This window comes from Stenotrophomonas sp. (genome assembly GCF_032103445.1).
GTDB lineage: Bacteria > Pseudomonadota > Gammaproteobacteria > Xanthomonadales > Xanthomonadaceae > Stenotrophomonas.
Genome location: NZ_DAMDFR010000033.1, coordinates 1 through 45,698, shown reverse-complemented (window position 1 = coordinate 45,698; position 45,698 = coordinate 1). Strand labels below are relative to the sequence as shown.

The window sequence follows — 45,698 nt, the reverse complement described above, 5'->3', positions numbered from 1 at the left end:
GCGCAGCAGGCCGAGCCCGCCGAACCGGCGCCTGTGCGCTGCACCGAGCAGGAATGCCGCGGAGGCGAGGGCGTGCTGCTACGCATCCGCAGCAAGGGCGAGCAGCAACCGGTGACCGAGGGCACCAGCGCGCGCTCCGGTGAGCAGGCGCTGCAACCGGACCGCCGCGTCACCGTCTCGCAGCCGCCACCGGGGCGTGCGGTCGCCACCGGTCGCTTCAGTCTGCGGCTGCCCAGTGGCGGGGTGATCTGGGCCACCGAGGATCCGAACCTCGGTCAGCCCGAGCTGTCGGTCTCCGCCCCGTCGCTGGTGGCGTTTGAAGGCGGCCGCATCGTAAAACCGGTGCCATTCTACGTGCGCGGCAACTACAGCGACTTCATCGAGCGGATGGAGATCCTGATCTTCCGCAACACCGATGTTGATCGCATCGCGCCGCTGGTCACGGTGCCGGTGGAGGTTGCCGCGGTCAGCCAGCTCGAATGGGACGGCGCATTGCCGGATGACGAGCCGTTCCGCAACGGCGACCAGCTGGTCTACATCGTGCGCGCGCACGGGGCGAACGGCATCTATGACGAGACCGTGCCGCACACCTTGCAGCTGGTGCGCCCGATCGAGGCCGACAGCCAGCTCAGCGGCCTGCGCACCCGTGTGGAACGCAGTCAGGGCACCGCGCTGGGCCTGGACCAGGCGCTGCAGCAGAGCCTGATCGACACCGCCTTTGCCGAGAACGGCCTGCGCCTGCAGAACATTCCCATCTATGGCTCGCGCATCCGCATCACCGGACGTGACCTGCCGGACGGCACCAGCCTGACCATCAACGGCGACAGCTACCCGGTCGACATGGAGCGCAAGTTCGTCGCCGAGTATCTGGTGCCAGTCGGGCAGCATCGGTTCGAGATCGCCGTGCGCGGTGGCCGCGACGGGCTGGAACAGCAGCATGCGCTGGACGTCAACGTCACCGGCAAGTACTTCTTCGGCGTGGGCCTGGCCGACGTGACCATCGCGCAGAACAGCGTCAGCGGCTCGGTGGCACCCTTCGCGGTGGAGGAGCGCTACGCCGACGATGTGATCAGCGATGGCCGGCTGGCGTTCTACGGCAAGGGCAAGGTGCACGGCAAATATCTGGTTACCGCCCAGGCCGACACGACCGAGCAGGACCTGGAGCATCTGTTCGACGGCTTCACCGAAGCCTGGCCGCAGGACATCTTCCGCCGGCTCGACCCGGACCTGTACTACCCGACCTACGGCGACGATTCCACCACCTATCGCGACGTGGACAGCATGGGCCGCTTCTACCTGCGCGTGGACTGGGACAAGAACCAGGCGCTGTGGGGCAACTTCGCCACCGGCATGACCGGCACCGAATACGCGCAGTACGTGCGCTCGCTGTATGGCGGGGCGCTGAGCTGGCGTTCGCAGGCGATCAACCCGTGGGGTGACCCGCGCAGCACCCTGCGCCTGTTCGGTGCGCAGGAGCAGACCGCGCCCGGCCACAACGAGTTCATCGGCACCGGTGGCAGCCTGTACTACCTGCGCAATACCGACATCCTGCCCGGCTCGGACCAGGTGGTGCTGGAGATCCGCGACCGCACCACCGGGCGGGTGGAGAACCGGATCACCCTGCAGCGCGGCACCGACTATGAGATCGACGAGATGCAGGGGCGGCTGCTGCTGACCCGGCCACTGTCACAGGTGACCCGCGAGAACGTACCCACGCTGACCCGCGACTCGCCGCTGGACGGCTACGAGCAGCGCCTGCTGGTGGACTATGAGTGGCTGCCCTCCGGTTTCGACGATGGCGAGCTCACCGCCGGCGTGCGCGGCAAGCAGTGGTTTGGCGACCACGTCGGGGTGGGCGTGACCTACGTGGATGAGAACCGCGACGGCCAGGACTACACCCTGGCCGCCGGTGACGTGACCCTGCAGGCCGGCAAGGGCACCTACCTGAAGGCCGAGTACGCGCATACCGAATCGTTCGGGGTGCCGTCGTTCTTCTCCGACAACGGTGGCTTCACCTTCATCCAGGCCAACAGCACCGAGCCCAACCGCAAGGGCGACGCGCAGGCGCTGGAAGGGCGGATCAACCTGCGTGAGCTGGGCTGGACGAAGCGTGACTGGAGTGGCGGTGCCTGGTGGCGCAACACCGACCCGGGTTATTCCATCGCCCGCCATGACACCGGCTTCGAGGTCACCGAATACGGTGCCGAGGTATTGGGCCGCATCACCCAGCAGCTGGGCATGTACGCCCGCTACAGCAAGGCTGAAAGCGGGCCGGAGCAGTTCACCCAGGCCCAGGCCAGCCTGGAGTGGCGGCCGGATGACTGGAACACGCTGAGCGGCGAACTGCGCCGGGTCGAGGAGGGCTCCAGCAGCGATCCGGTGGCCGGGCTGCTGGGCGCGGTGAAGTACAGCCACCAGTTCGGAAACACGCTGGAACTGTATGGGCTGGTGCAGGCCACGCTGGACGATGACGGCGGCCGCTATGAGGACAACAACGCGGTGGCGGTCGGCGGTGAGTACCTGCTGGGTGACCGTGCCAGCGTTGGGGCCGAGGTCAGCACCGGCGACCGCGGCGATTCGGCCACCGTGGATGCCGAGTACAAACTGGACAACGACCACTCGCTGTATGGCGCTTACACGTACTCCACCGACACCACCGAGTACGAATCGCTGTTCAACCCGACGCGGCAGAATGGCTGGACCCTGGGCCAGCGCTGGCGGTTGAGCAACCGCACCAACCTGTACAACGAAAGCCAGTTCCTGAAGGAGCCGGATCAGTCCGGCCTGGCGCATACCTTTGGCATGGACTTCTACCCCGCGCAGGGCTGGAACCTGGGCTTCACCCTGCAGTCCGGCGAGCTGGACACCGTGGATGGGGGGCACGTCAATCGCGATGCGGTCAGCATCAGCGGCGGACGCACCTCGGTCGACACCGACTGGCGCAGCAAGATCGAGTGGCGCAAGGACAGCGGCAGCGAGCGCCGCACCCAGTGGGTGACCACCAACCGGCTGACCCACAAGTTCAACGACAGCTGGCGCATCGCCGCGCGGCTGAACTACTCACGCACCACCGATGAACTCAACGCGCTGGCCGGCGCACGCTTCTGGGAGGCCAACGTGGGCTTTGCCTACCGGCCGTGGAACAGCCAGCGCTGGGCGCTGTTCGGGCGCTATACCTACCTGTATGACCTGGCCACCGAAGCGCAGTTGGGTGGGGCAGACCAGGACCAGAAGACCCAGATCCTCTCATTCGAAGGCGTGTACAAGCTGGACACGCAGTGGGAGTTCGCCACCAAGCTGGCCCGGCGCGAGGGCGAAGTGCGGCTGGGGCGGGGCAGCGGCCCGTGGTTCGACTCGGCCACCACCCTGAGCGTGCTGCAGGCCCGCTACCAGTTGAAACAGAAGTGGTACGCGCTGGGTGAGTACCGCTGGCTGGACGTGAAGGACGGCGGCACGCAGTCGGGCTTCCTGATTGGCGTGGATCGCGACATCGGGCAGAACTTCCGTCTGGGCGTGGGCTACAACTTCACCCAGTTCAGTGACGACCTCACCGATTTCGATTACGACCACAAGGGCTGGTTCCTGAACATGGTCGGGACTTACTGAGAGGGCATGATGAAGCAGCACGGGAATCTACAGCGGGTGTTGGTACGCGTGTGCGGCGGTCTGCTGCTGGCGGCATGCCTGCTTGTTTCGCCCTGGGCGCAGGCGCAGACGGTGCAGTTGTCCAAAGTCAGCCAGGGCGGGGTGGGCACGTTCTCGTTCACGATGACCAATCTCAATGGCAGCGCTGACAGCGTCACAACGGTGGCGGCCGACACGCCCACCCAGTCGCCCAACGTGTTCATCGTCACCGACGACCAGCAGCCGGTACTTATCACTGAAACCCCGGCCCCGGGCTTTACCTTGGCCGCGGCCAGTTGCGTATCCAGCGGAACACCCGGTCCCATCGGCAGCCTGAGTGGGAATGTACTGACGATCCCGGCGACGGCGTTTCAGCCGGATACCCCACTGCAATGCACCTTCACCAATACGCTGATCACCGATCTGACGCTCAGCAAGCAGGTTACCCCTGCCGTGGTGGCCAGTGGCGGCACGGTGACCTATACCCTGACGGCTAGCAACGTTGGGGCGGCGGACGCGAGCAATGCCGTGCTGACAGACACCCCGGGTGCGGGGCTGAGCTGCACCACGCCCGGCACCTGTGCGGCGACCGGTGGGTCCACATGCCCGGGCACCATTCCGGCCGCCAGCCTGTTTGGAGGCGGGGTGGCGATCCCCTCGCTGCCCGCCGGCAGCGCCGTGCAGGTGACGTTCGCCTGCACGGTTACCGCGACCGGTTTGCCGCCCTGACAGAAGCGGGGTGGTGGGGATTGGTAGAGGCGTTCGCAAGACGCCTGCCGATAACAACGATCGGTGCATTGACGCATGGACCCAACCGGGTGGACGCCTCGGATCAAAGGTCATGCCCCACCGCCTGTTGCACCGCTATCGGCAGTCGACTGTCGTGCGACTCTACCGACACCCCCAACATCCCGCGCGTTGCGTGCCGGATTTCACTGCAATGTCACTAATGTCACCGGATTGACACCATCGATGACGCCAATGTCATCACCGGGTCATGCAAGGCCGGGCGGGTTGGGGCGTTCTAGGGGCTTCCCAACCCGAGCCCGACCATGCTGCCGATCACGCACACCCTGCATCGCAAAGCCCTCACCGCCGCTCTGCTGACCGTGTTGTCCCTGCCGGCGTATGCCGGAGTGAACTGCCAGCTGGTCGATGACGCCGGCACTCCGCTGCCCGTGGACAGCACCGCCACCGGCAGCGACGCGCTGGCCTGCGGTCCGTCCGCCCAGGCCAGCGGTGACCACAGCACCGCGATGGGCTCTTGGCTGGACCTGGACGGAGACGGCCTGGTCGACCCGAACGAGGTCACCTGGGCGCAGGGAGCCAATGCCACCGCCGTAGGAGCTGCCGCCCAGGCGCTGGGCGACAACAGCACCGCCATTGGTGTGCGTGCGGTCACCGCCACCGCCGGCAGCATCGCCATCGGCAACCAGGCGGGCGCGGTGCATGCCGGTACCACGACCACCACGACCACCACCTACACGCCGCCTACCAACAAATCCAGCGCGACCACCACCGAGGCAAGCACCGCGCCCGGCAGCAGCGTGAACTCCATTGCCGTGGGCACCTCGGCCAGCGCCAACGGCAGCAACGACATCGCCATGGGCACCGGGGCGTCCGTGCGCGCCATCAACGGCTCGGTGAGCTTCAGCGAAGACGCCAACGGCGTCATCACCAAGGTCGAAACGCTGGTGCAGGGGCCGGCCCAGAACTCGGTTGCCATCGGCAACGGAGCCAGCGTGAACGGCAGCGGCTCGATCGCGCTGGGCAACGGGGCCACGGTGGACGGCAACAAGGGCGTGACCACCTACAACGGCAGCTGGACCACGTTCTCGGGCGTGACCACGCGCGAGGCGGCGTCGAACTCCATCGCCATCGGCAACGGTGCCCGCTCGCAGGGCAACAACAATGTGGTCGTTGGTGCCGGTGCCGGCACCGGCGGCGACTACCTCTACATCAGCTACAGTCCGAACTGGCAGCCCGACCAGAACAACACCGTGATCGGCGCCAACGCGCAGTCGATTCGCGGGCCCGGCACGGCCGTGGGCTACACCAGCATCGCCTACAACCCGTATTCCACCGCCATGGGCTATATGTCCTACGCGCTGGGCACCGGTTCGGTGGCGGTGGGCGGCTGGCTGGACTGGGCGCAGGCCTTTGGGGGCACCCCGCGCGGGCCGGGTGGCATCACCAATGCCTATGGCAAGGCGTTCGCCACCAGCCTGGGTGCGGCTGCATTCGGCAGTGGCACCTATGCCTTCGGCAACTACGGTACCGCCATCGGTCCAGCCGCCGCGACCGGTGACCGCGATACGGAGCATCCAGGCCCGAGCAGCATCACCCGCAATTACGACAGCGTCGACCCGACCGTGGTGTCCGGCTCCTACGCCGGCGGTTTCTACGCCCAGGCCGCGGGGCGCTCCAGCGTGGCGATCGGCCGCGAATCCACCGCGGCCGACGCTGACGCGATTGCCATTGGCACGCAGAGCGTCGCGTACGGCCAGGCCAGCATCGCGCTGGGCGACCAGGCCATCGCCACCTGGCACCGCAACATCGCCATTGGCGAGAACGCCTACGCCGACGGTTACACCGGTACCGGCAACATCGCCTTCGGCCAGGACGCCCGCACCGCGGCCGGTGCCGGCGGCGAATCCAGCAATGCCATCGCCTTCGGCACCGGGGCCCAGGCCACCGAGACCTCGGCGCTGGCGATGGGTACCGGCAGCCTGGTTTCGGGCGTGGAAGGCACCGCCGTGGGCAGCGCCTCGCAGGCGCTGGCCGAGCACAGTGCCGCCTTCGGTGCGGGCAGCCAGGCGGTGGCCGCCAACGCCACCGCGCTGGGCACCTACGCCTATGCCGCCGGTGAGTCGGCCCTGGCCAGCGGCACTAATGCGTTCGCGCTGGGCGGGTACAGCGTGGCCAGCGGCTACAACAGCTTTGCCGGTGCGGACAATGCGGTGGCCATCGGCAGCCTGGCGGTGGTGGACGGCACAGACGGCGTGGCTGTCGGCAGCGGAACCTACGTGTCCGGCTACAACAGCGTGGCGCTGGGTGCCAACAGCGTGGCCGACGAAGACGGCGTGGTCGCCGTCGGCAGTGCCGGCGCAGAGCGTCGCGTGGTGCACGTGGCCGATGCGGTCAACGCTACCGACGCGGTCAACAAGAGCCAGCTGGATGCGGTGGTGGCCGATGTCGGCGGCACCCTGGGCAGCCAGCTCGACAGCGTGGCCACCGCGCTGGGCGGCGGTGCCGCGGTGGGCACTGGCGGGATCAGCGCACCGGTATATACGTTCCAGGGCGGCTCCTTCAGCAATGTGGGCAGCACCTTCAATGCCATCGATGCGGCCTTCAACGGCCTGAGCGGGCGGGTCAGCGCGCTGGAAGCGCAGGGTCCGAATCCGCCGGGACACGGGCCGTCGCCGGGCAACGGTCATGGGCTGGCGCTCGGCACGGGCTCCAACGCCACCGATGCCAACGACACCGCCGTCGGCAACGGAGCCAACGTGCAGGCGGCCAACAGCGTGGCGGTCGGCAGCAACGCGCTGGTTGATGCCAGTGCGGACAATGCGGTCGCCGTCGGCGCGGACAGCCACGCCACCGCGTCCGGCTCGGTCGCGCTGGGGCAGGGCTCCATTGCCGATGAGGCCAACACGGTGTCGGTCGGCAATGCCACCCAGCAGCGTCGGTTGACCCAGGTCGCCGCCGGTACCGCCGCCACCGATGCCACCAACGTGGCGCAGGTGCAGCAAGGCGACGCGGACACGCTGGCGTCGGCCAACAGTTACACCGATACCACCGCCACCCAGACCCTGGGTCGCGCCAACGCCTACACCGACGCCAGCCTGGCGGGTCTGAACGACAGCTTCAGCGGCCTGCGCGACGACGTGAACCGTCGCCTCGACCTGCAGGACAAGCGCCTGGACCGCCAGGGCGCGATGGGCAGCGCCATGATGAACATGGCCATCAATGCCGCCAACTCGCGCAGCCCGCGTGGTCGCGTGGCGGCCGGCGTGGGCTGGCAGAACGGCGAAAGCGCGTTGTCGGTCGGCTACTCCAAGGCCATTGGCGAGCGTGTCTCGATGAGCATCGGCGGTGCCTTCAGCAGTGATGACCGCTCGGCCGGCGTTGGCTTCGGCATCGACCTGTAACCCCTCACATCTTCCAGGAAATTCACCATGATGCTTCGCCGTTCCGTTCTGAGCCTGTTGATTGCCGGTGCCTGCGCACCCGCCTTTGCCGGCAGCGTTGACCTGACCGCGCTGGAGGACGCCACCGTGTCGCCGCGCTTCATCGTGTCCTACAAGGCCGGCAGTGCCGAGCGCACCCAGCCGGCCGCCCGCCAGCGTTCACTCGATGCAGCCGCCGGCCGTGCCCGCCCGCAGATGGGCGCACGCCTGGCCGGGCAGCAGAGCAGCGCTGCCCTGCAGGTCAAGACCGTCCGCGGCACCTTCCGGGGCCAGCACGTGGTGCGCGCCTCGCAGCGCCTCGACCGCAGCCAGGCCGAAGTGCTGATGCGCGCCATTGCCGCGGACCCGAATGTCGAAAGCGTGCGTGTGGACCGCCTGATGCACCGCGCGGACCTGCCCAATGACCCGGTGCTGGCAACGCACCAGATGTGGCACTACGGCACCGGTGCCGGTGGCGCGCGCATCACCAGCGCTTGGGGGGCCGGCGCATCCGGGACCGGAGTGGTGGTGGCCGTCATCGACACCGGGGCCACCCACCATGCCGACCTGGAAGCCAACCTGCTGCCCGGCTACGACTTCATTTCCGATGCGTTCGTCTCGCACCGTGCCACCGACGAGCGCGTCCCCGGCGGCTGGGACATCGGCGACTACAGCGCGGTGAACGAATGCGGCACCGGTGCGCCGGCCAGCAACAGCAGCTGGCACGGCACGCATGTCAGCGGCACGATTGCCGAGGTCACCAACAACGCCAAGGGCGGGGCCGGCATCGCCTACAACGCCAAGGTCGTGCCGGTGCGCGTGCTCGGCCGCTGTGGTGGTTACACCTCCGACATCAACGACGCCATCGTCTGGGCGGCGGGTGGCCACGTCGAAGGCGTGCCGGACAATGCCAACCCGGCCGAGGTGATCAACATGAGCCTGGGCGGCGCGCATGAATGCGATCCGGACACGCAGGCGGCAATCAACACCGCCGTCGGCCTCGGCACCGTGGTCGTGGTGGCCGCCGGCAACGACAACGCGCCCGTGGTCGGGCATGCACCCGCCAGCTGCGCCAATGTGGTCACTGTTGGCGCGACCGGTTACGCCGGCCAGCGCGCCAGCTACTCCAACTACGGGCCCGGCATCGACCTGGCCGCACCGGGTGGGGCTGGCACCGAAGGCAACCCGAACGGCTACATCTGGTCCACCCTCAACGACGGCACCACCGTCCCCGGCAACGACATCATGGCCGGCTACACCGGTACCTCGATGGCCACCCCGCATGTGGTCGGCGTGGTGGCGCTGATGCAGAGCGTGGCCGCGCAGCCGCTGACGCCCTCACAGGTGGAGGGGCTGCTCAAGGCCACCGCACGCGCGTTCCCGGTCAAGCAGAGCCAGCCCAACGGCAGCGGCCTGCTGGACGCGGAAGCGGCCGTGGCGCGGGCCCGGACCTTCGGCCAGCCGATTGACGGCACGCCGGCACCGCTGGGCAGCGCCATGCTGCTGCCGGCAATGAGCGCCGGCCAGCGCGACCTGTACATCATCGACGTACCGGCTGGCAGCACCCGCCTGGACATCACCACCTATGGCGGACGTGGCGGCATGCAGCTGCTGCTGGGCTATGAGATGGACCCGCTGCCGAACGGCAACGTCGGCAGCTCGGCGCGGCCGGGGGTCAACCAGACCGTGTCGGTCGCCAACCCCGCGCAGGGCCGCTATGCACTGGCCATCTCGGCCACCGAGGACACCAGCGGGGCGCGCCTGCTGGTCAAGGTGAACTGAGCACACACGCTGACCTGAATTCGGGGGGACTGTCGTAGGATGGTCCCCCCGTTTGCGTGTGTGACAGATCTGGCCGATGCGCCTTATCCATTATCGATTCGGCGATTTCGTGCTGGACCCTGCTGGACGCGAACTCACCCGCTGCGGTGAGCGCGTCGCGTTGCCGCTGAAGTCGCTGGAATGCCTGGTGTACCTGGTCGCGCACCGGCAACGTGCGGTCGGCCGCGACGAGCTGGTATCGGCGGTGTGGGGGCGCGCGGAGGTCAGTGACACGGTGATCACCCAGACCCTGCGCCGGGCGCGCAAGGCACTGGACGATGCCGGCGACCGCCAGGCGGTGATCCGGACCGTATCCGGCTTCGGCTACCGCTGGGTGGCCGAGGTGGAAGAAGTGGACGGGCAGGCCACGGTTGAGGTGATGGAGCCCGTGCCGGCACCTGCCGAGCCGGATGCACCTGTTACGGTGGTTACCCCGGTGCGGAGACCGCGTTGGCGGGCAGGGCGGGTGGTTGTTGTGCTGGCGCTGGTGCTGATCCTTGGGCTGGGCGCGGCAGGGGTGTGGTACCTGCAGCATGCGGCCGGCACGGCCGAGGTGGAGGCCATCGACAACCGCGTCGCCGTACTGCCCGTTCGCGTGGAACCGGTGAATTCCGAGCTGAGCTGGGTACGGCTGGGGGCGATGGAATATGCCGCCGAGCGGCTGCGATCGGCCCGCCTGCTGGTAGCCCCGACCGACCAGATGCTGCACCTCGATGCCGTGTTGCAGCGCAGTTCGCCCACCGCGACGGACCCGTCCGCGCTACGCGACCTGCGGATCCGCAGCGATGCACGCTGGTTGATCGTGCCCACGGCGCGTCGGGTCGGGGCGCAGTGGCGCGTGCAGTTGCGTTCAGTGGGCCGCGACGACGACATCAGCGTGGAGGGCACCGGCGATACCGCGCTGCAGGCGATGGCCGTCGCGACCGACAGCTGGTTGCGTCGCGTGGGTCGGAAAGCACCTGCCGCGGCGGTGCCCACGGCGGTGCAGGAACACCTGAGGCGGATCGACGCGGAGTTGGATGCCGGTCAGCTGGACGCCGCACGGACGCAGATCGAGGCCGCGCCGGCGGGGCTGCGTGGCACCCCGATACTGCTGGTGCGCGAAGGCCAGCTGGCGTACCGGGCCGGGCACATGGAGGCCGCCGCCCGTTCGTTCCAGCGCGCGTTGGCGCTGGCTGGCGCGGATGAACCCGGGGTTCGCGCCAAGGGCCTGATGGGGCTCGGGGCCGTGGCGTTGCGTGACGGTGAGCCAGAGCAGGCCAAGCGCCACTACAGCGACGCGTTGGAAGCAGCGAAGGCAACCGCGTCCACCCAGGATGTCAGCCTGCTGGGCAATGCCTACAACGGACGTGGCGTGGCGCACGTTCAGCTGGGCCACCTGGATGCCGCCGTGGCCGACCTGGGACATGCGCGGATTGCCATGCAGCGCAGTGGCGATGTGGTGTCGGCGGCGATGGTCGGGTCCAACCTTGGACGGCTGGAGGCACTGCGCAATCACTGGCCGCAGGCAACGCAGGAGTTCGACAGCGCCGCTGAAGTGTTCCGGCGCTACCAGGTCTACGACTATTTCGTTGCTACGTTGGTGTCCAAGGCGAACGCCGAACTGGCGGTGGTGCAACCGGCTGCCGCGGCGCGCACGGTGGAGCGCAGCGAGCAACTGCTGCAGCACGTGGAAGATCCCCGGTTGCTGGCCGTGGCGCGCACCGCGCAGGTCGAGGTGGCGCTGGCCAATGGGCAGCTGGTGCGCGCGCGTGAGCTGCTGAAGGCCATGCCGACATCGGGCATGACCGGCCAGTCGCTTGTGCGCCTGCAGATGGCCGATGCCCTGGCGCGCGGTGACCAGGCCGGTGCGGGCAGGCTTGCCGCCCGGCTGCCGGACCTGGCCGAAACCCTGGAGTCGGCGACCTTGGTCGTTGCGGTGCAGGCGGCGGGCAGTCGTGCGGCGGCGCAGCGTTGGGTCACCCGATACGACGCGCAGCAGCCACCGCAGCAGGCGTTGCAGGTGGCGTCTGCCTGGTCGCTTGCGGCGATGGAGGCACGCTTTGGCGATAGCGCCCGCGCTTTGCAGGCGGCCGATACCGCGCTGACCGTTGCCAATCGTGACGGCAGTCCCAGCGAGCGGGTTCGCGCCAATCTCCTGCGTGCGCGGGTGTTGATGGACGCCGGCCGACTGGACGATGCCACTGCGGTGTTGGGTGAGCTGGACGCCTATGCGGCGGTCGATTACCGCGTTGCGTGGTTCGCGTGGACGCTTTACACACGGCGTGGCGAGGTGGATCTGGCGAACAACGCGGAGCAGCAGGCCCGCGCGCTGGCGGGCGAACGCGCGCTGGAGCCCGTCCCAGTACTGTAGGGCGGCGGGGGCTTTGGTAGAGGCGGTCGCAAGACGCCTGCCGATAACGGTGATCGGTGCTTTAACGCATGGACCCTACCGGGCTGACCTCTCCGTTCCCCGTTCATGCCCTACCGTGCGATGCACCGCTATCGGCCGTCGACTGTCGTGCGACGCTACCACCCCAGATCCTGGATCCCGCAAAGGTGCCTAATTCGCCCCTATCGTCAACACCGGCGCAGGGCTGCTGGTCCCGGTTTCCGCCAGCGAGAAGAACATCATCATGAACGCGAACGCGCGCTTGGACGCCATGTCCCGGTCATCCACCCAATACCAGGTATCCCGGTAACGCACGGCGGTATACGCATCGGCCGGTGCCTGCGCGCCGCTGTGGATGGTGGCGAGGCGGTGAGAGCCCTGCGCATAGCCGGCAAAAGTCCGCCCTTCGGCGACGTGTGAGGAGGGCACATCGATGCAGTTGGCGAAATCCAGCAGGATCTCCAGCATCGAGCGGGTCAGCAGCGCGATCTCGGTGTCATTGCGCGGCGTGGCCCCGTACACCAGGTTGAACTCGGGCGAGGGACGGATTCCCATCAACCCGCGCACTTGGGCCACATCCTCGGCCAGCTGAGGTGACGCATCACCGCGGAAGAACAGCACCGTGGCCTCGCCGTTCTCACGCCGCTCGATGCGCATGCCCAGGCCCTCCGCGCGCTGCACCCGGCGCAGCAGTTCGGTGAGCTGCACGAACTGCGGGTCGGCGGCGCGCGCATTGACCCCCGCCGACCGGTTGTAATGGCCATTGATCGCGCGCGTGGTGGCACCGATGATGAAATCTGCCGGATAGCCCGCCTGGATCATCTGGAACACCGACGCCGGGGCAATCGGTCGCAGCAGGCTCTGGGTGAATTTGTCGCCGGTCAGTGGCGCGTAGGAGATGGTGGGCTTGGTGATGTAACGCCCATAGCCGCCGATGCTGGGCGTTCCTGAATCCTGCGGCGGGAACGTGGCGGAAGCGTCGATCTGCCCCTCGGCTGAGTACGAGGCCACGATGGAGGACACGTCCAGGAACATCGGCGCATCGGCATAGCGCAGCCGCACGATGTTGAGCAGGGTCTGCTCCTTCCACGAGTCACTGATGGCGCTGGAGTAGCCCTGGCGGTCGCGCGGAATGCTCTGCGGGCCGAGCGTGGCGCAGCCGCAGAGCAGGGCGGTGGCAAGCAATGCCACGTGAAAGCCGAAGGGACGCTTGAGCATGCCGGGGCACCACTGGAGGCCTGTGCACCACGCTCGCACTCGACGCCCGCCCGCACAACGGCATTTGTGCGGTAGCGCCCGTGGGTAGTTTTACGTAGAGCCGGGCTTGCCCGGCTTGCCTGGCGGCACGGATGGCGTCAGCCGGGCAAGCCCGGCTCTACATGATGTTCGCGTCGTGGCGCGCATGCTGGTGATTCCTTCCCCCAAGGACGCACGCGATGAAAGCCGTACGCTTCGTGGAAACCGGACGCCCGCCGGAAATTGTCGATCTTCCCACCCCCACACCGCAGGCAGGACAGATCCTGCTGAAAATCGCTGGCGCGGGCGTCTGCCACTCCGACCTGCACGTGCTTGACGAAGACATGGGCATGAAAGGCCCCTTCACCCTCGGCCACGAAAATGCCGGCTGGATCGCAGGCGTTGGCGAAGGCGTGGAAGGCTGGAAGGAAGGGGATCCGGTGGCGGTGTACGGCCCTTGGGGCTGCGGCCGCTGCCATACCTGCCAGACCTCGGCGGAAAACTACTGCGAGAACCACGCCTCCATCCCCACCTTTGGCGGTGGGCTGGGATCAGATGGCGGCATGGCCGAGTACATGATCGTCCCTTCACCGCGCCTGCTGGTTCCGCTGCGGGGCCTGGAACCGGTGCACGCCGCACCGCTCTCGGACGCGGCGCTGACCCCGTATCACGCGATCAAAGCGGCACTGCCGTTGCTCACACCCGAAGCCACCGTGCTGGTGGTGGGCATCGGCGGGCTGGGGCACATGGCCGTGCAGATCCTGCAGGCGCTGACCCCGGCGCAGCTGATTGCCGCGGATATCGACGATGGCAAGCTGGCGCACGCGCGGCAACTGGGAGTGAAGCACACGGTCAACAGCCGCGACGGCAAGGCGGCAGCGGAGCAGATCCGTGACCTGGCCGGCGCACGCGGTGTGGCGGTGGCATTGGATTTCGTCGGGGCGCAGCCTACCGTGGACCTGTGCACGCAGGTGGTGGGGCGCAACAGCCGGCTTACCGTGGTCGGGCTGGGCGGCGGGACGGTGCATTACGCTGCCAACAACCCGCCGTACGGTTGCCAGGTGACGGTGCCGTATTGGGGGGCACGCACGGAGCTGATGGAGGTGATCGCGTTGGCCGCGTCCGGGCGTATTCGTGCGGATGTGGAAACATTCAAGCTGGACCAGGCGGTGGAGGTTTACCAGCGGCTGCGCGAGGGGCGGATCCACGGTCGGGCGGTATTGGTGCCGTGACGCGATATAGATGCAGGATGATGCGCTGGTAGAGGCGGTCGCAAGACGCCTGCCGGTAACGGTGGTCGGTGCATTGACGCATGGACCCCACCGGGTGCGCGCCTCCGTTCAGAGGTCATGCCCCAATGGGGGATGCACTGTTATCGGCAGTCGACTGTCGTGCGACTCTACCAGCGCATTCCCGGTGCGTTCCCGGTGCACTCCTGTTGCATCGCGCGACCCATCCCGCCCGTTACCGCCCGAGCAAGGACGCCACGGCCTTGCGCAACAGCCAGAGCACGCCCCACAGGATCAGGCCGTTCAACACCATCGCCAGCACGATCAGGGCAATGAATGCCGCCGGGGTCTCCACGCCCAGTGCCATGAAAAACAGCGACCACGGCATGGCCAGCATCAACGCCACCACTGCAGCCAGGCCGTCGGTGGGGACGCCGAACAGGCCCTTGGTTCCGACCAGGAGTACCGCAAGGCCGCCGAGGCAGGCGAGGGCGTAGAGGCCTACGATGACCTGGGCGACGCGCTTTCCTGGGAGCATGTGTTTCATTCCGTGCCGGTGATGCGCGGAGTGTACACAGTCCGCGATGACACGCATGGCGTGTCACTACAGGCGCGGCCCCGTAGTGACGCGCCATGCGCGTCATGCGCGGTGCCTGGCGTCAATCCGCCGCGAATGCGGCGGCGGCCAGCTTCTCCAGATCCAGATATTGCGCCTTCTCCACCGTGACGCCTACGGCCAGAATCTCGCCGCCCTTGAACTCGCCCGGCGTCTTGTACTCGGCACTGACCGCATCACCACTGTCGCGACCGATACACAACCCGTCACCCGACAGCGTGAACTTGCCCAGCTGGGTTTTCATGTCGCCTTCGGCTTCGACCTTGTCATTCACATACAACTTGGTCTTGCCCAGCGACTCACCATGCTCACCCTGGCCGGTCCGCTCGAACTCCATGCCCAGCGTCCACGTGCCCGGCTTCAGTTCGGTGGTGGACACAAAGGCCTGCTCGGGCTTGATGCCGAGGAAGTTGTACACGTAGTACAGCTTGCGGTTCTTGATGAACAGGCTGTGCCCACCAAACCGCGAACCGTGCGCGAAGATAACGCCTGAAGCATCCGCATCCTTGATCTCCACTTCGGCAATGATTTTGTACGAACGCCCACGTACGTTCACCGCCACGCCTTCCGGCACCGGCGAGGTGCCCGGGTAGTAGATGTAGCGTTCGCGCGGGGCTTCGGTGCTCGGGCGTTCGGTGCCCAGCACCTCGGCCGCGGTGCGGTCATCCAGCGGCAGCACGTTGTTGGCCTCGGCTTCGGCGAACCACGCATCCACCAGTGCTTTCAGCTTGTCCGGATGTTCCTTGGCGAGGTCCTTGGACTCGGAGCGGTCCTCATCCACGTTGTACAGCTCCCAGCGGTCCTGGTCGAAGTGGCCCTTGCTGGTCAGCGGCGCGTGCACGGCCGCGGCCTTCCAGCCGTTCTCCCAGATCCCGCGGGTGCCCAGCATCGCGTAGTACTGGCGCTTCTTCTGGGTCGGGCCGTCCTTCTCGAAGCTGTACTTCATCGACACACCCGAGAGCGGATGCTGCTTCACGCCGCGATTGGTGTCAGGCATCGGAATGCCGATCGACTCCAGGATGGTCGGCACGATGTCCACTGCGTGGTGGTATTGATTGCGCACCTCGCCTTTGGCCTTGATACCCTTGGGCCAGTGGATCACCATCGGGCAGCAGGTGCCGCCGGCATATTCGGAATAGCGCTTGAACATCTTGTACGGGGCCGAGAAGGCCGCCGCCCAACCGGTGGGGTAGTGGTTGTAGGTTTCCGGGCCGCCCAGCACGTCGATGTACTTCAGGTTCTCTTCCAGCGAATCGGGGTAGTTGTTGAAGAACTTGTTCTCGTTCACCGAACCGGTCGGGCTGCCTTCACCGGACGCGCCGTTGTCGGAACAGTAGAAGATGATGGTGTTCTCCAGCTGGCCGCTCTTTTCCAGATAGTCAACAATGCGGCCGACCTGGGCGTCGGTGTACTCGGAGAAGCCGGCATACACCTCGGCCATGCGCGCGAACAGGCGCTTCTCGTCCGCGCTCAGGCCATCCCAGGGCTTCACATAGTCGGCGGCGTTGGCCTGGTCTTCGGGCATCGGATTGAAGTCGGGCACCTCAGTGCCAGCGGGCAGCATGCCTTTCTCGATCATGCGCGGCACTACCCACTTGCGGTAGGCGTCGTAGCCTTCGTCGAACTTGCCCTTGTACTTGTCGATGTATTCCTTGGGCGCGTGATGCGGGGCGTGATTGGCACCCGGGCAGAACCACATGAACCACGGCTTGGAGGGGTTGGAGGCTTTCTGGTCGCGGATCATCTGCAGCGCCTGGTCGGTCAGGTCGCGCGACAGGTGGTAGCCATCTTCCGGGCCGTAGGGCTGGTCGATGAAGACGTTGTCCTGGGTGAGGTCCGGGTACCATTGATTGGTTTCGCCGCCGAGGAAGCCGTAATAGCGGTCGAAGCCTTTCTGCAATGGCCATTCAGATTTCGGGCCACCGGCGCAGATGTCCTGTTCGGGCACGTTGTGGTCTTTGCCGATCCAGAAGGTGCTGTAGCCGTTGTCCTGCAGCACTTGGCCGACCGACATGCATTCTTCCGGCACGCGACCGCTCCAGCCGGGGAAGCCGTTGGCGGTTTCGGTGATGGCGGACATGCCATTCAGGTGGTGATTGCGCCCGGTGAGGAAGCAGGAGCGGGTAGGGGAGCACAGCGCGGTGGTGTGCCATTGGGTGTAGGTGAGGCCGTTGTCTGCCAGCTTCTGCAGGGTGGGCATGTTGATCGCGCCGCCGTAGGGTTCCCATGCAGCCTGACCGGTGTCGTCGTAGAGCACGATCAGGATGTTGGGGGCATCCTTGGGCGCGGTGGGCGACAGGAACGGTGCCCAGTCAGCTTTGGAATCGCGGATGTCGAGCTTGATCACGCCTTTGAACGGGGGCTTGGACATGGCAGGGCCTTCCTTCGCGGGGGAGGAAGGCAGTGGACCATCCCGTGGATGGAGCGACCTCTGTAAAGCTACTTAGGCGGCTTCAGTAGATTCGGTAGAGGCGGTCGCAAGACGCCTGCCGATAACGGTGATCGGTGCATTAACGCATGGACCCTGCCGGGCCTATGCCTCCGTTCCGCGTTCATGCCCCACCGGTTGATGCAACGCCATCGGCAGTCGACTGTCGTGCGACTCTACCCCGGCACGATCCGTCACACAATCCGCGGCACGATCCGCGGCACGCCCCCGCGACCCATGGCCCCACGACCGCACGCCGCCCTGCACGCCCCGCCGTAATGCCGTCAGCGCATCAGCTGATGGGCAGCCCGCATGAGCTGTCACGAATACATCTCGGGTCTTTCACGACCGGTTGATTCACCCCCGGTATAGATTGCAGGTGTGACCTCGCCACGCTTCTGTGGCAACCGTCCCCTGACGTGACCATTCCGCAGCCGCACGCCGGCTGCGGCGGCGATCTGTTCCCCCATTCGTGACGTGCCCCCCATGAACGCTGTCGCCGAGTTTGTGCCTGCTGTTGCGCCGTTGGCTGCGCTGCATCCAACACTTTCGTCTTCACCCCTGCGCCGCGACCTGCGCGGACGTTTCCTGCCACGCCGGCGGGTGACGGCCGGCCAGCGTGTGCTGTTTGTCGTGTCGGAGATGGCGGACTTCGTCAAGGCCGGTGGCCTGGGTGATGTGGCCGCCTCTCTGCCGCGCGCGTTGCGCAGCACCTGCGATGTCCGCGTGCTGATTCCCGGTTACCCCGAGGTGCTCAAGCGCCTGCACCGCCTGGAGCGGGTGGGAATGACCGCCCCGCGCGGCGCGCTGCCTGCGTGCGTGCTGGCACGGGCCGAACAGAAGGACGGGCTGCCCGTCTACGTGCTGATGAACAGGCAGTTGTTCGAGCGCAACGGCAGCCCCTATGTGGACGAGCATGGTCGCGAATGGGCGGACAACGCCGTGCGCTTTGCCACGCTGGCGCATGCGGCGTCACAGATTGCGGCCGGCAGGGTGGATGCGGAATGGGTGCCGCAGCTGCTGCACCTGAACGACTGGCCCAGCGCATTGGCGGCGGCCTATGTGCGCTGGGATGGCATCCCCGTACCGACCCTTCTGACCATTCACAACCTGGCCTATCAGGGGCTTTATCCGCTCGATCTCGCCCCTGCACTGGGCATTCCCAACATGTGCCTGGACGACCTGCGCTTCCACGGCCAGCTGTCCTTCCTGCAGGCAGGCATCGTCAACGCCACACGCCTGAATACGGTCAGCGTCCGTTACGCGCGCCAGATCACCGCGCCCGACGATGGCTGTGGCCTGCACGAACTGCTGGCGCGCCGGGCCGCGCGCGGTCACCTGAGTGGCATCGTCAATGGCATTGATGCCAGCTGGGACCCACGCAGCGACCAGCACCTGCGCGCCCATTTCAGCGTCGAGCGCTGCGAGGGCCGTCAGGCCAACGCGGAAAGCGTGCGCGCCCACTTCGGCCTGCGCCCGGGTAATGGCCCACTGTTCGCCGTGGTATCGCGACTGGTGCACCAGAAAGGACTCGACCTCACCTGCGAAGTGGCACCACAGATCGTGGCGGCCGGTGGGCAGCTGGTGGTGATCGGCGGCGGCGAGCCGCAGGTGGAACACCAGGTGCGCGAGCTGGCGCAGCGCCATCCCGGCCAGGTCGGCGCCTTCATCGGCTTCGAGGAAGGGCTGGCACGTCAGATGTTCGCCGGTGCCGACTTTCTGCTGATGCCCTCGCGCTTTGAACCCTGCGGGCTGAGCCAGATGTATGCGCAGCGCTTCGGCTGCCTGCCGGTGGCGCATGCCACGGGAGGGCTGGTCGACACCGTGGATGATGGGGTCACCGGCTTCCTGTTCAACGCGCCCACCGCAGACAGCATGCGCAATGGCGTGGCGCGCGCCCTGCGCACGTATCGCATGCCGGGATTGCTTCAGGCCATGCGGCGCGCCGCGATGATGCGCCCCAGCGGCTGGGAGGTGGCCGGCAAGCAGTACGTGGATCTGTACCAGCAGGCCCACCAGCAACTGCAGCCGGCGCAGGCGTCGGTGGCGGTAGCGGCATGATGGCAGGGCAGGGCGAAGCACCCGCGGTGGTGGACATCGAGGACGTTGTCGGGCACGGGAAAGACCTGCTTGACGACACCTTGTTGCAGCAGCTGCACGAAGGCAGCGCCGATGCCATGCGTGCACTCGGCGCGGTGCCGATGCAGCGTCACGGTGTGGACGGCGTGCGCTTCGCCGTGTGGGCACCGAATGCGCGGCATGTGACGGTGGTAGGCGACTTCAACCACTGGGACGGCGCGCGCCATCCCATGCGCCTGCGTGCATCAGCCGGCGTCTGGGAGTGTTTCATTGCCCACGTCCGCGTGGGCGAGCGCTACAAATTCCGGATTACCGCCGCAGATGGGCAGGTGCTGCCGGACAAGGCTGACCCCATGGCGCGTTGGGCCGAGCTGGCACCGGCGACCGCCTCGCGCATCCCTGATGCCACGCCCTTCGCCTGGCACGACGCCGACTGGATGGCGCAACGCGCGCACTGGCGACAGGCTCCGCTGTCCATCTACGAAGTGCACGCGCCCTCCTGGCAGCGTGACGAACAGGGCGGGACGCTGGACTGGCAGACGCTGGGCGACCGGCTCATTCCGCACGTGCAGACACTGGGCTTCACCCACGTGGAGCTGCTACCCATCAGCGAGCACCCGTTTGGCGGCAGCTGGGGGTATCAGCCGTTGGGGCTGTACGCACCCACCGCCCGGCATGGCACCCCCGCGGAGTTCGCCAGGTTCGTCGATCGCTGTCACCAGGCCGGGATTGGCGTGATCGTGGACTGGGTCGGGGCACATTTCCCGGACGACGGCCACGGGCTGCAGCGCTTCGATGGCACCGCGCTGTACGAACATGCCGACCCGCGCGAAGGTTTCCACGCGGACTGGCACACCCTGATCTACAACTACGGGCGCCATGAGGTCGGGGCCTATCTGCTGGGCAGCGTGCTGGAATGGGTGGAGCGCTTCCATCTGGACGGCGTGCGCATGGATGCGGTGGCGTCGATGCTGTACCGCGATTACAGCCGGCGCGATGGCGAGTGGATTCCGAACGAGCATGGCGGCCGCGAGAACCTGCAGGCGGTGGCCTTCCTGCGGCACATGAATGGCACCCTGCGCGCGCGGCATCCGGATGTGATGCTGATTGCCGAGGAATCCACGGCATGGCCGGGCGTCACCGTCGCGCCGGAACACGGCGGGCTGGGCTTCACCCACAAATGGAACATGGGCTGGATGCACGACACACTGGGCTACATGCAGCGCGACCCGGCGCATCGCCGCTGGCACCATGGCGAGATGACGTTCGGGCTGGTGTATGCCTTCTCCGAGCGCTATGTGCTGCCGCTGTCACACGACGAAGTGGTGCATGGCAAGGGCTCGATGCTGCAGCGCATGCCGGGTGACGACTGGCAGCGCTTCGCGCAGCTGCGCGCCTATTACGCGTTCATGTGGGCCCACCCCGGCAGCAAACTGCTGTTCATGGGCAGCGAGTTCGGCCAGTCCGGCGAGTGGCAGCACGACCATGCGCTGGACTGGGACAAGGCCGGGCAGCCGCTGAATCAAGGGCTGATGCGGCTGATGGGCGACCTTAATCGCCAGTTGCGCACCCAGCCGGCGTTGCATCGCGATGAGCAGAACGAACAGGGCTTCCGCTGGAGCATCGGCGATGACGCGGCCAACAGTGTGTTCGCCTTCGTGCGCCATGACCCGGCCGGTGTTGCTGCACCGGTGCTGGTGATCAGCAACCTGACCCCGGTGGTGCGTCACGCATACGGCGTGGGTGTCCCGCAGGCGGGCATGTGGCAGGAGCTGCTCAACACCGATAGCGGCTGGTACGGCGGTGGCAATGTCGGCAATGGCGGCGCGGTCGCCACCCGGCCGGTGCCGCTGCATGGCCAGCCGCAGTCGCTGTCCCTGACCCTGCCGCCGCTGGCCACACTGTACCTGCAGGTCACGGCATGAACGCGCGGCCGGAACGACTGGGGGCATGGCCCCTGGCGGACGGGCGTACCCGTTTCCGGCTGTGGTCCCCGGCGGCGCGGGCGGTGTCGCTGGTGTTGTGCGGCGAGGACCAGCCGATGCAGCCGGAAGGTGATGGGCTGTTCGCCGTCGACACGCTGGCTCCGGAAGGAACCCCGTACCGTTTCCGCATCGACGGTGATGCGCAGGTGCCTGACCCGGCCTCGCGCTGGCAGCCGCACGGCGTGGACGGTGCCAGCGCGGTACTCGGTGAGGACAACCATGCGTGGCAGACACCCGATTGGCGCGGGCGGCCGTGGCACGAGCTGGTCATCTACGAGGTCCACGCGGGCTGCAGTGGTGGATTCGAGGGGCTGCGCGCGCAGTTGCCGGCGCTGGCGGCGATGGGCATCACCGCGCTGGAGCTGATGCCGGTGGCGCAGTTTCCGGGGCGTCGCAACTGGGGCTATGACGGCGTGTTCCCGTATGCGCCGGCAGAGGCCTATGGTCGACCGGAGGCGTTGAAGGCACTGGTCGATGCGGCCCACGCACAGGGCATGGCGGTGCTGCTGGACGTGGTCTACAACCACTTCGGGCCCATGGGCAACCTGCTGGCCGGGTATGCGCCGTCGTTCTTCGACTCCGGCCGTAGTACGCCCTGGGGCGCGGCCATCGATTTCAACCAGGCGCAGGTGCGCCGGTTCTTCATCGACAACGCGTTGATGTGGATGCAGGAGTACCAATTCGACGGCCTGCGGCTGGATGCAGTGCATGCGATTGATTCGGACGCCTTCCTGCAACAGCTGAGCGATGAAGTGCACGCCAGCGTGGGAGCAACGCGCCATGTGCATCTGGTATTGGAGAACGAGCGCAACCAGGCACGCTGGCTGCGCGGCACTTATCAGGCGCAGTGGAACGACGATTATCACAACGCGCTGCACGTGCTGCTGACCGGTGAGCATGAGGGCTACTACGCTGACTACGCGGGTCCCGGCCTGGCCGCGTCGCTGCTGGCGCGCTGCCTGGGCGAGGGCTTTGCCTGGCAGGGACAGAAAACGCCGCGCGATGTGGCCCGGGGCGAACCCAGTGGCGACCTGCCGCCAGCACGCTTCGTGGCCTTTGCACAGAACCACGACCAGGTGGGCAACCGCGCTTTCGGCGAGCGGCTGAGCACGCTGGTGTCACCTGCGCACGCGCGCCTGGCCACCGCACTCACGGTACTCGTGCCGATGGTGCCGCTGCTGTTCATGGGTGAGCCGTGGCAGGCGCGGACGCCGTTCCTGTTCTTCACCGATTTTCCGCCGCCGCTGGACGAGGCCGTGCGCGAGGGACGACGTCGCGAGTTTGCCGCGTTCTCTGCCTTCAGTGACCCGGCAGCGCGTGCGTCCATCCCCGACCCGAACGATCCGCAGACGTTTGCCGCCTCGGTGGTGGAGCTGCCGGGGGCCGACGACGTTGAGGCACGCGCCACGTTGGCCTGGTTCACGGAACTGCTGGCATTGCGCAGGCAGTACCTGCAGCCCGGGCTGGAGGCGGCGCGCTCGCTGGGGACACAGGTGTTGTCCGACCACGCGGTGCAGGCTGGCTGGCAGCTGCCGAGCGGGGAATGGTGGCTTGCGTTCAACGCGGGCGAAACGCCGGTGCGGCATTCGCTTCCCGTGGGCAACTGCGTGCTGCAGCAGGGACACAGCGATGCGCGCCAGCTGGGACCGGGCAGCCTGCGCGTGCACTGGGTGATGCGATGAGCCTCCCGGCAGCCTTGAAACAACGTGCCCACCGCGCCGGCCTGATGGTGGAGTGGGTGGACGTCAACGGTGCGCCGCAGACGGTGGACGCAGCGGTGGTGTCCCAGGTGCTGTCGCTGCTGCCGGAGGCCGACACGCGGTCGCCGCCGCTGCTGACCGGCCGGGTTGAACGACCGGTGCACATCGCAGGCAGTGCTGACGGCGATGCGGTGTGGGTGGATGAGCAGGGCATCGCCAGCGTTGCCGTGCCGCAGGGGCCGGGCAGCTGGCGCGCGCCCTCGGTGCCGGGCTACTGGCGCTGGGAGCAGCAGGGGCGGCAGCAACAGGTGGCGGTTGCCCCGCTGCGTGCCTGGTATCCGGCCCAGAGTGGCCCCGCGCGTGACTGGGGCCTGGCCGCGCAGGTGTACAGCCTGCGCAGCGCGGGTGATGGCGGTATTGGCGACAGCGCAGGTGGTGCGGCGTGGGTACGGCGGCTGGCCGCCCAAGGTGGCAGTGCGTTGGCACTGAGCCCCATCCACGCCGCCATGCCCATTCGCGCCGGGTACAGCCCGTACTCGCCATCGGACCGGTTGGCGCTGGAGTGCCTGCATGCCGCGCCGCTGCAAGTGCTGCCGGAAGCGGCCGCCGCGGTGCGTTCGGCCGACCCGGCGCTGGATGAAGCGCTGGCTGCGCACGAGCGTGCGCTGCAGATCGACTGGCCCGCCGCCGCAGCCGCCAAACGCACGTGGATCAGCCGCTTGCCGGACTGGCTGCAGCGGCATGACCCGGTGCGCTGGCGACAGATCGGCGCGGATATGGCCGCCGATGATCCGCTGCCCGGCGACAGCGACGCCGCGTTTGCGCGCTGGCTGGCCCGCACCGGTTGGCAGCAGGTGCAGCAGCAGGCGCGTGCGGCGCAGCTGCGCATTGGATTGATTGCGGACCTGGCGGTCGGCTTTGATCCGCACGGGGCCGAAGCCCGGCGAAATCCGGCGGCGGTGCTGCAGGGGCTGGAGCTGGGCGCGCCCCCCGACGCCTTCAATCCACTGGGGCAGAGCTGGGGTATCACGAGCTACGCGCCGCACGCGCTGGTGGAACAGGGCTACGCACCGTTCATTGCGTTGCTGCGGGCGGTGATGGCCGACCGCGGTGGCATCCGCATCGACCACATCCTCGGCTTGAACCGTCTGTGGGTGGTGCCGCAGGGGGCAGGTGCCGCGCATGGCGCGTACCTGCGGTATCCGTTCCAGGACCTGATCAATCTGCTGGTGCTGGAATCGTGGCGGCACGGCTGCATCGTGATCGGTGAAGACCTGGGCGTGGTGCCGCCCGGCATTCGTGACACCCTGGCCGAGCGCGGCATTCTGGGCATCGATGTGCTGGCCTTCAGTCGTGACCGGGAAGGCTTCTGGCCGCCCTCGCGCTGGCGTGATTCGGCCGTGGCGATGAGCTCCACGCATGACCTGCCGCCGGTGGCCGGCTGGCTGGCAGGGCGCGACCTGGACTGGCACGTGCAGCTGGGCTGGTCAGACACCACGGCGGCGCATGCATTGCGCGGGGAACGGGCGCGGCAGGTGGCCGAGCTGGGCATGCTGGCACGCCAGCACGGCATTGCATCGGACGATCCGCACAGCGATGCGCTGGCGGTCACCGCCCTGTCTGCGGCTCCGTTGGCGTTGCTGCCACTGGAGGACGCGCTGGGTCTGAGCGAGCAACCGAATCTGCCCGGCACCGTACACGAGCACCCGAACTGGCAGCAGCGGTTGCCGGACGCGGAGGATCCCGTGTTGAACAGCCGCCTGAAGCGCTTCTCGGAACTGCGCACGCAGGTGCCTGCATGACGCCCCTGCGCGCCACGCTGCGGCTGCAACTGCACGCCGGCTTTCCGTTCGCTGCAGCGCAGGCACAGCTGGACTACGCCGCCGCGCTGGGCATCAGCCACCTGTATCTGTCACCGGTGGCACAGGCTGTGCCGGGGTCGACACACGGCTACGACGGTATTGATCCCACCCGGGTCAGCGCCGAACTGGGCGGCGAGGGCGGTTTCGTGGCCTTGGCGCAGGCGGCGCGCGCACGTGGCATGGGCATCATTCTGGACTGGGTGCCGAACCACCTGGCGGTCGATACCCGAAACCCCTGGTGGAACCACCTGCTGATGCACGGGCGGCGCAGCGCCTTCGCTGACTGGTTCGACATCGAGTGGGACGCCCCTGGCTGCGAAGGACGGCTGTGGTTGCCGGTGCTGGACCGCCCTCTTTCGAAGGCGGTGGAGCAGGGCGCGTTGCGGCTGATCCAGCACCACGACGCGGTGCTGCTGGAGCATCATGACCAGCATTGGCCGGTCAGCCCGCTGGGGCTGCCGGAGCCCGCCGATCTGGCGGCCTGGATCGAGCGCTGCAACCACAGCCCGGCCCACCTGCGCCGTGTACTTGAGCACCAGGCGTATCGACTGGCGTGGTGGCGCAGCGGCCCGGACCGGGTCAACTACCGACGCTTCTTCGATATCAACGGGCTGGTGGCGCTGCGGGTGGAACGCGCGGATGTGTTCAGCGCGGTGCACGGGCTGCCGCTGCGGCTGGCCCGCGAAGGATGGATCGACGGGCTGCGCATCGACCATGTGGACGGACTGGCAGATCCGGCCGGGTACCTGCTGCAGCTGCGGGCGGCGCTGGACGAAGCAGCGGCGGTGCGGGGGTTGGAGCCCGGGTCACTCAGCCTGCATGTGGAGAAGATACTGGCCGTGGACGAAGTGCTTCCAGCGGGATGGGCCTGCGATGGCACCACCGGGTATGACTTCATGGACCAGGCCAGCGCGGTGCTGCACGATGGCACCGGGAAGGACGCGCTAGATGCGGCCTGGAGCAGTGCCAGCGGGCACGGCGCGGACGCGCACGCCATCGAGCAGGAGGCACGCGATCTGATTCTGGGCAGCGCCTTGCAGGCAGACCTGGACCGTTGCCTGCGCAGCCTGCAGCACGGGCAGGCGCAGGCGCTGCAGGACGCCGACCTCACGCCGCGCATGCTGGAGCGCGCCGTCCGTGCGCTGCTGCGCCACTTCCCGGTGTACCGCACCTACGGCCTGCACGATGCACAGGACCGCGAGGTGCTGGAGCGTGCGTGCGCGGCGGCGGCGGCCGAGCTGGAGGGCGGTGGCCAGTCGGCGCTGAGCTGGTTGCGGCAGCGCCTGCTGGATGCAGCGCACCTTGCCGCCGAACCCGAACCCGTGGTGCGGTTGGAGCAGCTGGCGGCACCGCTCAATGCCAAGGCCGTTGAAGACACGATGTTCTATCGCCATGGTCGGTTGCTGTCGCGCAATGAGGTTGGCAGCGACCCGGCGACACTGGCCTTGTCTGCGTCGGCGTTCTTTGCGCTGGCAGAGGCGCGTCGTGCACGCTTTCCGCGTGCGCTGCTGGCGCTGGCCACGCACGATCACAAGCGCGGCCCCGATGCGCGCATGCGTCTGGCGGTGCTTTCCGCCTGGCCGCAGGCGTGGAAGCAGGCGCTGGCGCAATGGCAGGACCACTGTCTGCACGCCGGACGCCCGGTGCCGCTGCCCGGTGCGCAGGCGTACCTGCTGTGGCAGACGTTGCTGGCCAGCTGGCCGCTGGACATCGATGACGAAGGCGAAGCCTTCTCTGCGCGCGTGGCGCAGTGGCTGCGCAAAGCCCTTCGCGAAGGCAAACAGATCAGCCATTGGAGTGATCCTGACACCGCGCTGGAGGACGCTGCCTGCGCCTGGGTGGAATGGCTGTGCTGCGACCCCTCATCGCGTGCGTTGCGCGAGCAGATGCGCGACTTCCTCTCCGCAGTGGCGGCCGCCGGCGCACGACTGAGCCTGGCCCAGCTGGCATTGCAGCTGACCTGTCCCGGCGTTCCCGACATCTACCAGGGTTCGGAAGGCTGGGACACCAGTCTGGTGGACCCCGACAACCGCCGCCCGGTCGACTTTGACGTACGCCGCGCGTGGCTGGACGACACGCGCCCGTGGCATGCACTGCTCAACGACTGGCGCAGCGGTGCGCCCAAGGCCCGGTTGCTGCGCACGCTGCTGCAGCTGCGCCAGGCGCGACCCGAATTGTTCGCGCAGGGCACGCTGCAGCCCCTGCAGGTGACGGGTGCCACCGATGCCCTGCTGTTCGTCAGGCGCTGGCAGCAGCAGGTATTGCTGGTCGGCGTACTCACGCGGCCGGGTGAACCGGAGCAGACCCGCGAAAGCCTGGTCGCCCACGCCCCACTCGAAGGTCACCTGCTGCAGGGCCTTCCGCCCGGCCGCTACCGCAATGTGCTGGACGGCCGCGCGTGGACGCATACAGATGAGCAGATCGCGCTGGCGGACCTGTTCGCAGGTTCCCCGGTCGCCCTGTGGGAAACCGTAGAGCCGGGCTTGCCCGGCTAGCAAGATCGCAAGTTGCAGGAAACCGTAGAGCCGGGCTTGCCCGGCTAGCAAGATTGCACGATTAACGAAATGGAGCACCACGATGGACGATGAAGAACGCCGCCAGCGCACAGAACAGCTCGCACACCAGATCTGGGAAGCCGAAGGCCGCCCGGAAGGCCAACAGGAGCGGCATTGGCACATGGCCGAACGTCTGGTAGCCGCGGAACTGGCAGTCCGTCAGCTCGAGCGCAACGCAGAGGAGGGCACACATGGCGCGTCGTGAGCCGGTACAAAGCTCGCGGGTGCGCGAAGGCCGACCCTATCCGCTGGGCGCGACCTGGGACGGCCTGGGCGTCAACTTCGCCCTGTACTCCCGGCACGCGACCAAGGTAGAGCTGTGTCTGTTCGACGCGCGTGGGCGCGAGCAGGAGCGCATCACCCTGCCGGAGTACACCGATGAGATCTGGCACGGCTACCTGCCGGATGCGCGGCCCGGGCAGCGCTACGGTTACCGCGTGCACGGCCCGTACGCACCCGACGCGGGCCACCGCTTCAATCCCAACAAGCTGCTGCTGGATCCCTATGCCAAGCAGATCGTCGGTGAGCTGAAATGGGCGCCGCATCTGTTCGGCTACACGCTGGGGCACCGCGATGCCGACCTCAGCTTCGACCGGCGCGACAGTGCCAATTACATGCCCAAGTGCGCGGTAATCGACCCGGCCTTCAGCTGGGGCAACGAGCGTGCGCCCGCTACGCCGTGGGAGCGCACCGTTATCTACGAGGGGCATGTGCGTGGCTTGACCATGCGCCACCCGCAGATTGCCGAAGCCGATCGCGGCACCTTCTCGGCCTTGCGCAATGATGCGCTGGTGGATCACCTGAACTACCTGGGCGTGACTGCCATCGAGCTGCTGCCAGTGCATGCCTTCATTGATGACCAGCACCTGCTCCAGCAAGGGCTGCGCAACTATTGGGGTTACAACTCCATCGGTTTCTTCGCGCCACACCCGCGCTATCTGTCACTGGGAACGGTGGCCGAGTTCAAGCAGATGGTGGCGCGGCTGCACCACGCCGGGCTGGAGGTGATTCTGGACGTGGTCTACAACCACACCGCCGAAGGAAACGAGCTCGGACCCACGTTGTCGTTCAAGGGCATCGACAACGCCAGTTACTACCGGCTGGCGGACGACCGTCGCTATTACATCAACGACACCGGTACCGGAAACACCTTCGATCTGACCAATGCCGGCGCGCTGCGCATGGTGATGGATTCGCTGCGCTATTGGGTGACGGAGATGCGGGTAGATGGGTTCCGCTTTGATCTGGCCACCATTCTCGGGCGTGAGCGCCATGGCTTCGATGCGTCGGGGAGCTTCCTCGATGCGGTACGCCAGGATCCGATTCTGGGGCAGGTCAAGCTGATCGCGGAGCCCTGGGACATTGGCCCGGGGGGCTACCAGCTGGGTAACTTCGCGCCGGGCTGGGCGGAATGGAATGACAAGTTCCGTGACACCGTGCGCGGCCTGTGGCGTGGCGATGCGGGGCAGCTGGCCGACTTCGCGACGCGCTTCAACGGCTCCTCCGACCTGTTCGACCGGCAGGGGCGGCGGCCGTCCTCCAGCGTCAACTTCATCACCGCGCACGATGGCTTCACGCTGCATGACCTGGTGAGCTACGCGCACAAGCACAACGAGGCCAATGGCGAGGACAATCGCGATGGCCACGAGCACAACCTGTCCAGCAACCATGGCGTGGAGGGCGATACGCAGGAGCCGGGCATACTGGCGCTGCGCGGACAGCAGATGCGCAACCTGCTGGCCACGCTGCTGTTGTCGCAGGGCACGCCGATGCTGCTGGCCGGTGATGAGTTCGCACACAGCCAGCAGGGCAACAACAACGCCTACTGCCAGGACAATGAACTGAGCTGGATCGACTGGGACAAGGCCGCCCAGCCCGCCGCGCAGGCGCAGGCCGCGTTCGTGCGCCGGGTGCTGGCATTGCGGCGTCGTTACGCGCTGCTGCGTCGCAATCGTTTTCTGCGGGGCGAGGTGGATGTTGAGCTTGGGGTCAGCGACATCCGCTGGTGCCGCCCGGATGGCCAACCGATGCAGGAGGCGGATTGGCATGATGCCGAGCGCCGTGCGCTGGGGATCGTGCTGGATGGGCGCAGCCCTGACAGCGGACTGCGGGAACCCGGTCGGCATGTCAGCCTGGCACTGCTGCTCAATGCCGGTACCGAGCCCGTGCGGTTCGCGGTGGGGGATGAAGCGCTGAGCTTCCGCAAGGTGCTGCTGCAGACGCCGGAGGCACCGCTGGAAAGCGACGAGCAGGGAGGGTGGGTGTTGCCGGCGCACAGTCTGTGCCTGTTGGCGGCGTGATGATTCTGCCGGATGGGACGGGGGCCTTGGTAGAGGCGGTCGCAAGACGCCTGCCGATAACGGTGATCGATGCTTTAACGCATGGACTTCACCCGGGCCAACACCTCCGTTCCCGGTTCATGCCCCACCGGGCGTTGAACCGTTATCGGCGGTCGACTGTCGTGCGACCCTACCAATGCACATCACCCGTTCCCACGTTCGGATGGTGGCGTTGGTAGAGGCGGTCGCAAGACGCCTGCCGATAACGGTGATCGGCGCTTTAGCGAATGGACCCCACTGGGCCAACGCCTCCGTTCCCGGTTCATGCCCCACCGGGCGTTGAGCCGTTATCGGCGGTCGACTGTCGTGCGACCCTACCAATGCACATCACCCGTTCCCACGTTCGGATGGTGGCCTTGGTAGAGGCGGTCGCAAGACGCCTGCCGATAACGGCGATCGGTGCTTTAACGTATGGACCCCACCGGGCCAACGCCTCCGTTCCCCGTTCATGCCCCTCCGGCGATACATCGTCATCGGCAGTTGAGGTTTGTAGCGCTTACTTTGCGCCCAAGAGACTCAGGAGTGAGATACGCCCTGCCAACGTATCTCACTTGCAAGGCGTCGGCGTCCAGATCACCGGTGTGATCCTTTACCGAAGATGTTTCAATTCCCGGTAACCTCGATCTCGCTGTAAGCGTTGCCCGGCGCTTGGGTGCTGAGTCTGCAGATCGGGGAATCCTGGGAGCGGAGATGGAGATATGGTCAGATTGCTTATTCTCATTGTTTCTTTGCTGGGTCTGCTGGCGCTACCTGGAATTGCATCTGGCGACGAAAGCCAAGCACTGAGGGGCACCTATTCAAACCTGTGCATACACCCCGATACGGGAGACCTGCTGGGAATTGAACTGTCCTTCGTCAGTGAGGCGGAAGGCGGCTATGTACTCGTGCAGAGATACGAGGGAGGGCCCATTGTTCCAGAGCTCATGAAAATCAAGAGCCGAGGCGACCGTATCGTGCTTGCAGTCGGAGATTCGGACTCCATTGCACTGCAGAGGACAGGGGGCGGTGTTCGCGCGACCTATCTTGATGGTCAGCAAAGTCGCCTGGGCACAGCAGTTGAAAATCTGATCTCATCATTACCCGTTTGGCAAGGAAAGAAACCTGCCTTATGCAGGTAAAGGCACATGACGCCGCTTGACGACTCCGATCCCCTGAAGTGCCTTGGTGATAGGCCGATGCCATGAAAATCAAGTATCGATTCACCTTTAGCTGGAGCGAAGCTCGCGTCTCCCAACTTGAATCCATCGGTCTTGAAGTTGACTCAACGCCCAACCCGGGTGGGCCGCTTGGTGGCATTGGAATCAGTCACGTGGTGGAGGGAGCTTCAGGATGGACTGAAGCGTGTAATCTGATTCGTGCTTGGGATGGCAGGACGACGGTCACGACCCAGTTCACCGCCGCGGAGGTGGATGGGGCTGCTCATTGCGCTCTTCAACTTGTGCATGCCAGCGGGTATCCACAGCCGGAGGACGATTTCGCATACCTCGAGCAGACTTACGATGTGAGTAAGCGCTGCTCCACGTGTGGCGAAGGCGCAGTGCAAGTGGCCCCCTTCCGGGTCAAGCGCACCTTGAAGTGGGGTCGAAATGCGTTCTTGAAGCTCAACTGGGTAGAGGAAGCATGCTTCATGCAGCGACCGGTTTGGGAAGAGCATCTTTCCCGATTTGGAATCGGGGCTCTTCCTGTCGAGGACACCAAGGGGAAAGAGCTGGATGACATCATTCAGCTTGATCTCGGTCCTGCTGTCCCGCTCGCGATGGGCGAGGGTCATGGCATTCGCTGCGACGTATGTGGGAGAGAACGCTTTCCCTGGCATGATCGCGGCTTTTTCCCGGCTCCGATCTCTCCGCCTGATCTGCCCTTGTTCCGTAGTGTCCAGCGCTTCGGGGTGGAGAATGCGTGTGCAAACGCAATGATCGTGAGCGCCGAAGTTGTAAAAGTGATCAAGAGCGCCGGCCTGCGCGGTGCTGAGTTGTGGCCCTGCATGCCGCCTGGATAGTGGTTGGTGAAGTAACCTGTGGACTGCGGTGGGCCAACGCCTTCGATTCGGGTTCATACCCTACCGGGTGATGCGACGCTATCGGCAGTCGACTGTCGTGCGACTCTACCGCTGCGCATCAACCGTTCCCACGTTCAAATGGTGTCTTTGGTAGAGGCGGTCGCAAGACGCCTGCCGATAACGGTGATCGGTGCTTTGACGCATGGACCCCACCGGGCCAGCGCCTCCGTTCGGTGTTCATGCCCCAACGAACGATGCACCGTTATGGGCAGTCGACTGTCGTGCGACCCTACCAGCGCGTACCGCGCGCCGGGGTGGGGCGGCGGGTGGGGCGGAAGATCTGGGACTTTGATAGGATCCGATAATGAAGATCAAGTATCGTTTCGTCTTTGAATGGACTGAAGCTCGAAACGCGAGACTTGTATCCCTTGGGCTGAAGGTGGAGCCTGCTGCCCCCACAGTTGGTGAGCTTGCGGTGTGTCATGTCGTTGAGGGCGCTCCAGAATGGACTGAGGTTTGCGACCTGATTCGTATATGGGACGCCCTGGTGTCGGTCACGACTGAGTTCACCGCCGCTGAGGTTGATGGTGCTGCTCATTGCGCCCTTCAACTTATGCATGCCAGCGGGTATCCACAGCCGGAGGACGATTTCGCATATCTCGAGCAGACTTACGATATGAGTAAGTGCTGCTCCACGTGTGGCGAAGGCGCAGTGCAAGTGGCCCCCTTCAGAGTCAAGCGCACGTTGAAGTGGGGTCGAAATGTGTTCTTGAAGCTCAACTGGGTAGAGGAAGCCTGCTTCATGCAGCGGTCGGTGTGGGAAGAGCATCTTTCCCGATTTGGCATTGGTGTTCTCCCTGTCGAAGACACCAAGGGGAATCAGTTGGATGACATCGTTCAGCTTGATCTAGGTCCTGCTGTCCCTCTATCGATGGGCGAGGGTCACGGCATTCGCTGCGACGTATGTGGGAGAGAGCGCTTTCCCTGGCACGATCGCGGATTTTTCCCCGCTCCGATCTCTCCGCCTGATCTGCCCTTGTTCCGTAGTGTCCAGCGCTTCGGGGTGGAGAATGCGTGTGCAAACGCAATGATCGTGAGCGCCGAAGTTGTAAAAGTGATCAAGAGCGCCGGCCTGCGCGGTGCTGAGTTGTGGCCCTGCATGCCGCCTGGATAGTGGTTGGTGGGAATACGGGCTGTAGCCTGTGGACTGCGCTGGGCCTGCGCCTTCGATCCGGGTTCATGCCCTACCGGGCGTTGTGCCGCTATCGACAGTCGACTGGCGTGCGACTCTACCGGAGCACTTAGCCTGTTCCCACGTTCGGATGGCGGCTTCGGTAGAGGCGGTCGCAAGACGCCTGCCGATAACGGTGATCAGTGCTTTGACGCATGGGCTCCACCGGGCGAACGCCTCCGTTCCACGTTCATGCCCCAAAGAACGATGCACTGCTATCGGCGGTCGACTGTCGTGCGACCCTACCCGTGCTTTCTGCGGAGAATGGGGCAGCAGCGACATGCGTCGTTCCCCTGGGCGCTACCTGATCGATATTCGGACTGTGGCTCGTTTACGACATCGCGCTGTCGCAACCTCTCGAATTCCCCGGAAAAACGAGACTTCCGTCTCACGATTTCGCGCCGATTACGACGTACGTAGGAGCATGTTCAATTTTGTGCGATGCGGCGCGAAAAATAATGGTTTGCTTCGCTGCACACCTGGTCCAAGGTTGGCGCAGGAGTTCGAACCTCCTAGCAAGAGCGGTAATAATTGATGTCCCTGCGTCGGGAGGGTGGTTAATACAACACCCTCAAACTGGGGGAAATAAACCGCACCGTCTGCTCTTGCACGGGTTCGAACCTCCCGACTTACCCCCTCGCCACCCCGGCGAGGGGCGCTTCTTACAGGGAGACTGTCATGCAGAAACACTGGGCCGACGCGCCCGAACCGGATGTCAACGACCCCGAGTCATTCGACGGCTCGCTGATGCGCTTCAGCGTGGCCGCACCGATCAACGTGTCCTGCCAGGGCGGCCCGCAGGACGAGCCGCCGTCGATGGTGGTGCTGTACGGCTACTGGTTGAACGAGATGGGCTGGCGCGGCGGCGGCACGCTGATGGTGGAATCCGATGCCGGGAAGATGACGCTGACACTGGTTTCGCCGGCCGAGCATGTGCTGGCGGTGGACCAGAGCAATGTGAAGCGACGGGTGTTCTTCATCGACATCCACGCCGACCACATTCGTTGAAAAGGAGGTTGCGATGGAACTGGATATCGACCTGCGGTTGTTCGAGGATTTTCAGTGCGCCGCGTGGGATGAGCGCGAGGACGCGATGTGTGTGCTGGAGGAGCTGTTGGAGGCGTACGTGAGGATGCAGTGCTACGCCACCGAGAATGGGTATCTGAGGCGCATTGGCGTGGCGCATTGTGCAGCCGCGACCGTGGTGCGGCGGGATACGGTGCAGGCGGTGCGATTGGCGTTGGAAACCGGGGTGCGCCGGTGATGCGCCGGCCGAGGGGGTTACGCGGCGGAGTGCGCGCGTTAACGCGATGATGAGATACGGGTGACGCGGCGAAGGTGCCGAACGTCGCGTATGTGGCGATTTTGGTGGGAGTGCATTGGTAGGGTCGCACGACAGTCGACCGCCGATAGCGGTTCAACGCCCGGTGGGGCATGAACATTGAACGGAGATATTAGCCCGGTGGAGTCCATGCGTTAAAGCACCGATCACCGTTATCGGCAGGCGTCTTGCGACCGCCTCTACCAAAGCCGGAGCCAGAGCCAGAGCCAAGGCCAGAGCCAAAGCCAGAGCCAGAGCCAAAGCCAGAGCCAAAACCAGAGCAGGTTGAGAGCGGCGATGTGTAGTGACGCGCCATGCGCGTCACCGCATCAAACAGTTCACCGCTGCGCCTGCGGCACCCGCCTCAACTTGCTGGTGTCATACCCCAGCGCCTTGATCCGCGCCACGGCGGCCTGATAATCCGCCTCCGACACCTGCGGCGTGCGCGCCATGTACCACACATGGTCGCGCTTGCTGCGGGCGACAATGGTCTGCGTATACCCGGGATCCACCCACGAAATGATGTACTCGGCCTGGATCGGCCACACGAACTGCATGCCCCATACCGCACCATTACCTTCCTTCTCCACCCGCCCGATCGGATTCATGGTCCGCTTCGGGGCCTGGGAACTGCCCTTGCGGTAGGTAAAGGTGGTCTGGATTCGCCCATCCGAACGCAGTGCATAGCTCTCCACCGCATCAAACGCCTCGCGCTCAGGCCGCGTGGGAATATGCGCGATCACGTACCAGTCGCCCATGAAGCGCGGCACATCCACCGAATCCATGCGGGGCAAGGGCGGCAGGTCGCGGGCACTGCAGGCACTGCCAAGCAGTGCGACGGTGAGCAGAGGAATCAGCGTGAACAGACGCATGGCAGCCTCCTTCAGCGTGGGCGGAACAGGTAATGCGCCACCAGCCATTGCTGGCCGTTGTCATAGCCGAACAGCTCGGCGCAGGCCATCCAGAACATGCGCCAGCGCTGCCACCACAGTACCGCCGCGTCACCGTAGGTCTGTGTGAGGATCGGCATGACCGCTGCCCGGGCCGCATCCTGGTTGGCCAGCCAGTGGTTGGCGGTCTTTTCGTAATGGGTGCCGTCAATCAGCCAGCGGTGCTGCAACTGCAGATCGTTCTGGAAATGCAGCAGGGTGTCGGCCGCCGGCATCAGGCCGCCGGTGAAGAAGTGCCTTCCCATCCAGTCGTCCTCGCCCTGGGTCTCGAACGGGTACATCAGCGTACGGTGGGCGAAGATGTGTACGAACAAGGCACCCTCCGGCCGCAGCCAACCGGCGATGCGCCCCAGCAGGGTTTCGTAATTGCGCATGTGCTCGAACATCTCCACTGACACGCAGCGGTCAAACGAGGCCGCCGGCAGCACGAGCTGGTTCACGTCGCGGGTCATCACCTGCACGTTGTGCAAGCCCCGCAGCATGCACTGCTCCATGATGTGGCTGCGCTGGCTGCGGGAATTGGATACGGCGGTGATGCGCATGTTGGGGAAACGCTCGGCCATCCACAGGGTCAGCGAGCCCCAGCCACAGCCCAGCTCGAGCACGTCCTGGCCATCGGCCAGCCCGGCGCGCGCACCGTACAGGCTGAGCATGGCTTCTTCGGCCTCGGCCAGGGTCTCCTTGCCGGTGGGGTAGAAGCAGCTGCTGTACTTCAGGCGCGGCCCAAGACAGGCCTTGAAGAAGTCGGCCGGCACTTCATAGTGCTGGCGGTTGGCTTCATCGGTGTGCAGGGCCAGCGGGCTGCCCGAGAGTTCGGCCAGCATGCGCGCGAAACGCTGCTGCTGGGCATGCGCGCCACCGGCCAGTTCATCCTGCAGGCGCTGGCCGCACATCCGGCGGATGCCCCAGCGCAGGGCACGGTCGGGCACCCAGCCACGTTCGGCCCAGCCGGTGAGACCCAGTTCGGCCGTGGCCGGCGGCTGCACAGGGGAGATGGTGCTCATGACGTGCCCTCAGCGGTGCGACGGGGAAACCAGGGAAAGAACATCGGGGTGGTCTGCTGGTAGCGGCGGTAGTCTTCGCCGCGGCTGCGCAGCGCTTGTTTCTCGGTGAAGGGCACGCCGCTGAGGTAGCGCAGGAACACGTACATCACCACCGGCCCGCTCCAGGCCAGCCACCACAGCGGCGAGCCCACGGCCAGCAGCACGTAGGTGAACCAGTGCAGCCACTCAAAGAAGTAGTTGGGGTGCCGCGAATAGCGCCACAGCCCGTCGCGGCAGGTGCGACCCTTGTTGGCCGGATCTGCACGGAAGCGCGCCAGCTGCCGATCCGCCAGTGCCTCGCCGCCCACGCTGAGCAGCCACACCGCAATCGCCGCAGCGATCCAGCCGCTAAAACCTTCGCGCGGATTGGCGGCCACGGCGGCGAAGGGCAGGGCGAACAGCACCACCAGCAGCGCCTGCGCCAGGAAGAACCCGTAGATCTTCCCCTGGTGCCCGCCCCAATGCTTACGCAGGTACTGATAGCGGCCGTCCTCGGCCTCGTGGCGCACGCGCTGCCACAGGTGCAACGCGAGCCGGCTTCCCCAAAGCCCGCCCAGCACCGCAAGCGCGATGCGCGGCGCGTGCGCCCCTTCACCCAGCCAGGCCAGCAGCAGCGCGCCAGCAGCAACGCCCTTGGCCCACAACACGTCGACCACGCCGATGTTGGTATGCCGGCGCTGCCAGGCCCAGCCCCAGCTCATGATGATCACCGCGTACAGCAGCACCCACCACAGTGGTTTCATGACGGCACCCCTTCCAGCGGCGGGCGATAGTCCGGCCGTGCCAGCAGCAGGTGCGACACCCCGATCGAGCGCTCCAGGAAACCGCCTTCGCAATAGGCCAGATAGAACTCCCACAGGCGGACGAAGCGTTCGTCGAAGCCCTGCGCGCGCACCAGCAGCCGCTGGCCCATGAAGCGCTTGCGCCAGGCGCGCAGGGTGAGCGCGTAGGAGTGGCCGAAGTCGAACTGCTGGATCATCTGCAGGTCGCTGGCGGCGGTCTTGGCCTGGGCGATGGCGCTGAGCGAGGGAATGAAGCTGCCCGGGAACACGAAGCGCTTGATGTAGTCCACGCTGTGCAGCGCCTGCTCGTAGCGGTGGTCTTCAATGGTGATGGCCTGCAGCAGGGCCAGGCCGGTGGGCTTGAGCAGCCGTTGCAGGGTGGCAAAGTAGACCTCCAGGTACTGCGCACCGATGGCCTCGATCATTTCGATGGAGACCAGCTTGTCGTACTGGCCTTCCAGATCGCGGTAGTCGCGCATCAGCACGGTGACCTGATCCTGCAGGCCGGCCGCCTTGACCCGCTGACGCGCGAGTGCGTACTGCTCGGCGGAGATCGTCGTGGTGGTGACATGGCACCCATAGTGCGTGGCGGCATGCACGGCGAAGCCGCCCCAGCCGGTGCCGATCTCCACCACGCGGTCGCCCGGCTGCAGTCGCAGTTGCTGGCAGATGCGGTCCAGCTTGCGGGTGGAGGCGACTTCAAGTGTTTCGTCCTCGGCCGCGAACAGTGCCGAGGAGTACATCAGGTCGGGGGAGAGGAACAGCGAAAAGAAGTCATTGCCGAGGTCGTAGTGCGCTGCGATATTCCGGCGGCTGCCGGCGCGGGTATTGCGGCGCAGCTGGTTCCACAGGTTGAGCAGGGCACCGCCAAGGCGCGCGGGTCCACGTTCCATGCCATCCAGCAGATGGCGGTTGCGCACCAGCAGGCGGACCAGCCCGACCAGGTCGTCGCATCCCCAGTCACCGTCGATATAGGACTGGCCTGCGCCGACGCTGCCTTGGGCGGCCACTTTGCGATAGAAGGCGGGATCGCTGATAGAAACCGTGACAGCGGGGCCGTCACTGGCGGTCAAATTGCCAAGCGTTATCTCACCGCGTGCATCGCGCACCCTCAGGCTCCCGTGTCGCAGCGGCGCAAGCTGCGCCAGCAGTCGTCCGCGCAGGAAACCTTCCAGTGCGGACAGACGCGGGGCAGTGATCTCGGGTGACACATGGTTCATGAGCGTTTTCCAGAAAGCGCGGGATGGTCGTACACGGGGTTGCGCTTCAGCCACAGGCGCAGTGCCTGCCAGTGGATGGCGGCCACCACCTGCAGGGTCATCAACGGGTAGCGCAGCAGCACCTTGGCCAGCCCCGGGCCGTCCAGCGGACGACGCTGCAGCTGCTGGATGGCATCGAACTGCCGCTCGCCGTCGCGCCAGACCTGCATGTGCACGTTGAGGTCCTCGCCGGGCGCGGTGAAGCGCCAGTCGTAGCGGCAGTCCATCTGCATGAACGGCGACACGTGAAAGGCCTTGTCGAACTGCCAGCGTAGCGCGCGGCCACGCTGCTCGGCCTGGGCGACCGGCAGTACGTAGGAATGGCGTTCCTTCCATGGCGTATTCGTGATCTCGGCGACCACGCAGTCCAGCTGTTCGCCATCGGGCTGATAGCAGTAGTAATAGCTGACCGGATTGAACACATGACCGCCGTAGCGCAGGTGGGCGAGCAGGCGCACCGGCCCGGCCGGGCGGTAGCCCAGCACGGCCGCAGCGCGGTCGCGCACGGCCTCGGCCAACGGTTGCTGGGGATCGCCCAGAAAGTCGGTGCGCTTGAACTGCGCGAGGTTCGGCCGGTTCACCGACCACAACCAGCGGCGCCTGAACAGCGTGGGCAGCTCATCCAGGTCGATCAGCAGCTGGGCGATCGGATAGGTGAACGCATGCGCGTGCGGCCGGTGCCGGCGATGGATGACCTGCCCGACATACAGCGCGCTGGCGGTCATGCGATGGCCACCTCCCACGGCACCTCTTCCTGGCCAGCGGTGGCGGCGCGCAGGGCATCGACCGCGCGTCGTGCGCTGCGGATGCCATCTTCATGGAAGCCCCAGCCCCAGTATGCGCCGGCATACCAGGTGTTGCGCCGGCCCTGTACCTCGGCCCAGCGCTCCTGTGCACGCACGGCCGCGTGGTCGTGGACCGGGTGGGCATAGTAGCAGCGCTTCAGTATCTTCGAAGGGTCGATGTCGGCGGTGCGGTTGAGGGTGACGATGAGTGGGGTGTCACCGGGCAGGCCCTGCAGGGCATTCATGTAATAGCTGACCGTGCAGGGGGCGCGGGTGTCGTTGGGGATGTGCGCGTTCCACGCTGCCCAAGCCTTGCGATTGCGGGGCAGCAGACTGGCGTCGGTGTGCAGCACGGCCTGGTTGGCCTGGTACTGGATCGCGCCCAGTACCTCGTGTTCGACCGGATCGGGATCTTTCAGGATCGCCAGCGCTTCGTCGCTATGGCAGGCGAACACCACATGGTCGAAGCCCTCCACCGTGGTGAGGGTGTAGACCAGCGCGCCCCATTGTGTGCGCTCCACCCGGTATACCGGACAACCGATGCGTTCACGAACGTGCCAGCGCTTGCGCAGCGCATCGATGTAGCGTGCCGAACCGCCGCTGACCACGCGCCAGGTGGGGCGCTCGGTCATCTGCAGCATCTGGTGGTTGGCCATGAACTGCACCAGGTAACGCGCCGGGAAATCCAGAATCTGCGCGCTCGGCGAAGACCACAATGCCGACGCCATCGGCAGCAGATGCTCCTGCACGAAGGCGGGTCCATAGCCGTGCCGGCGCAGGTACTGGCCTAACGTGGGGCCTTCGGGTTCGTCCAGCAGCGCGGGTGATTCGCGGTAGAACCGCCGCAGGTCGCGCAGCATGCTCCAGAAGCGCGGCGAGACCAGATTGCGGCGCTGGCAGAACAGCCCGTCCAGCGAGGTGGCGTTGTACTCCACGCCACTGCGCTCGCTGTGCACCGAGAAGCTCATGGTGGTGGGTTGCGAGGCGACCCCCAGCTCGTCGAACAGCGCGCTGAGCAGCGGGTAGTGCTGTGGGTTGAACACGATGAAACCGGTGTCCACGGCCATCTGCTGGCCCGCGACTTTCACGTCGTGCGTATGGGTATGCCCCCCGAGATAATCCTCACCTTCGAACAGGGTGACTTCGTGTTCGCCATCCAGCCAATAAGCGGTGGCCAACCCTGCAATGCCCGAACCAATGACCGCGATGCGCATGATCAGTACCTCGCCTTGGTCAATACCCATTCCGGGATCGGCTTCAGACCACTGACCAGGCCCAGTGCCGCCATGCCGCGCAGCCCGTACCAGGTGATGTCGACTTCCCACCAGCGGAAGCCCTGCCGAACCGTTCCCGGAAAGAAGTGGTGGTTGTTGTGCCAGCCCTCGCCAAAGGTGAGCAGGGCCAGCCAGAGGTTGTTGCGGCTGTCGTCCTGGGTGGGAAAACGGCGCCGGCCAAAACGGTGTGCCAGCGAATTGATGGTGACCGTTGCGTGGAACAGTACAACGGTGGAGATGAAGAAGCCCCACACAAGCAACTGTGCGCCACTGGTATGCAGCGACGGCGCGAAGTGCGCCAATGCTTCACCCGATGCATACAGCGCCACCGCCAGCAGAACAGGGACAACGGTATCGAACCGGTCCAACCAGCGCAGCTCCGGAAAGCGGGCCAGGTCGGGAATGCGGCTGAAATCCGTGACAAAGGCTTCACGGGTGAGGAACCAGCCCATGTGGCTGCGCCAGAAACCACCGTGGTTGGGTGAATGCGGGTCCTGCGGCTGATCGGCGTGGCGATGATGGTGGCGATGGTGTGCCGCCCACCACAGTGGACCGCGCTGCACGCTGGCTGCGCCGATCACAGCAAACGCAAACTGCACGAGGCGTGAGGTAGTGAAAGTTTTATGAGAGAAATAGCGATGATAGAAGCCGGTGATGGCGAACATGCGTACCGCATACAGCGCTACCGCGACGCCTACGGCTGTCCACGAGATTCCCACCCAGATCACCGCCAGACAGCCCAGATGCAGCAGCACGAAGGGCAGGGCACGCAGCCAGTCCACACGCCGTGCAGACGCGGCATCCACGCAGGGTTCACTTGCCGAGGTATCAAACCAGCGGCGCACCGTCTGGTGCAGGCGTGAACGACGAGCCGGGGGTGCCGCAGCGGCCATGAAAGCGCTTCCTGTGGGGTGCGTAACTGTTCTACGCAGGGCGGTGGCGTTTGGATGCATGCGACTTTGGTCTGCATCCAATTGCATCCACTGTGCGTAGGAAGGTCATGCCCAGCCACTTGACCGCCCCCACCGCCGATGTACTCTGAGCGCAACAACGCTACGACCTGCTTCGAGACCGCCCGCATGGCGTCAGCTTCACCGCAGCCGACGAGCGACCCCATCAACTGGGCCGGCGACATGGCCGGCGTGGCGCAGTTCCGCGACCGCGAGTGTTTCATGCGTATCTACGACCATTTCATGCCGCGCCTGTGTGTGTATCTGCGCGGCCTGGGTGCACCCGACGGCATCGGCGAGGAACTGGCGCAGGAAAGCCTGTTGCGCTTGTGGCTGCATGCCGACCACTTCAACCCGGCGCAGAGTGCGCTGAGCACGTGGCTGTTCCGCATCGCACGCAACCTGCATATTGACCGGGTGCGCCACGAGCGTGGCTGGGTGCAGGCGCAGGTGGTGGTGGAACAGTCCGCCGAGCAGGACGTGCCGGAGCGCACCAGCGCCGAGCAGTTCGCCGATGACGCCCGCCTGCGCCAGCGCATCCAGGAGCTGCCGGCGGTGCAGGCACGGCTGGTGCGCATGTCGTATTTCGAAGCAAAGAGCCACGGCGAAATTTCGCAGGCGCTGGGCATGCCATTGGGCACGGTGAAGTCACACCTGCGGCGCGCGTTCCTGCAGTTGCAATCGAAAGTGGGGGCTGGCTGATGCGCCCGCACCATCATCTGGATGAAGCGACCCTGATGAGCCTGGCGGCCGGTGCGTTGTCGGCCCCGTTGGCCGTGGTCGCCAGTGCGCATCTGGAACGCTGCGTGGAGTGCCGCCAGCGGCTGCGCGCGGCCGAGGCGATTGGCGCTGCGTTGCTGGAGCAGACCCAGCCAGAAGGTGCTTCAGCACAGCGCGACGCGCTGCGCGATGTGATGCTGGCGCGACTGGAGAGTGAATCCCCTGTGGAGGCAGGCAAGGTCACCGCGTTGCATGCAGCCCCTGCACCGTTGCTCGACGGCAGTGACCCTGATCGTCTTCCAGCCGCGCTGCAGCCGTACTTTGGAGAGCGGTTGAGCACGGTGCGTTGGAAGTGGATCGGTCCGGGCATGTATTGCACACGCGGCCGCGACATGCCTTCGTTGATCATGCTGAAAATCGCACCGGGCAAGAGCCTGCCGCTGCACAGCCATGGAGGCAGCGAGCTCACCCAGGTGCTGCAGGGGTCGTACAACGATGCGCTGGGCTTGTTTGCGGCCGGTGACGTGGCCGACCTTGACGAGGATGTCGAGCATCAGCCGGTGACCGCACCGGGCGTTCCGTGTATCTGTGTTTCCGCATTGGATGCGCCGTTGGTGTTCAGCGGTTGGCTCGCGCGCAAGCTGCAGCGATTCGTACAGTTGTAAGGCGGGGGAGACGCCGGAGGAGAGGCGGCACCGGCAGGCAATCAGGTGCCGGTGCCGCCCATTCTTTCTGATGGTTTACGTTTGACGGAGGGGTTCCGTTTGACACGCATGGCGTGTCACTACAGGTTGGGTTCGTTGCGATTGATAGTGAGTTTCGGTTCCGCGTAGTGACGCGCCATGCGCGTCAATGCATCACGCGTTCAACGCCGCCCGCACACGCGTCGCCAGTTCCGAAACCGTAAACGGCTTCCCGATCAGGTGCACGTTCTCATCCAGGACGCCCTCATCCACCAGCGCATTGCGGCTGTTGCCGGTGGTGAACAACACCTTCAACCCCGGCCGGCGCGCCAGCGCCTGATCCGCCAGCTGCCGCCCGTTGACCTCCGGCATCACCACGTCGGTGAACAACAGGTCGATGCCGGGATGATGATCCATCAGTTCCAGCGCCGCCGCCGCTCCGTCGGCCGCCAGCACCTGGTAGCCCAGCTCGGTCAACGCTTCCACTGAGAACTGACGCACCAGCGGCTCATCGTCGACCACAAGAATCAGTTCCTTTCCACCGCCGGGCAACGGGGCGGTCCGCGGTTCAACCGCAGCCACCGGCTCGCGCTCGGCTTGCAGCCTGGGCAGGTAGACCTTCACCGTGGTGCCTACGCCCACGTCCGAACACAGTTTCACCTGGCCCGCGCTCTGCTGCACGAAGCCATATACCTGCGACAGCCCCAACCCCGTGCCCTGGCCAACATCCTTGGTGGTGTAGAACGGATCGAATGCCTTGGCCAACACCTCAGGCGGCATGCCGCTGCCGGTGTCGGACACGGCGATCAGCACATACTCGCCCGGGGCCACGCCGGGATGGGCTTCATCAAAGCTGGACGCAATGGCACAGTTCGAGGTTTCCACCTTCAGCCGCCCGCCACCGGGCATGGCGTCGCGTGCATTTACTGCCAGGTTTAGAATCACGTTCTCCAGCTGGTTGGGGTCGGCATGGGTCCACCACAATCCGCCGGCCAGCACGGTCTCCAGCTGCACGCTGCTGCCGAGCGAGCGCACCAGCAGGTCGCTCATGCCGGCCACCAGCTTGTTGGCGTCCACCGCGGTGGGCTGCAGTGGCTGCTGCCGTGAGAACGCCAGCAGGCGCTGGGTCAGCTGGGCCGCGCGCGTGGCGCTGTCCATCGCCATCTCGATGTAACGGGCGGCGCGCGGGTCACTGCCGGCCAAGCGGGCTTCCAGCAGGTCAAGTGGGCCGATGACGGTGGCCAGCATGTTGTTGAAGTCGTGCGCGATGCCGCCGGTGAGGTGGCCTACGGCTTCCATCTTCTGGCTCTGGCGCAGGGCTTCTTCCACCCGCAGCCGTTCGGCCACTTCCTCGCGGACGCGGCTTTCCAGCTGTTCGTTCAATTCCTTCAGGCGTGCCTCGGCGGCGTAGCGCTCGGACAGATCGAGCATCGCACCGATCATCCGCACCGGTTCGCCTTCGGCATTGCGCAGCACCGCGCCGCGGTCGAACACGGTGGCGTAGCTGCCGTCATAGCGACGGAAACGGTACTCGTCGCTCCAGCTGCTGGATTGGCCCTCGATCACCGCATGGATGTCGCGGTCAATACGTCCGCGATCATCCGGGTGGATATGGTCGAGCCACCACGCTGCGGTGGTTTCGCTGGTTTCGTGACCGAACAGGCTGCCCAGTGCTTCGTTCCAGACCACCTGCCCGTCGCTGATGCGCCAGTCCCAGATCGCATCGTTGGTGGCCTGCGCGGCCAGTCGGTAGCGCTCTTCGATTTCACGATGGGCGTCGTGGGCATTCTTGCGATCGGTGATGTCCAGCGAGGTGCCGACCAGCCCGACCACAGCTCCCTCTGCGTCGCGCAGGGGCGATTTGGTGGAGAGCCAGTAGGCGCGGCGGCCGTCAGGGAAGCTGACTTCCTCTTCCACCTGTTCGGACTCGCCACTGGACATGATGCGCTCGTCCGTCGCCATCACGGTGGCGGCCTGCACGGCGTCGTTCAACAGTTCGGCGTCGGTGCGGCCGACGTACTGGTCTGGCGGCAGCCCGATCAGATCGGTGGTGCCGCGGTTGCCGATCAGGATGCGGCCCTGGCGGTCCTTGGCGTAGACCACGCCGGGTGCTGCCTCGACGAAGGAACGTAGCAACTGCTGGGCATCGTCGCGCTCGCGCTCGAAGCGTCGGCGTTCGCTGATGTCAATGATGACGCCGGGGAAGCCGGTCGGGCGTCCGTTGGCGTCCAGGTCGACCCGGCCGATGCCTTCCAGCCAGTGGTATCCGCCGTCTTCGCTGCGGGTGCGGTACTGGTGGGCGAAGCGGCCGCCATGCTGGACGGCGGCGTTGATCGCGGCGGCGAGCCCGGGTCGGTCGTCGGGATGGACGCCGCCCATCACCTCGTCCAAGCGTAGCGTGCTGTGGGCGATGTCCGGGTCCAGCCCGAACGCGCGCGCCAGTGCTTCGTCAATGGTGAGGCGGTCGTTGGCGACGTCCCAGAACCAGGTGCCGACAATGGCACCGGCGGCCAGCGCCATGTTGACGCTTTCGGTGGCGCGTTCGCTGCGGGGGTCGGGCGTTTGGGGCGCGGTCAATGGAGAGCTCGGCATGGGGCAGGCGGTAGGGGCCGCCGGGCGATTGCAGATTATGGATGACACGCATGGCGTGTCACTTGTGTCTCGGACTGGGCCCTGATCAGGCACAA

General features: G+C 66.0%; 31 protein-coding genes. 20 read left to right on the top strand and 11 right to left on the bottom strand.

Features of this window, described 5'->3' with window-relative positions:
* Nucleotides 1–72: 72 nt before the first annotated feature.
* From RT551_RS13010 to RT551_RS12990, 5 genes are all read left to right on the top strand, one after another.
* Nucleotides 73–3,606 (top strand): TonB-dependent receptor, encoded by a 3,534-nt coding sequence (locus tag RT551_RS13010; RefSeq protein WP_313459325.1) that lies wholly within the window; start codon nucleotides 73–75, stop codon nucleotides 3,604–3,606.
* 6 nt (nucleotides 3,607–3,612) lie between these two features.
* Entirely contained in the window at nucleotides 3,613–4,353 is a 741-nt protein-coding gene (locus RT551_RS13005) for a hypothetical protein (RefSeq protein WP_313459322.1), read from the top strand.
* A gap of 323 nt (nucleotides 4,354–4,676) precedes the next feature.
* Nucleotides 4,677–7,775 (top strand): YadA-like family protein, encoded by a 3,099-nt coding sequence (locus RT551_RS13000; RefSeq protein ID WP_313459319.1) that lies wholly within the window; start codon nucleotides 4,677–4,679, stop codon nucleotides 7,773–7,775.
* A 27-nt stretch (nucleotides 7,776–7,802) separates the two neighbouring features.
* Nucleotides 7,803–9,575, top strand: a complete 1,773-nt coding sequence (locus tag RT551_RS12995; RefSeq protein WP_313459316.1) for a S8 family peptidase — start codon at nucleotides 7,803–7,805, stop codon at nucleotides 9,573–9,575.
* A 76-nt stretch (nucleotides 9,576–9,651) separates the two neighbouring features.
* Entirely contained in the window at nucleotides 9,652–11,967 is a 2,316-nt protein-coding gene (locus RT551_RS12990; protein WP_313459313.1) for a winged helix-turn-helix domain-containing protein, read from the top strand.
* A 189-nt stretch (nucleotides 11,968–12,156) separates the two neighbouring features.
* On the opposite strand, the gene RT551_RS12985 is transcribed toward RT551_RS12990, so the two are convergent.
* Nucleotides 12,157–13,203, bottom strand: coding sequence for a hypothetical protein (locus RT551_RS12985; RefSeq protein ID WP_313459310.1), 1,047 nt, complete (start codon nucleotides 13,201–13,203; stop codon nucleotides 12,157–12,159).
* A 218-nt stretch (nucleotides 13,204–13,421) separates the two neighbouring features.
* Here RT551_RS12985 and RT551_RS12980 point away from each other — a divergent pair, with 218 nt between their 5' ends.
* Nucleotides 13,422–14,453, top strand: a complete 1,032-nt coding sequence (locus RT551_RS12980; protein WP_313459308.1) for an NAD(P)-dependent alcohol dehydrogenase — start codon at nucleotides 13,422–13,424, stop codon at nucleotides 14,451–14,453.
* Between the two features lie 232 nt (nucleotides 14,454–14,685).
* Here the strand turns inward: RT551_RS12980 and RT551_RS12975 are convergent, their stop codons facing one another.
* Both RT551_RS12975 and RT551_RS12970 read right to left on the bottom strand, forming a co-directional pair.
* Nucleotides 14,686–14,988, bottom strand: a complete 303-nt coding sequence (locus RT551_RS12975) for a hypothetical protein (RefSeq protein WP_313459305.1) — start codon at nucleotides 14,986–14,988, stop codon at nucleotides 14,686–14,688.
* A 121-nt stretch (nucleotides 14,989–15,109) separates the two neighbouring features.
* Nucleotides 15,110–17,437, bottom strand: coding sequence for an arylsulfatase (locus RT551_RS12970; RefSeq protein WP_313459303.1), 2,328 nt, complete (start codon nucleotides 17,435–17,437; stop codon nucleotides 15,110–15,112).
* Nucleotides 17,438–17,980: 543 nt separating this feature from the next.
* Here RT551_RS12970 and glgA point away from each other — a divergent pair.
* The 12 genes from glgA (at nucleotide 17,981) to RT551_RS12910 (ending at nucleotide 34,508) form a co-directional block, all read left to right on the top strand.
* Entirely contained in the window at nucleotides 17,981–19,555 is a 1,575-nt protein-coding gene (glgA, locus tag RT551_RS12965; protein WP_313459301.1) for a glycogen synthase GlgA, read from the top strand.
* Complete coding sequence (glgB, locus tag RT551_RS12960; protein ID WP_313459299.1) at nucleotides 19,552–21,498, top strand: 1,4-alpha-glucan branching protein GlgB; 1,947 nt, start codon at nucleotides 19,552–19,554, stop codon at nucleotides 21,496–21,498. Before glgA ends, glgB begins: the two co-directional genes overlap by 4 nt.
* Entirely contained in the window at nucleotides 21,495–23,240 is a 1,746-nt protein-coding gene (gene treZ / locus RT551_RS12955) for a malto-oligosyltrehalose trehalohydrolase (RefSeq protein WP_313459296.1), read from the top strand. Before glgB ends, treZ begins: the two co-directional genes overlap by 4 nt.
* Nucleotides 23,237–25,060 carry a 4-alpha-glucanotransferase gene (locus tag RT551_RS12950; protein WP_313459293.1) on the top strand — a complete coding sequence of 608 codons (1,824 nt, stop codon included), beginning with the start codon at nucleotides 23,237–23,239 and terminating at the stop codon, nucleotides 25,058–25,060. The genes treZ and RT551_RS12950 overlap by 4 nt, the downstream gene beginning before the upstream one ends.
* Nucleotides 25,057–27,615, top strand: a complete 2,559-nt coding sequence (gene treY, locus RT551_RS12945; protein ID WP_313459290.1) for a malto-oligosyltrehalose synthase — start codon at nucleotides 25,057–25,059, stop codon at nucleotides 27,613–27,615. The genes RT551_RS12950 and treY overlap by 4 nt, the downstream gene beginning before the upstream one ends.
* A gap of 82 nt (nucleotides 27,616–27,697) precedes the next feature.
* Nucleotides 27,698–27,880: a DUF2934 domain-containing protein gene (locus RT551_RS12940; protein WP_313459287.1), complete on the top strand. Its 183-nt coding sequence runs from the start codon at nucleotides 27,698–27,700 to the stop codon at nucleotides 27,878–27,880.
* Complete coding sequence (glgX, locus tag RT551_RS12935; protein ID WP_313459285.1) at nucleotides 27,867–29,975, top strand: glycogen debranching protein GlgX; 2,109 nt, start codon at nucleotides 27,867–27,869, stop codon at nucleotides 29,973–29,975. The genes RT551_RS12940 and glgX overlap by 14 nt, the downstream gene beginning before the upstream one ends.
* 737 nt (nucleotides 29,976–30,712) lie before the next feature.
* Complete coding sequence (locus RT551_RS12930) at nucleotides 30,713–31,132, top strand: hypothetical protein (RefSeq protein ID WP_313459283.1); 420 nt, start codon at nucleotides 30,713–30,715, stop codon at nucleotides 31,130–31,132.
* Between the two features lie 62 nt (nucleotides 31,133–31,194).
* A complete protein-coding gene (locus tag RT551_RS12925; RefSeq protein WP_313459281.1) occupies nucleotides 31,195–32,013 on the top strand; it encodes a hypothetical protein in 819 nt (272 codons plus the stop codon).
* 364 nt (nucleotides 32,014–32,377) lie between these two features.
* Entirely contained in the window at nucleotides 32,378–33,187 is an 810-nt protein-coding gene (locus tag RT551_RS12920) for a hypothetical protein (RefSeq protein ID WP_313459278.1), read from the top strand.
* Nucleotides 33,188–33,922: 735 nt separating this feature from the next.
* On the top strand, nucleotides 33,923–34,252 hold the full coding sequence (locus RT551_RS12915; RefSeq protein ID WP_313459276.1) for a hypothetical protein: 330 nt from the start codon (nucleotides 33,923–33,925) through the stop codon (nucleotides 34,250–34,252).
* Nucleotides 34,253–34,265: 13 nt separating this feature from the next.
* Complete coding sequence (locus tag RT551_RS12910; RefSeq protein WP_313459273.1) at nucleotides 34,266–34,508, top strand: hypothetical protein; 243 nt, start codon at nucleotides 34,266–34,268, stop codon at nucleotides 34,506–34,508.
* Nucleotides 34,509–34,903: 395 nt separating this feature from the next.
* Here the strand turns inward: RT551_RS12910 and RT551_RS12905 are convergent, their stop codons facing one another.
* The 7 genes from RT551_RS12905 to RT551_RS12875 are packed head-to-tail and all read right to left on the bottom strand — an operon-like array spanning nucleotide 34,904 to nucleotide 41,551.
* The gene (locus tag RT551_RS12905) at nucleotides 34,904–35,437 is read right to left on the bottom strand and encodes a lipocalin family protein (RefSeq protein ID WP_313459271.1); all 534 of its coding nucleotides are present in this window, start codon (nucleotides 35,435–35,437) and stop codon (nucleotides 34,904–34,906) included.
* A gap of 11 nt (nucleotides 35,438–35,448) precedes the next feature.
* Nucleotides 35,449–36,519 (bottom strand): class I SAM-dependent methyltransferase, encoded by a 1,071-nt coding sequence (locus tag RT551_RS12900; protein WP_313459268.1) that lies wholly within the window; start codon nucleotides 36,517–36,519, stop codon nucleotides 35,449–35,451.
* A complete protein-coding gene (locus RT551_RS12895) occupies nucleotides 36,516–37,301 on the bottom strand; it encodes a DUF1295 domain-containing protein (RefSeq protein WP_313459265.1) in 786 nt (261 codons plus the stop codon). The genes RT551_RS12900 and RT551_RS12895 overlap by 4 nt, the downstream gene beginning before the upstream one ends.
* Nucleotides 37,298–38,560 (bottom strand): cyclopropane-fatty-acyl-phospholipid synthase family protein, encoded by a 1,263-nt coding sequence (locus tag RT551_RS12890; RefSeq protein ID WP_313459262.1) that lies wholly within the window; start codon nucleotides 38,558–38,560, stop codon nucleotides 37,298–37,300. The genes RT551_RS12895 and RT551_RS12890 overlap by 4 nt, the downstream gene beginning before the upstream one ends.
* Nucleotides 38,557–39,324 (bottom strand): DUF1365 domain-containing protein, encoded by a 768-nt coding sequence (locus RT551_RS12885; RefSeq protein WP_313459259.1) that lies wholly within the window; start codon nucleotides 39,322–39,324, stop codon nucleotides 38,557–38,559. The genes RT551_RS12890 and RT551_RS12885 overlap by 4 nt, the downstream gene beginning before the upstream one ends.
* Nucleotides 39,321–40,598 carry an FAD-dependent oxidoreductase gene (locus RT551_RS12880; RefSeq protein ID WP_313459328.1) on the bottom strand — a complete coding sequence of 426 codons (1,278 nt, stop codon included), beginning with the start codon at nucleotides 40,596–40,598 and terminating at the stop codon, nucleotides 39,321–39,323. Before RT551_RS12880 ends, RT551_RS12885 begins: the two co-directional genes overlap by 4 nt.
* 2 nt (nucleotides 40,599–40,600) lie before the next feature.
* Entirely contained in the window at nucleotides 40,601–41,551 is a 951-nt protein-coding gene (locus RT551_RS12875) for an acyl-CoA desaturase (protein WP_313459256.1), read from the bottom strand.
* 138 nt (nucleotides 41,552–41,689) lie between these two features.
* On the opposite strand from RT551_RS12875, the gene RT551_RS12870 reads away from it, so the two are divergent.
* Nucleotides 41,690–42,310 carry a sigma-70 family RNA polymerase sigma factor gene (locus RT551_RS12870; protein WP_313459253.1) on the top strand — a complete coding sequence of 207 codons (621 nt, stop codon included), beginning with the start codon at nucleotides 41,690–41,692 and terminating at the stop codon, nucleotides 42,308–42,310.
* The gene (locus RT551_RS12865) at nucleotides 42,310–42,993 is read left to right on the top strand and encodes a ChrR family anti-sigma-E factor (RefSeq protein WP_313459251.1); all 684 of its coding nucleotides are present in this window, start codon (nucleotides 42,310–42,312) and stop codon (nucleotides 42,991–42,993) included. The genes RT551_RS12870 and RT551_RS12865 overlap by 1 nt, the downstream gene beginning before the upstream one ends.
* Before the next feature lie 192 nt (nucleotides 42,994–43,185).
* Here RT551_RS12865 and RT551_RS12860 read toward each other — a convergent pair whose 3' ends face one another.
* Nucleotides 43,186–45,588, bottom strand: coding sequence for a PAS domain-containing protein (locus RT551_RS12860; protein ID WP_313459248.1), 2,403 nt, complete (start codon nucleotides 45,586–45,588; stop codon nucleotides 43,186–43,188).
* Nucleotides 45,589–45,698 lie beyond the last annotated feature (110 nt).

Bases quoted from the DNA above. Each gene is read 5' to 3' on its own strand.
- RT551_RS12970 (WP_313459303.1), bottom strand. From the start codon at position 17,437: ATGTCCAAGCCCCCGTTCAAAGGCGTGATCAAGCTCGACATCCGCGAT.
- RT551_RS12875 (WP_313459256.1), bottom strand. From the start codon at position 41,551: ATGGCCGCTGCGGCACCCCCGGCTCGTCGTTCACGCCTGCACCAGACG.
- RT551_RS13000 (WP_313459319.1), top strand. From the start codon at position 4,677: ATGCTGCCGATCACGCACACCCTGCATCGCAAAGCCCTCACCGCCGCT.
- RT551_RS12885 (WP_313459259.1), bottom strand. From the start codon at position 39,324: ATGACCGCCAGCGCGCTGTATGTCGGGCAGGTCATCCATCGCCGGCAC.
- glgA (WP_313459301.1), top strand. From the start codon at position 17,981: ATGAACGCTGTCGCCGAGTTTGTGCCTGCTGTTGCGCCGTTGGCTGCG.
- RT551_RS12895 (WP_313459265.1), bottom strand. From the start codon at position 37,301: ATGAAACCACTGTGGTGGGTGCTGCTGTACGCGGTGATCATCATGAGC.
- RT551_RS12900 (WP_313459268.1), bottom strand. From the start codon at position 36,519: ATGAGCACCATCTCCCCTGTGCAGCCGCCGGCCACGGCCGAACTGGGT.
- RT551_RS12980 (WP_313459308.1), top strand. From the start codon at position 13,422: ATGAAAGCCGTACGCTTCGTGGAAACCGGACGCCCGCCGGAAATTGTC.
- RT551_RS12985 (WP_313459310.1), bottom strand. From the start codon at position 13,203: ATGCTCAAGCGTCCCTTCGGCTTTCACGTGGCATTGCTTGCCACCGCC.
- RT551_RS12940 (WP_313459287.1), top strand. From the start codon at position 27,698: ATGGACGATGAAGAACGCCGCCAGCGCACAGAACAGCTCGCACACCAG.
- RT551_RS12870 (WP_313459253.1), top strand. From the start codon at position 41,690: ATGTACTCTGAGCGCAACAACGCTACGACCTGCTTCGAGACCGCCCGC.
- RT551_RS12910 (WP_313459273.1), top strand. From the start codon at position 34,266: ATGGAACTGGATATCGACCTGCGGTTGTTCGAGGATTTTCAGTGCGCC.
- RT551_RS12925 (WP_313459281.1), top strand. From the start codon at position 31,195: ATGAAAATCAAGTATCGATTCACCTTTAGCTGGAGCGAAGCTCGCGTC.
- RT551_RS13005 (WP_313459322.1), top strand. From the start codon at position 3,613: ATGATGAAGCAGCACGGGAATCTACAGCGGGTGTTGGTACGCGTGTGC.
- RT551_RS12865 (WP_313459251.1), top strand. From the start codon at position 42,310: ATGCGCCCGCACCATCATCTGGATGAAGCGACCCTGATGAGCCTGGCG.
- RT551_RS12990 (WP_313459313.1), top strand. From the start codon at position 9,652: ATGCGCCTTATCCATTATCGATTCGGCGATTTCGTGCTGGACCCTGCT.
- RT551_RS12950 (WP_313459293.1), top strand. From the start codon at position 23,237: ATGAGCCTCCCGGCAGCCTTGAAACAACGTGCCCACCGCGCCGGCCTG.
- RT551_RS12905 (WP_313459271.1), bottom strand. From the start codon at position 35,437: ATGCGTCTGTTCACGCTGATTCCTCTGCTCACCGTCGCACTGCTTGGC.
- RT551_RS12915 (WP_313459276.1), top strand. From the start codon at position 33,923: ATGCAGAAACACTGGGCCGACGCGCCCGAACCGGATGTCAACGACCCC.
- glgB (WP_313459299.1), top strand. From the start codon at position 19,552: ATGATGGCAGGGCAGGGCGAAGCACCCGCGGTGGTGGACATCGAGGAC.
- treZ (WP_313459296.1), top strand. From the start codon at position 21,495: ATGAACGCGCGGCCGGAACGACTGGGGGCATGGCCCCTGGCGGACGGG.
- RT551_RS12975 (WP_313459305.1), bottom strand. From the start codon at position 14,988: ATGCTCCCAGGAAAGCGCGTCGCCCAGGTCATCGTAGGCCTCTACGCC.
- RT551_RS12995 (WP_313459316.1), top strand. From the start codon at position 7,803: ATGATGCTTCGCCGTTCCGTTCTGAGCCTGTTGATTGCCGGTGCCTGC.
- RT551_RS12930 (WP_313459283.1), top strand. From the start codon at position 30,713: ATGGTCAGATTGCTTATTCTCATTGTTTCTTTGCTGGGTCTGCTGGCG.
- glgX (WP_313459285.1), top strand. From the start codon at position 27,867: ATGGCGCGTCGTGAGCCGGTACAAAGCTCGCGGGTGCGCGAAGGCCGA.
- treY (WP_313459290.1), top strand. From the start codon at position 25,057: ATGACGCCCCTGCGCGCCACGCTGCGGCTGCAACTGCACGCCGGCTTT.
- RT551_RS12890 (WP_313459262.1), bottom strand. From the start codon at position 38,560: ATGAACCATGTGTCACCCGAGATCACTGCCCCGCGTCTGTCCGCACTG.
- RT551_RS12920 (WP_313459278.1), top strand. From the start codon at position 32,378: ATGAAGATCAAGTATCGTTTCGTCTTTGAATGGACTGAAGCTCGAAAC.
- RT551_RS12880 (WP_313459328.1), bottom strand. From the start codon at position 40,598: ATGCGCATCGCGGTCATTGGTTCGGGCATTGCAGGGTTGGCCACCGCT.